The 47,455-nt window shown below is 73.0% G+C and carries 32 protein-coding genes, 6 tRNA genes and 1 riboswitch; of the genes, 16 read left to right on the forward strand and 22 right to left on the reverse strand.

Annotation, left to right across the window (positions count from 1 at the left end; translation table 11 throughout):
* Together ACFWIA_RS30255 and ACFWIA_RS30260 are read right to left on the reverse strand one after the other, a co-directional pair.
* A partial coding sequence (locus ACFWIA_RS30255; RefSeq protein WP_387010447.1) for a transposase occupies positions 1 to 296 on the reverse strand: 296 nt, incomplete at its 3' end.
* Positions 297 to 981: 685 nt separating this feature from the next.
* Positions 982 to 1,055 (reverse strand) — tRNA-Gly (locus tag ACFWIA_RS30260).
* 647 nt (positions 1,056 to 1,702) lie between these two features.
* On the opposite strand from ACFWIA_RS30260, the gene dcd reads away from it, so the two are divergent.
* Positions 1,703 to 2,278, forward strand: a complete 576-nt coding sequence (gene dcd / locus ACFWIA_RS30265; protein ID WP_387010448.1) for a dCTP deaminase — start codon at positions 1,703 to 1,705, stop codon at positions 2,276 to 2,278.
* Positions 2,275 to 2,784 carry a phosphoribosyltransferase gene (locus ACFWIA_RS30270; RefSeq protein WP_387010449.1) on the forward strand — a complete coding sequence of 170 codons (510 nt, stop codon included), beginning with the start codon at positions 2,275 to 2,277 and terminating at the stop codon, positions 2,782 to 2,784. Before dcd ends, ACFWIA_RS30270 begins: the two co-directional genes overlap by 4 nt.
* Before the next feature lie 46 nt (positions 2,785 to 2,830).
* On the opposite strand, the gene ACFWIA_RS30275 is transcribed toward ACFWIA_RS30270, so the two are convergent.
* From ACFWIA_RS30275 to ACFWIA_RS30310, 8 genes are all read right to left on the reverse strand, one after another.
* Positions 2,831 to 4,015 carry a Yip1 family protein gene (locus ACFWIA_RS30275; RefSeq protein WP_387010450.1) on the reverse strand — a complete coding sequence of 395 codons (1,185 nt, stop codon included), beginning with the start codon at positions 4,013 to 4,015 and terminating at the stop codon, positions 2,831 to 2,833.
* A gap of 142 nt (positions 4,016 to 4,157) precedes the next feature.
* Positions 4,158 to 5,744 carry an FG-GAP repeat protein gene (locus ACFWIA_RS30280; RefSeq protein WP_387010451.1) on the reverse strand — a complete coding sequence of 529 codons (1,587 nt, stop codon included), beginning with the start codon at positions 5,742 to 5,744 and terminating at the stop codon, positions 4,158 to 4,160.
* 340 nt (positions 5,745 to 6,084) lie between these two features.
* A complete protein-coding gene (locus ACFWIA_RS30285) occupies positions 6,085 to 8,361 on the reverse strand; it encodes a (Fe-S)-binding protein (protein WP_387010452.1) in 2,277 nt (758 codons plus the stop codon).
* Positions 8,362 to 8,668: 307 nt separating this feature from the next.
* Positions 8,669 to 8,742: transfer RNA gene (locus tag ACFWIA_RS30290), tRNA-Phe, on the reverse strand.
* Positions 8,743 to 8,769: 27 nt separating this feature from the next.
* Positions 8,770 to 8,844: transfer RNA gene (locus ACFWIA_RS30295), tRNA-Asp, on the reverse strand.
* A 31-nt stretch (positions 8,845 to 8,875) separates the two neighbouring features.
* Positions 8,876 to 8,948 (reverse strand) — tRNA-Glu (locus ACFWIA_RS30300).
* 144 nt (positions 8,949 to 9,092) lie between these two features.
* Complete coding sequence (locus tag ACFWIA_RS30305) at positions 9,093 to 9,443, reverse strand: metallopeptidase family protein (protein ID WP_387010453.1); 351 nt, start codon at positions 9,441 to 9,443, stop codon at positions 9,093 to 9,095.
* 78 nt (positions 9,444 to 9,521) lie between these two features.
* Entirely contained in the window at positions 9,522 to 10,097 is a 576-nt protein-coding gene (locus ACFWIA_RS30310) for a hypothetical protein (protein ID WP_387010454.1), read from the reverse strand.
* A 423-nt stretch (positions 10,098 to 10,520) separates the two neighbouring features.
* On the opposite strand from ACFWIA_RS30310, the gene ACFWIA_RS30315 reads away from it, so the two are divergent.
* A complete protein-coding gene (locus ACFWIA_RS30315) occupies positions 10,521 to 12,758 on the forward strand; it encodes a DEAD/DEAH box helicase (RefSeq protein WP_387010455.1) in 2,238 nt (745 codons plus the stop codon).
* A gap of 242 nt (positions 12,759 to 13,000) precedes the next feature.
* Positions 13,001 to 13,073 (forward strand) — tRNA-Lys (locus tag ACFWIA_RS30320).
* 274 nt (positions 13,074 to 13,347) lie between these two features.
* On the opposite strand, the gene ACFWIA_RS30325 is transcribed toward ACFWIA_RS30320, so the two are convergent.
* A complete protein-coding gene (locus tag ACFWIA_RS30325; protein ID WP_387010456.1) occupies positions 13,348 to 14,601 on the reverse strand; it encodes a helix-turn-helix transcriptional regulator in 1,254 nt (417 codons plus the stop codon).
* Positions 14,602 to 15,115: 514 nt separating this feature from the next.
* Between ACFWIA_RS30325 and ACFWIA_RS30330 the strand changes: the two genes are divergently transcribed.
* Genes ACFWIA_RS30330 through ACFWIA_RS30340 form a run of 3 tightly spaced genes read left to right on the forward strand, consistent with a single transcriptional unit; the run spans position 15,116 to position 17,498 of the window.
* Positions 15,116 to 15,406, forward strand: coding sequence for a hypothetical protein (locus tag ACFWIA_RS30330; protein WP_387010457.1), 291 nt, complete (start codon positions 15,116 to 15,118; stop codon positions 15,404 to 15,406).
* Complete coding sequence (locus ACFWIA_RS30335) at positions 15,406 to 16,410, forward strand: MvdC/MvdD family ATP grasp protein (protein ID WP_387010458.1); 1,005 nt, start codon at positions 15,406 to 15,408, stop codon at positions 16,408 to 16,410. The genes ACFWIA_RS30330 and ACFWIA_RS30335 overlap by 1 nt, the downstream gene beginning before the upstream one ends.
* Entirely contained in the window at positions 16,407 to 17,498 is a 1,092-nt protein-coding gene (locus ACFWIA_RS30340) for a methyltransferase domain-containing protein (protein ID WP_387010459.1), read from the forward strand. The genes ACFWIA_RS30335 and ACFWIA_RS30340 overlap by 4 nt, the downstream gene beginning before the upstream one ends.
* 898 nt (positions 17,499 to 18,396) lie before the next feature.
* Here ACFWIA_RS30340 and ACFWIA_RS30345 read toward each other — a convergent pair.
* From ACFWIA_RS30345 to ACFWIA_RS30355, 3 genes are all read right to left on the reverse strand, one after another.
* Positions 18,397 to 18,816 (reverse strand): hypothetical protein, encoded by a 420-nt coding sequence (locus tag ACFWIA_RS30345; RefSeq protein ID WP_387010460.1) that lies wholly within the window; start codon positions 18,814 to 18,816, stop codon positions 18,397 to 18,399.
* 115 nt (positions 18,817 to 18,931) lie between these two features.
* Positions 18,932 to 19,276: a hypothetical protein gene (locus ACFWIA_RS30350; RefSeq protein ID WP_387010461.1), complete on the reverse strand. Its 345-nt coding sequence runs from the start codon at positions 19,274 to 19,276 to the stop codon at positions 18,932 to 18,934.
* An 11-nt stretch (positions 19,277 to 19,287) separates the two neighbouring features.
* Complete coding sequence (locus ACFWIA_RS30355) at positions 19,288 to 19,443, reverse strand: hypothetical protein (protein ID WP_387010462.1); 156 nt, start codon at positions 19,441 to 19,443, stop codon at positions 19,288 to 19,290.
* 243 nt (positions 19,444 to 19,686) lie between these two features.
* Between ACFWIA_RS30355 and ACFWIA_RS30360 the strand changes: the two genes are divergently transcribed.
* The 4 genes from ACFWIA_RS30360 (at position 19,687) to ACFWIA_RS30375 (ending at position 23,961) form a co-directional block, all read left to right on the forward strand.
* Positions 19,687 to 19,760, forward strand: a tRNA-Met gene (locus tag ACFWIA_RS30360).
* Positions 19,761 to 20,004: 244 nt separating this feature from the next.
* The gene (locus ACFWIA_RS30365; RefSeq protein WP_387010475.1) at positions 20,005 to 21,195 is read left to right on the forward strand and encodes a PP2C family protein-serine/threonine phosphatase; all 1,191 of its coding nucleotides are present in this window, start codon (positions 20,005 to 20,007) and stop codon (positions 21,193 to 21,195) included.
* Between the two features lie 297 nt (positions 21,196 to 21,492).
* Positions 21,493 to 21,636, forward strand: a riboswitch (cyclic di-AMP (ydaO/yuaA leader).
* 11 nt (positions 21,637 to 21,647) lie between these two features.
* Positions 21,648 to 22,754: a M23 family metallopeptidase gene (locus tag ACFWIA_RS30370; RefSeq protein WP_387010463.1), complete on the forward strand. Its 1,107-nt coding sequence runs from the start codon at positions 21,648 to 21,650 to the stop codon at positions 22,752 to 22,754.
* A 262-nt stretch (positions 22,755 to 23,016) separates the two neighbouring features.
* The gene (locus ACFWIA_RS30375) at positions 23,017 to 23,961 is read left to right on the forward strand and encodes an aldo/keto reductase (RefSeq protein WP_387010464.1); all 945 of its coding nucleotides are present in this window, start codon (positions 23,017 to 23,019) and stop codon (positions 23,959 to 23,961) included.
* Between the two features lie 67 nt (positions 23,962 to 24,028).
* On the opposite strand, the gene ACFWIA_RS30380 is transcribed toward ACFWIA_RS30375, so the two are convergent.
* On the reverse strand, positions 24,029 to 27,691 hold the full coding sequence (locus tag ACFWIA_RS30380) for a hypothetical protein (protein ID WP_387010465.1): 3,663 nt from the start codon (positions 27,689 to 27,691) through the stop codon (positions 24,029 to 24,031).
* An 87-nt stretch (positions 27,692 to 27,778) separates the two neighbouring features.
* On the opposite strand from ACFWIA_RS30380, the gene ACFWIA_RS30385 reads away from it, so the two are divergent.
* A complete protein-coding gene (locus ACFWIA_RS30385) occupies positions 27,779 to 29,200 on the forward strand; it encodes a hypothetical protein (protein ID WP_387010466.1) in 1,422 nt (473 codons plus the stop codon).
* A gap of 27 nt (positions 29,201 to 29,227) precedes the next feature.
* On the opposite strand, the gene ACFWIA_RS30390 is transcribed toward ACFWIA_RS30385, so the two are convergent.
* The 4 genes from ACFWIA_RS30390 to ACFWIA_RS30405 all read right to left on the reverse strand — a co-directional run bounded on the left by ACFWIA_RS30390 (position 29,228) and on the right by ACFWIA_RS30405 (position 34,592).
* On the reverse strand, positions 29,228 to 30,781 hold the full coding sequence (locus ACFWIA_RS30390; RefSeq protein ID WP_387010467.1) for a PrsW family glutamic-type intramembrane protease: 1,554 nt from the start codon (positions 30,779 to 30,781) through the stop codon (positions 29,228 to 29,230).
* A gap of 82 nt (positions 30,782 to 30,863) precedes the next feature.
* Positions 30,864 to 31,586: a tRNA (guanosine(46)-N7)-methyltransferase TrmB gene (trmB, locus tag ACFWIA_RS30395; RefSeq protein ID WP_387010476.1), complete on the reverse strand. Its 723-nt coding sequence runs from the start codon at positions 31,584 to 31,586 to the stop codon at positions 30,864 to 30,866.
* A gap of 220 nt (positions 31,587 to 31,806) precedes the next feature.
* Positions 31,807 to 33,051, reverse strand: a complete 1,245-nt coding sequence (lhgO, locus tag ACFWIA_RS30400) for an L-2-hydroxyglutarate oxidase (protein ID WP_387010468.1) — start codon at positions 33,049 to 33,051, stop codon at positions 31,807 to 31,809.
* A gap of 116 nt (positions 33,052 to 33,167) precedes the next feature.
* Positions 33,168 to 34,592, reverse strand: coding sequence for an MFS transporter (locus tag ACFWIA_RS30405; RefSeq protein WP_385488739.1), 1,425 nt, complete (start codon positions 34,590 to 34,592; stop codon positions 33,168 to 33,170).
* Between the two features lie 1,046 nt (positions 34,593 to 35,638).
* Here ACFWIA_RS30405 and ACFWIA_RS30410 point away from each other — a divergent pair.
* Complete coding sequence (locus ACFWIA_RS30410; protein ID WP_387010469.1) at positions 35,639 to 37,759, forward strand: asparagine synthase-related protein; 2,121 nt, start codon at positions 35,639 to 35,641, stop codon at positions 37,757 to 37,759.
* Between the two features lie 31 nt (positions 37,760 to 37,790).
* Here the strand turns inward: ACFWIA_RS30410 and ACFWIA_RS30415 are convergent, their stop codons facing one another.
* Both ACFWIA_RS30415 and ACFWIA_RS30420 read right to left on the reverse strand, forming a co-directional pair.
* Positions 37,791 to 39,899, reverse strand: coding sequence for a sigma-70 family RNA polymerase sigma factor (locus tag ACFWIA_RS30415; RefSeq protein ID WP_387010470.1), 2,109 nt, complete (start codon positions 39,897 to 39,899; stop codon positions 37,791 to 37,793).
* 617 nt (positions 39,900 to 40,516) lie between these two features.
* The gene (locus ACFWIA_RS30420) at positions 40,517 to 41,410 is read right to left on the reverse strand and encodes a TetR/AcrR family transcriptional regulator (RefSeq protein WP_387010471.1); all 894 of its coding nucleotides are present in this window, start codon (positions 41,408 to 41,410) and stop codon (positions 40,517 to 40,519) included.
* Between the two features lie 398 nt (positions 41,411 to 41,808).
* Between ACFWIA_RS30420 and ACFWIA_RS30425 the strand changes: the two genes are divergently transcribed.
* Together ACFWIA_RS30425 and ACFWIA_RS30430 are read left to right on the forward strand one after the other, a co-directional pair.
* A complete protein-coding gene (locus ACFWIA_RS30425) occupies positions 41,809 to 43,203 on the forward strand; it encodes an NAD(P)/FAD-dependent oxidoreductase (protein WP_387010472.1) in 1,395 nt (464 codons plus the stop codon).
* Between the two features lie 122 nt (positions 43,204 to 43,325).
* Positions 43,326 to 44,981 (forward strand): SpoIIE family protein phosphatase, encoded by a 1,656-nt coding sequence (locus ACFWIA_RS30430; protein ID WP_387010473.1) that lies wholly within the window; start codon positions 43,326 to 43,328, stop codon positions 44,979 to 44,981.
* 87 nt (positions 44,982 to 45,068) lie between these two features.
* Here the strand turns inward: ACFWIA_RS30430 and ACFWIA_RS30435 are convergent, their stop codons facing one another.
* Positions 45,069 to 46,397 carry an MFS transporter gene (locus ACFWIA_RS30435; RefSeq protein WP_387010477.1) on the reverse strand — a complete coding sequence of 443 codons (1,329 nt, stop codon included), beginning with the start codon at positions 46,395 to 46,397 and terminating at the stop codon, positions 45,069 to 45,071.
* A gap of 121 nt (positions 46,398 to 46,518) precedes the next feature.
* On the opposite strand from ACFWIA_RS30435, the gene ACFWIA_RS30440 reads away from it, so the two are divergent.
* A complete protein-coding gene (locus tag ACFWIA_RS30440) occupies positions 46,519 to 47,067 on the forward strand; it encodes a MarR family winged helix-turn-helix transcriptional regulator (protein WP_387010474.1) in 549 nt (182 codons plus the stop codon).
* Positions 47,068 to 47,455 lie beyond the last annotated feature (388 nt).

Consider the following 47,455-nt stretch of genomic DNA (forward strand, 5'->3'; position numbering starts at 1 on the left):
GCGTTCGCACCGCGGAGCTGGGCCAGGAGAACCTCGTGCAGCCGGGGCCAGACCCCGGCCTCGGTCCACTCCGCCAGGCGGCGCCAGCAGGTCATGCCCGAGCCGAAGCCGAGTTCCTGCGGCAGGTGTTCCCAGGCGATCCCGGTATGGAGCACGAACAGAATGCCCTGGAACACCAGCCGGTCCGGATGCCGCTTGCGCCCCGGGTGACGGGCCCGGCGTTCCACCCTGGGCAGCAGCGGCTCGATCACTGCCCACAACTCGTCATCGACATCCCACGGCCTCGGCCGAGCCACCCCACACCCCCGGATCAACGTTCCCCGAGTGATCCAACCACCTCGAAGATCATTTCGTTAGGAGTTCTTAGAGAAGCTCGCCCCGAAATGGCTGCCTTAAGCTGTGGAGCCGACTGCCCCAGCCGCAGCGGGTGTCTCCCACTTCATGTCCGCAGCCGCCGGGCGCGACCAGCCGGGGTGAAGACAGGAGGCGGGCCGTGCCGTGGGCCTTGAACCAGTAGGGAAAGTTGTAACTTACTCGGTCAGGCGAGGCGCAAAGCCATCGGTACCAGATGACGGTTCGGCACCCTCGAAGCCTGCCAGCGCCAGGATGACCACCGGTCTGATCGTCCACACGAGACGGCCATCGGCGTGGGCCACTGACACCGTGCAGGGATGGGGAAGAAGGTGTGGAGCGTGTCGGCGATCCATCGGTCCGCTTGGCGTGCCGTGAGGCGTCGAAGACTCCCAACAATGCCGGCTGTCGCAGACGAGGCCACAGCCCAAGAGCTGAAGCCTCGTCATGGTAAGCGCCGTTGAAGTACTAGTCGAGGGGGTGAGTGATGTGGCAAGGCGTTCGCGTGGACCGGTGCTTGGGTTCACAAGGTGCACGATGTGTCGACGAGTGGAGAGGCGAACTCTGGCGCGCGCACCGACGCGCTGCGGACAGCAAAAAGGCCCGGGTCTGTGACCTGGGCCTTGGCTGTGGAGCGGGTGACGAGAATCGAACTCGCGCTCTCAGCTTGGGAAGCTGATGTTCTACCATTAAACTACACCCGCGAGTGCACTCGGTTGAACTGGTGGTGCATCGCGGCTCACTCTACCGCATGCCGGACCCCCGAAGTCCCCGCTGCGCGCGCCGGGTGTCGCGGGGTGATGGACGCGCGTGCGGGCAGGGGGAGTTGGGGCGTACGGTGGCCCCGCGCTCGGGCCGATCGGGAGGCTTCCCGGTATCGGAGTGCCGCCTGGAGGGCCGCCCCATTCGTCCCGTAATGTAGCGCTTCGTGCCGGCCTGGCGGCGCCCCCATGGGTGGCTCCCGGTGCCCGGCGCCCATTCGCGGATCGTGGGGAAGGGGCTCAGAGGACTTGATGGAGCGCACTGTAGTTCGTTGTGCCGAAGGGCACGTGTTCAGCACCGCTTCGTTCCCGATGCAGCAGGCCGGGCGGCTCGGCCCCGGGCGGCTCCTGCGCTGCCCGCGGTGCGCCAGGCTCCGCAACGCCGTCCCCGTCCCGTTGACCAAGCGCTAGCCAGGGGCACGGGCGGGCAGGCGCCGGCACCGTAGGCCGCGCGGCCCGCCCCCGCCCCCGTCCGCGTTCCGCCCCGGTCTCGACCGGTAGCCCTTGAGGGCCTGCCGCCGGGCACCCCCGCGACCCGCCCCGACCAGGGGCCGACGCGCCCGGCGGGCCGCACTGCGTATCCTCGGGACGTGCTTCTCTCAGACAAGGACATCCGGGCCGAGATCGACGCGGGACGGGTGCGCATCGACCCGTACGACGAATCCATGGTGCAGCCGTCGAGCATCGACGTACGCCTCGACCGCTACTTCCGGGTGTTCGAAAACCACCGGTACCCGCACATCGACCCCTCGGTCGAGCAGGCGGACCTGACGCGACTGGTGGAGCCCGAGGGCGACGAGCCGTTCATCCTGCACCCGGGTGAGTTCGTGCTCGCTTCGACGTACGAGGTCATTTCGCTGCCCGCCGACCTCGCGAGCCGGCTGGAGGGCAAGTCCAGCCTCGGGCGCCTCGGACTGGTGACGCACTCCACCGCCGGGTTCATCGACCCCGGGTTCTCCGGGCACGTCACGCTCGAACTCTCCAACCTGGCGACGCTGCCGATCAAGCTGTGGCCCGGGATGAAGATCGGCCAGCTCTGCATGTTCCGGCTCAGCTCGCCCTCCGAGTTCCCGTACGGCACCGAGCGCTACGGCTCCCGCTACCAGGGACAGCGCGGCCCGACCGCCTCGCGCTCCTTCCTGAACTTCCACCGGACCCAGGTATGAGCGGCGAGCGCGAGAACCTCACGTACGAGCGGTTCGGCACAGCCGTGCGCGAGCTGGCGCAGACCGTCGCGGACGACGGCTACCAGCCCGACGTGATCCTCTCCATCGCGCGCGGCGGGGTCTTCGTCGCCGGGGGGCTCGCGTACGCCCTGGACTGCAAGAACTTGCATCTGGTCAACGTCGAGTTCTACACCGGGGTCGGCACCACGCTCGCCATGCCGGTGATGCTCGCACCGGTGCCGAACGCGATCGACTTCACCGACAAGAAGGTGCTGATCGCGGACGACGTCGCCGACACAGGGAAGACGCTGAAGCTGGTGCACGACTTCTGCCTCGACCACGTCGCCGAGGTGCGGTCCGCCGTCGTCTACGAGAAGTCGCACTCGCTCGTGAAGTGCGAGTACGTGTGGAAGCGCACCGACGACTGGATCAACTTCCCGTGGAGCGTCGAGCCGCCCGTCCGCAAGGCGGGCACGCCGGTCACCCCCTCGCGCGACGCGCTGTAGACGACCGGAGGTGCGCGCCCCTCCAGCGGGGCGCGCACCGGCGCGGTCAGAACGTGCCGAGCTTGATGATCGACAGCAGCGCGACCAACTGGATCGCGGATGCGCCCAGGGCCTTGGGCCACGGCAGGTCGTGCGACTTGCTCACCATCACCGTGAACAGCGCACCCGCCGCCAGCCAGGTGATCCAGCCGACGACCTGGACGAAGGGCGCGTCGCCGCCCAGGAACATCGCGAAGACCAGCCGGGGCGAGTCGGTGATCGACATGATCAGCATCGAGAGGCCGACCGTGGGCTGCCAGGCGCCGTTGCCGCCGAGCTGCCGGGCCAGGGTGTTGGTGACCGCGCCGAGCACGAACGCGCCGAACACCATGACGACACCGGTGAGCAACACGTACGGCACCGCGGCCGACAGCGTCGAGCTGATCGCGTCCTCACGCGCCCCGTCGAAGCCGAAGATCGCCAACAGGCCGTAGAGGAACGTCACGACCAGGGCGGTGCCCCAGACCGTGTAGTCCCGCATCCGCAGGAAGGTCTGCGCGGGGCGCAGCACGATGCCCTTGAGCAGTTCCTTCCACGGCAGCGGCGGACCTGAGGGGGGCGCCGCCTGCTGGCCCGCGTGGTAGGTCTCGCCCTGCTGGTACGGGTCCTCGCCGATGGCGAACGCCTGGGTGTGGCCGGCGTTGTTGGCCGCGTACGGGTCGGGGCCGCCGTGCTGCTGGTGTCCGCCGTCGCCGAAGTACTCCGGCTCCCCGTACCCGCCGCCGTGGCCGCCGCCGTGACCGCCCCGGCCGGGTCCCTGACCGTGGCCCTGCCCGTACCCCTGCCCGGGGCCCGGGCCCTGCGGCCAACCGCCGCCGCCCTGGCCGCCCTGCCGGGGCTGGCCGCCGTGGCCGCCGCGGTCGCCGTACTGCTGCGGCTGACCGTAGGGCGGTCTCCGACCGGAACCGTCGCGTCCGCCGGGCCCACCGGGGCCGCCGCCGTACTGCTGCGGCTGCCCGTACGGCGGCTGTCCGGGGGCAGGCGCGGGCGGTCCGCCGTACGGGGGCGGAGGTGCCTGCTGCCCGTACGGCTGTTGCGGCGGGGGCTGTTGTTGCCCCCGCGTCTGGGGTGTGCGGTTGTCCCGGCCGCGTCCGATCCTGAATCCAGCCACGTCATCGAACGTACCCGGTCCGGAGCGGCGGCGTGCCGGGGCGGGGCCACCGGGAGGGGCTTTGCGGCCGAGCTGTGACATCCCCTAAGGGGGCGGGTACGGGGGCTCGTTCGGGTAGCCGAGGCCACCCCGGACGGCTCGTCCACGAGGAGTAGTACCCGAGGGGGAGGGGCGGCTTTGGCGGGGCCCCGGGATGTCCGAAGCCGAAGCCGCCCGCGTTCCGTTACTCGTCGATCACCGCGCCGAAGTGGCCGGCGCCCCCGTGCGGCAGGCCGGCGCCGAACGTCGAGGAGCCGGCCGCACCGACCCCGTCGCGGGTGGCGGGCAGCAGCCACACGCTCCCGGTGCCGCCGTCCTCCCGGTGCGCGGCGGCGAGCAGCGCGTACCGCCCCTGGCCGTCGGGGCCGGTGAACCGGACCTGCGCGCCCCAGGAGTCGCCCCGCTCCACGGCGCCGGGCACCTGCGGGGAACCCTGGTTCCAGTGGGTGGAGCCGCGGCCGGTGAGCCCGGTCGGCGAACCCTTGAGGACCCACACCGCGCCCGCGTCGGCGACCCGGCCCACGTCCTCGCCGGCCGCGCCGATCGCGACCTCCGCGTAGCCGTCGCCGTCGGCGTCCGCGACGGAGAGGTCACTGCCGAATCCGTCGCCGCGTTCGGGGGTGCCCGCGACGCCCGGGGAGTCCTGCGTCCACCACTGGGGCTCGGCCGCGGGGCCGGACGGGCCGCCGTACCGTACGCCGACCAGGCCGCCGGCCGGGGCCGCTCCGCCGCTGTCGGAAGCGGCGTCGGAGGCGGCGTCGGAGGCGGTGGGCTCGCCCGTGACCAGGTCGTCGTACCCGTCGCCGTCGATGTCGCCGGAGGCGGCGACGGGCCCGCCGACCAGGTCACGGGCGTACGCCGGGCCCCGTGCGCCGCCGGGGAAGTACGCGGACCAGCCCGCGCCCCGATCGGCTCCGGTGCCGGTGCCGGAGGCGATCAGGTCGGCGAGGCCGTCGCTGTTGTAGTCGCCGGTGGTGAGGGTGCGCACCACGGTCGCGCGGGCGCCCGCCGGGCGGGGGAGCGCGGTGCGGGCGAGCGGCCGGGCGGGGGTGTGGGACCGGGCCGCTTCGGTGTCGTGCGGGGTGTCGCGCGGGGTGGTGTCCAGCGGGGCGATGCCGCCGGGCGGACCGCCGGGGCCGCCGCCGTCGACGGGCGGCGGGACCGGCGCCCACTCGGCGAGTTCCAGTCCGTGGCGGTCGGCGACGGTCAGCAGGTCGCCGGGGTGGGCGGCGCTGAAGCGGGCCGCGGCGAGGGCCGCGCCGAAGTGCGCGCCCCCGGCGGGGCGGCGGGCCTGGAGCCAACTGCCGGACGTGCTGAGGCCCTTCTTGCCGCCCCACAGCACGGTCACCCCGCCCGCGGAACGGTGTCCGGCCAGGTCCTCACCGGGCACGCCGACGATCAGTTCGTCGTAGCCGTCGCTGTTGAGGTCGCCGGTGGCGAGGGCGGCGCCGAACCCGTCGTCGGCCTCGGGGGCGCCGGGCACCGCGGCGGTGGCCTGGCTGATCCGGGCGGTCCGTTCGGCGCCGGGGCCCCGGTCGGAGCCGTACCGGACGCTCACGTGGCCGGCGCCGCGCGCGCCGGACACCGTGGCGGTGGGCGCGGCGATGACGACGTCCTCGCGGCCGTCACCGTCGAAGTCGCTGTTGCGGTCGTTCGCGTACGTACCGCCGGGGGTGCCGGCGTGGGCCGGTGCGGCGAGCGTGAGGCACGCCCCGGAGGCGAGCAGGAACGCGGCCGCGGCGAGAGCGGCGGCCGATCGGTTGTGGCGCACTACGGCTCCTGTGGAGGAAGGGGTGGCCGGGCGGGCGCGGGGGTTCCGGAGGGGCCCGATTCCCGTCCGGCGTGCGGGCGCCAAGGGGCCCGGAGGAAGGGTTGCACGGCGCTCGCGCCCGCGTACGGCGTTGTCCGTACCCCTCATACGACCCTCACCTCGGTGGCGCCGAGCGACCGTCCTGCCCCGGTGGCAACCTCGTACGCCTGACCGTGGACGGGGTGCTCCTCACCCTTCGGAGTGAGTTCCGGGAACGGGCGAGGCCCGGACCACTCCTCAGGGTGATCCGGGCCTCTAGGGGTTGACGGGAGACGTCCGGTACTCGGCTACGAGTGCGCGGCTACGTGGCGGGTTCCGGCTCGGGCGCGTTCTCGACGGGGGACGCACCGGCCGGGGGCTCGCCGTCGGTGGGGGTCCTGACCGAGTCCAGCAGGAGCTGGGCGACGTCGACGACCTGGAGCGACTCCTTGGCCTTGCCGTCGTTCTTCTTCCCGTTGACCGAGTCGGTGAGCATCACCAGGCAGAACGGGCAGGCGGTGGAGACGATGTCCGGGTTCAGGGACAGGGCCTCGTCCACGCGCTCGTTGTTGATGCGCTTGCCGATCCGCTCCTCCATCCACATCCGGGCGCCGCCCGCGCCGCAGCAGAAGCCGCGTTCCTTGTGGCGGTGCATCTCCTGCTGCCGCAGTCCCGGCACCTTGTCCATGATCTCGCGCGGGGGCGTGTAGACCTTGTTGTGCCGGCCGAGGTAGCAGGGGTCGTGGTAGGTGATCAGCCCCTCGACCGGGGTGACCGGCACGAGCCGGCCCTCGTCGATGAGGTGCTGGAGCAACTGCGTGTGGTGGATGACCTCGTAGTCGCCGCCGAGCTGCGGGTACTCGTTGGCGATGGTGTTGAAGCAGTGCGGACAGGTGGAGACGATCCGCTTCGCCGCCTTGGGCTTGCGGGTGGACTCGTCCTCGTCGTCCTCGCCGAACGCCATGTTCAGCATGGCCACGTTCTCCTGGCCGAGCTGCTGGAACAGGGGCTCGTTGCCGAGGCGGCGGGCGGAGTCGCCGGTGCACCGCTCCTCGCCGCCCATGATCGCGAACTTCACGCCGGCGATGTGCAGCAGTTCGGCGAACGCCCTGGTGGTCTTCTTCGCCCGGTCCTCCAGCGCCCCGGCGCAGCCCACCCAGTACAGGTAGTCGACCTCGGTGAGGTCCTCGACGTCCTCGCCGACGACCGGGACCTCGAAGTCCACGTCCTTGACCCACTCCAGGCGCTGCTTCTTCGCCAGGCCCCAGGGGTTGCCCTTCTTCTCCAGGTTCTTGAGCATCGTGCCCGCCTCGGACGGGAACGCGCTCTCGATCATCACCTGGTAGCGGCGCATGTCGACGATGTGGTCGATGTGCTCGATGTCCACCGGGCACTGTTCGACGCAGGCGCCGCAGGTGGTGCAGGACCACAGCACGTCCGGGTCGATGACGCCGTTCTCCTCGGCGGTGCCGATGAGGGGCCGCTCGGCCTCGGCGAGCGCGGCGGCGGGCACCTGCGCCAGTGCCTCCGCGCTCGCCTTCTCCTCGCCCTCCATCGTCTTGCCGCCACCGGCGAGCAGGTACGGGGCCTTGGCGTGCCCGTGGTCGCGCAGCGACATGATCAGCAGCTTGGGGGAGAGCGGCTTGCCGGTGTTCCAGGCGGGGCACTGCGACTGGCAGCGTCCGCACTCGGTGCAGGTGGAGAAGTCGAGGAGGCCCTTCCAGGAGAAGTGCTCGACCTGGCTGACGCCGTAGACGTCGTCCTCGCCCGGGTCCTCGAAGTCGATCGGCGTGCCGCCGGAGGTCATCGGCAGCAGTTCGCCGAGCGCGGTGCCGCCGTCGGCGCGGCGCTTGAACCAGATGTTGGGGAACGCGAGGAACCGGTGCCAGGCCACGCCCATGTCGGTGCGGAGCGAGACCGTGATCATCCAGATGAAGGAGGTGGAGATCTTGATCAACGCGAACAGGTAGACGAGGTTCTGCTGCGTGGTGACGTCCAGCCCCCGGAAGGCGGCGACGAGCGGGTACGAGACCAGGTACGCGGCGGTGTAACCGTCCACGTGGTGCAGGGCGCCCTCCAGCCCGCGCAGCACCAGGATCGCAATGCCGATGATGAGGATCACCAGCTCGACGAAGTACGCCTGACCCATGTTGGAGCCCGCGAAACGCGACTTGCGCCCGGCGCGGCCCGGCAGCGACAGCTGACGGATCACCATCAGCGTGAGGATGCCGAGCACGGTGAGGGCGCCGATCAGCTCGGTGAACACCTCGTACGGGGCCCAGGTGCCGATGAGCGGGAGGCTCCAGTCCGCCTGGAAGAGCTGTCCGAAGGCGTGCACCAGGGTCAGCACGAGGGTGAAGAAGCCGACCGACACGAACCAGTGGGCCACGCCGACGACGCCCCACTGGTTCATCCGGGTATGGCCGAGGAACTCCCGGACCACCGTCAACGTCCGCTGCTTCGGATCATCCGTTCGGGTGCCGGCTGGCACGTTCTGACCCAGTCGGACGTACCGGTAGATCTGGGCGATGGCCCGGGCGAACAGGGCTGCGCCGATTGTGGCGAGCACCAACGACACGATGATCGCGGCGAGTTGCATGGAGGCTCCTCGGGCCTGCGAGTGCAGATTACTAAGCGGTAACTTATGGAGTTTGATTGAGGGTACCCAGATATCGCGCCGCGCTGTAGTCGGCCCGTCGGTGATCTGTGTCGCTGAGGTAGCCCTATGTGGCCGGGTGCGGTGCCGGGGTCCGCTGCGGCCGTGGCGTGGCGTGGCGGGAGAGGGCGCGGGGTAGGGGGGCGGTGTCGGTCGGCGGGCGGTTGCGGGGCCGGTGGGGAGGTGACACCAGAAACGCCCCCTCCGATGAGCCGGAGAGGGCGTGCGGACCCCTGTGAGGAGGTGAAGGTGGCTGGGGCCGGGATCGAACCGGCGACCTATCGCTTTTCAGGCGATCGCTCGTACCAACTGAGCTACCCAGCCACGCAGTTCGCCGGGGCGATCTGCAAGCGGTCCTGACGGGATTTGAACCCGCGGCCTCCACCTTGACAGGGTGGCGAGCACTCCAAGCTGCTCCACAGGACCAAGATCGTGTGACGAGAATACTCGCACACGGTGCCCCCAACGGGATTCGAACCCGTGCTACCGCCTTGAAAGGGCGGCGTCCTAGGCCGCTAGACGATGAGGGCTATCGGCCCGCCTGCGCACCTTCCGGCGCGTCGGGGACGTGAGAAGCATATGGGATGGCGGGAGGTATCGCCAAAACGGTTTACGGGCGGCGTCACGAGCCGCCTCGAACCGCGTCGAACCGCGCTCGACCGGGGGCCCGTGGATCAGCCCCAGCCGAGTTCGTGGAGGCGTTCGTCGTCGATGCCGAAGTGGTGGGCGATCTCGTGGACCACGGTCACGGCCACCTCGTGGACGACGTCCTCGGGGGTCTCGCAGTAGCGCAGGGTCGGCCCCATGTAGATCGAGATCCGGTCGGGCAGCACCCCCGCGTACCACTCGCCGCGCTCGGTCAGCGGGGTTCCCTCGTAGAGCCCGAGCAGTTCGGGGTCGTCGGCGGCCGGTTCGTCCTCCACGAACACGGCCACGTTGTCCATGACCCGGGTCAGTTGCGGCGGGATCGTGTCCAGCGCATCGGCCACCAGCTCTTCGAACGCTTCTCGCGTCATCTCCAGCACACGCCCATTGTCCGGGACCCGGGCGCCACGGGGGCGGGACCGGGGCGTTGCACGGCCGTTGCGGGGCGCGGGGCCGGGTCACACCACCGGTTGGCCGGCCTCCGGGGACGGCTCCACCCGGAAGGTGCGGGCCGCCGCCTGCCCCTGCGGCGGGGGCTCCTCGTGCGCCGACGAGGACGGCTCCGCCACCGTGGGCTCCGGGGGCGCGGGGGGTTCCGGCGTGGGCTTCGGGGGCTCCGGCTCCGGGGTGGTGCGGGTCGGCGTGGGCACCGGCTCGGGCGGCTTCGGGGTGGGCGCACCCGGTTCCACCGGGCGGGGCGCCCGGGTCGTCCCGGCGGGGGCCGTGGCCTTGGGGGCGCCGGGCGCGGCCGTGCCCGGCGCGGAGGCGGACGGGGTCTTGGCGTCCGGGTCCGCGGGTTTGCCGCTGTGCTGGGTCTTGGCGTTCCGGGAGCCGCCCGTGCGGTGTCCGTCAGCGTCGCTGACCGCTTCCGGGACGCCGTCCGTCTCCACGGCGCTGCCACCGCTGCGGGGGCCGGAGGACTGCGAGGGGCCGCCCCGCGGGGTGGCCTCGTCGCCCACGCTGACGCAGCCCGCGGTGGCGGCGAGCGCCGCCGCCAGGGTGGCCAGGCGGACGGGTACGGGCAGGGGACGCACGGGGCCACCTCCGGGGCGGTGATTGACTACGGTTGTCCAACTCCCCGTCAGGGCCGGAGGACACGGAGGTTCGGGGTCGGAGGGGAACGCCGGCCCGGCGAACCGGTGTTTCCGCCCCCCGCCGCTCGGTCAGGTGTCCGGTCCGCGTGCGGCCCGGTGCCCGGTACGGGGTGGGGCGGGCGGGCGCTCGGCGCGGGGGTGAGCCGGGTCACGCCGACCGCATTTGCCTCGGGGGGCTCAAGGTGCGTATGGTGGTAGATCGTTTGATCCCATTTGCCCGGCGCACTCCTCACAGAGCGAGGAATGAAGCGCGCCGCGTGTGGCGCGTACTCCCTGCCGTGGCCGGACCGCATAGAGGCGGTCGCTTAGCAGCTTCACGGAGTTTGGGCGCGTGCCGTGAACTCCGGAAGGTTCGCATTTCGCATGTCCGTTTCCCCTGCTGACCGCGCTGTCCTCAACGAGGACGCCGAAACCGTCAGCACCCCCCAGCAGTCCCCCACCACCCCCGAGGTCGACGTCGAGGCCCCCCAGGCCCCCGCCGTCGTCGAGAGCCCCGAGGCCCCCCAGGCGCAGACCGTCGTCGCCGAGGAGGCCGGGACCGAGGTGGTCGAGGCCGCCGAGGAGCCCACCGCCGCGGAGCCCGTCGCCGAAGCGGCCGTCGAAGAGGCCGTCGTCGAGGAGCAGGAGCCGACCGTCACGTTCGGTGACCTTGGCCTGCCCGACGGTGTCGTCCGCAAGCTCGCCCAGAACGGCGTCACCACGCCGTTCCCGATCCAGGCCGCGACCATTCCGGACGCGCTCGCCCGGCGGGACATCCTGGGCCGCGGCCGTACCGGCTCCGGCAAGACCCTCTCCTTCGGCCTGCCGCTGCTCACGACCCTCGCGGGCGGCCACACCGCGAAGAAGCGCCCCCGCGGCGTCATCCTCACCCCCACCCGTGAGCTCGCGATGCAGGTCGCGGACGCCCTCCAGCCGTACGGCGACGTGCTCGGCCTGAAGATGAAGGTCGTCTGCGGCGGTACCTCCATGAGCAACCAGATCTACGCCCTGGAGCGCGGCGTCGACGTCCTCGTCGCCACCCCTGGCCGGCTGCGCGACGTCATCAACCGCGGCGCCTGCTCGCTGGGCGACGTCCAGGTCGCCGTCCTCGACGAGGCCGACCAGATGGCCGACCTGGGCTTCCTGCCCGAGGTCACCGAGCTGCTCGACCAGGTTCCCCAGGGCGGTCAGCGGATGCTGTTCTCCGCCACCCTGGAGAACGAGATCGACACCCTGGTCAAGCGGTACCTGAATGCGCCCGTCACCCACGAGGTGGACCCGTCCGCCGGTGCGGTCACCACGATGACCCACCACATCCTGGTCGTGAAGCCGCGCGACAAGGCCCCGGTCACCGCGGCGATCGCCGCCCGCAAGGGCCGCACCATCATCTTCGTGCGCACCCAGCTCGGTGCCGACCGGGTCGCCGAGCAGCTGCGGGACGCGGGCGTCCGCGCCGACGCCCTGCACGGCGGCATGACGCAGGGCGCGCGCACCCGCACCCTCGCCGACTTCAAGGACGGGTACGTCAACGTCCTCGTCGCCACCGACGTCGCCGCGCGCGGCATCCACGTCGACGGCATCGACCTGGTCCTGAACGTGGACCCGGCCGGTGACCACAAGGACTACCTGCACCGCTCGGGCCGCACCGCCCGCGCCGGGCGCTCCGGCACGGTCGTGTCGCTGGCCCTGCCGCACCAGCGGCGCCAGATCTTCCGTCTGATGGAGGACGCGGGCGTCGACGCCGGGCGCCACATCGTGGGCGGCGGCGGGGTGTTCGAGCCCGAGGTCGCCGAGATCACGGGTGCCCGGTCGATGACCGAGGTCCAGGCCGAGTCGGTGTCCGGCGCCGCCAAGCAGGCCGAGCGCGAGGTCGCGGACCTGGCCAAGCAGCTGGAGCGGGCGCAGCGCCGCGCCACCGAACTGCGCGAGGAGGCCGACCGGCTGAGCGCGCGGGCCGCGCGGGAGCGGGGCGAAGACCCGGCCGCCGTCCTCACGGACGGTGCCGCCGCGGTGGACGCCGGGGCTGCCGTGGCCGCGGAGGCGGTGGACGGCGCCGAGCCGACCACGGTCGTGACGGACACCGCGTCCGCCGCGCCGAGCACCACCGAGCGCACCTCTTCGTCCTCCTACGAGCGTCGTGACGGTGACCGTGGCGGCTTCCGTCGCGATGACCGTCGGGACGGCGACCGCGGTGGCGACCGTGGCGGCTTCCGCCGTGATGACCGGCGTGATGGTGACCGTCCGGGCTTCCGCCGGGACGACCGTCGTGACGGTGAGCGTGGTCGTGGTGGTTTCGAGCGTCGTGACGACCGTCCGGGTTTCCGTCGTGACGACCGTCGTGACGGTGAGCGTGGCGGTTTCTCCCGCGACCGTCGTGACGGCGACCGCCCCGAGCGCGGCGGCTTCCGCCGTGACGACCGCCCCTCCGGCGGCCACCGGGGCAGCGACCGTCCGTTCAACCGTGACCGCCGCGACGACCGTCCCTCCGGTCACGACCGTCCCTCGGGCCACGACCGCCCGTACGGCCGTCGTGACGACCACCGCGGTGCCGGCTCCGGCTCCGGTTCTGGCTCCGGCTTCAACCGCCGCGACGACAAGCCGCGCTGGAAGCGCAACGGCTGATCCCGTCACCACCGGCTGAACCGGGTGCCCTCCCCGCGTGGGAGGGCACCCGGTTCGCTGCTGTCCGGGGCGGAGCCCGAAAAACGGTGCGCAGCGGGCCGTCGGAAGTGCCAGGATGACCCCGCGCCACCTCGCGGGCGGGTCCCGTTCCGTCCGTGGACCGACCCCGGGGCCGTCCACCCCGCCACCACCGGGGGACAGGCCCCCGTCCGCCCCCGGCGCCCCGCTATGCTGCGGGTAGCGGGCCGTTAGCTCAATTGGCAGAGCAGTGGACTTTTAATCCATTGGTTGTGGGTTCGAGTCCCACACGGCCTACCGCACGCGGGGCCGGGCTGGTGCCCGGTGCCCGCGAGGAAGCGCCCCACCCGGTCGTCGCCGGGTGGGGCGCTTCGGCGTGGGGGCATCGTGCGTGTACGGCCGGGCTCCGCTCACGGTCCTGTAGGTGCCGTGTGCAAGACGAGGACGTCAAAGCTCGCCTTGGGCTCTCCGCCCCGGACGGTCCGGCGGAAGGAGGGCCGATGAGGCCCTGGACGAGTTCGACGTGGGCCGGCGGGGTGGCGGCCGAGGTGGCTCCCTCGGCTTAACGGTCTTATGCGGCGAGTGGCTTGAGGGCCTTGACGAGGCGGTCTCCGACGGGATCGTTCTGCCAGCGGTCCATGCTCTCGCGGAGGGCTTCCAGTTCCTTGCGGTGGCGGGCGGAGCGGGTCTGGGCGGCAATCTCAGCGGATTCGGCGGCCAGCGTCACGGCGTGTTCGGGTTCGCCGGTGGCGGCGTACGCGGCGGCCTGGCGGGCGAGGTAGACGCCGGTGTCGCGGCGGGCGGCCGGGGGCATGTCGGCGTTGATCCGGTCCCAGATGCGCTGGGCCTCCTTGTACAGGCCCATGCGGCCGTAGCAGGTGGCGCGCTGGACCTCGAAGAAGTACGCGTTGTGGTGGACTCCGCCCCAGGGCACGGCCGGGTCCGCCTCTTCGACCACGGCGGACGCGTCGTCCAGGAGCCGGTCCACGGCGGTCCGCTCGCCGAGGAGTGAGTGGCCGTGTGCTTGCTGGTGCATGAGGTTGACGCGGATGCGGTGGGAGAGCCGGTGGTGCTCACCCAGCCCTTGGCGGCACAGGTCGACGGCGGCGCGGCCGTCACCCAGGTCGGATCGGAGGCGGGCCATGTTGGAGAGGACGTACGCGTTCAGATCGGTGTTCCCGAGCATCTGGGCGTCCATCTGGGCGATGCCGTGCCAGTACGCGGTGGAGTCCCACAAGCCGGCGTCCTGGTGGAGCCAACCGGCCAGCGCGGCGTAGGTGACACCGACTTGGATCAGCTCCTCCCGCACGGTGCTGTGGGCGGCCCGGGTGAGATCGCTGATCAGTCGGTACTGCTCGGTGACGGTCCCGATGAGATCGCGCGGGCCGAGCATCATGTCGGCGGTGTAGTGGCCGCCGAGCTGTTGGTAGAAGTAGCCGACCAGAGCCGGATCGATGTCCCGGGGCCTGAGATCGGCAGGGCTCACCATGCCGAGTGCGGCCACCGATCCGGTGGTCGGAAAGCTGCGGCTTTCCATGGAAGATGCCTCCTCCGCGAGACGCAGACGGGCCGGGTGTCCAGGTGGGGGAGCGAAGCCGAGGTGTTCGGGGCTGAGGCCGAAGGCCGCGCGCAGGGCGGCGGCGGTGTCGGGCCGAGGCCAGCCGGGCCGGTCGGACTCCCAGCGGCGGTAGGTGCGCACGCTGACGGTGAAGTACGGATCTCCGAGCACGAGCCGACCCGCAGTGCTGATCTCCTCGGCTGCCTTCTCCTGGGACAGCCACCCACGGTCCAGCCGTGCCGCCCGCAGCCTGCCGTTGGTCCTCACCGTGCCCCCTCGCGCTCGACCTCTTCAACGTAACGCTCAACTGATGTGCCCATACCCGGCGTTACGGGAGATCGGCCCATCTGTTCGAAGTGGCCGGTGAATGGCCGCCGTGTGGCCGTCGGGCTTCCTGGCCGTCCCTCAGGGCCCGGAGGTTCCCTGGAACGGTCAGCTCATACGCCACCCCAGGGAAGAGGCGAAGCAGGTGTTCCGTACCTCCGCGCACGGATGCCGTGCCCGACAGCCCCCGTGCGCCGGGGCTCCGTACCGACGTCCGGGCACCGCTCTCCGAGGCCGTCCGAACGTGCCACAGCCGCGACGGCGGCCCCACCCGGCAGACGGCCGGGGAGTGGACGGTGTTGCTCTCCTCGGGCGGCGCGTGATGAGCGGCAGGCACGCCGCTGCTGATCGCGGCTCGCCACCCTGCTGCTCGGCCACGCCCTGCCTGGGGCGCACCCGCCCGGTCCACCCGGCCCGGGAACACCCGAGCACCATCGCCACCAGGAAAGGGGAATCCATGTCCCTGTTGTTGGAACGCGTCCCGTCCCTCTCCCACGAGATCGGCGCCGAGCCCGCCGGGCCGGTCGCCACCCGCCCGTTCGGTCTGGACAGCCTGACCGACCCGGTGCCGGTACACGGTCGCCGCCCGGTGTTGACCGTCGACCCGGTCACCCAGCTCTCCCTGGTCGACGGCCTCCCGGCCGACACCCACCCCACCATGAGCAAGACCTCCTGCAACACCGAGTCGGACGGCAAGGACGCCATCGCCGTCGACACGGACCAGAACGACGACGAGTACGACGACTGATGACGTTCCCCGTCAGCCAGGGCACGCGCGGCGGACTCCCGCCGCGCGTGCTCGTCGTCACCCATGCCCTGGACCCCACTGCGGACTTCGTCCTGCGGGAACTGAACCAACGCGGGGTCCCGTTCTGGCGAACCGACCTCGCCGACTTCCCCACCCGTACGGCCCTTCGCACGGAGCTGGGAGCGGACGGCCGCTGGACCGGCTCCCTGCATGACAACGCCCGGGGCATCGACTTGTCGGACCTGCGGGCGGTGTGGTGGCGCAAGCCCACTGTCCACGAGCTGCCGGAGCAGATGAGCGGCCCGGAGCGCCGGTTCGCCGTCGGGCAGGCCAAGCGGGCGATCACGGTACTCGGGTCGCTGCCCGGAGTGCTGTGGGTGAACCGGCCGCAGGCGAACGTCGACTGCACCAAGCCAGGGCATTTGGCCGCCGCCGTCGCGAGCGGGCTCCAGGTGCCGGAGACGCTGATCACCAACGACCCGGCCGCCGTTCCGCCCTTCGCCCGGCGGTGCGGTGGGCGCATCGTGACGAAGGTGTTGGGTGGGATCGTGCACACCGAGGGCGGCACCCGCGGCCAGCTCTACACCCGCAGGGTCCCCGAGGAACAGTGGGCCGATCCCCGGATCGCACTGACCGCGCACCTCTTCCAGCGGGAGATCACCGACCGGGCGTACGAGGTCCGGGTCGCGGTCGTCGCCGGACAGCTGTTCGCCGCCGCGATCCAGGCCCCGGCCGGGCACATCGGGCCGGACTGGCGTCAGGACTCCGACGCCTTCACCCACACCGCCATCGACCTGCCCGTCTCGATCGTGGATGCGGTACGCGAGATGATGCGTCGCCTCGGCCTGGTCTTCGCCGCCTTGGACTTCATCGTGGACACCCGGGGCGCGCACCACCTGGTCGACGTCAACGCGGGCGGCCAGTGGGCCTGGATCGCACCCACCCGTGAACCGATCACCCACGCCATCGCCGACCTCCTTCAGAAAGGCACCGTCCACCCATGACCACGGACGACCTCACGACCCGGGCCACCGAAGCCCGCCGCGCCCTCGCCCGAACCCTGGTGGACGCGGGCGACCTCACCGACCCCGAATGGCGCCGAGCCTTCGAGGAGGTCCCCCGGCACGTTTTCGTCCCGTACTTCTACGCGCCTTCCGGAGAGCGGATCTCCGGCGACGACCGGTGGTTCGCCGCCGTCCACGAAGACCGCAGCCTGGTCACCCACCGCACCAACGGCGCGGCGACCTCGTCCAGTTCGCAACCGTCCCTCATGGCCACCATGCTCGAAGCACTCGCCGTGGCGGACGGGATGAGTGCCCTGGAGATCGGAGCCGGTACCGGCTACAACGCGGCTCTCCTCGCCCACCGCCTCGGCGACGACCGCGTCACCACCGTCGACATCGCCGAGGACATCACCGGCCCCGCCCGCGAACGCCTGGCCACCGCCGGATACCGACCAACCGTGATCACCGGCGACGGCTCTATCGGCGCCCCCGACCGTGCCCCCTACGACCGGATCATCGTCACCTGCGGGCTCAGCGCGGTTCCTCCGGCCCTGCTCCAGCAGCTCACGGACGACGGCTTCCTCCTCACCCCCTTGGGTAACGCTCTGGCCCGCATCCACCCCACGGGCCCCGGCACCGCCACCGGCCGCTTCCTCCCTCACGGTGCCTTCTTCATGCCTCTGCGCCACACCTCGACCGACGGCGTCCCGACTCGCCGCCCACCGCTGCCGATCGGCCCCGGGCGCCCCTCCACCCTCCCTGTGGCGACCATCGCCGACAACCACTTCCGCTTCCTCGCGGGCATCGCCGTACCCGGTCTCACCTGGCAATACGATCTGAGCGAGAGCGGTGAGATCACGGGAGCCCGGGTCTGGCACCCTGACGGCTCAATTGCCCACGCCCACCCCGACACCACCGTCACCGAGGCAGGCCCCCGCCCTCTCTGGGCCGCACTCGAAGAGGCTTACCGGACCTACCAGATCGCGGACCGTCCTACCCCGGACCGCTACGGCGTCACCATCACCCTGGAGAGCCAGCGAGCTTGGCTCGATGACCCGGACGGGCCTGGTTGGACCTTGGGCGGATGAACTGAGGCCACGGGACCCCGGCAGGCATGGCCTGCTGGGGTCGGGCTGTCAGGAGAGAACGGCGATAGCCAGGCTGATGATGATGTTCAGCCACCCCGGGTTGGTCCACCAGGGCTCTCGCACCTTGAGTGTGACAACGACCATGTTCCCCTCCTGCGGAGACGTGTCGGGCGACTCGCGTGGCAGCCCGTTGTCGAGGTCAACGCGCCTCTGCGTATGGAGTCACGAGGGAAGGCAACACTCTTCCTAAATGTGTGCAGCAGCAGAGGGTGGGTCGTGCTGGTAACCGAGAATCGCTTGTGTGTATCGACGCGGCGCACGAAAAACGTGGTCGCCAACCGGTGCTTCGGCATGACGACCACGTATCGACAAACACCCCCGCGTGCGCGGGGACCACTCTCTGTCCGGACCTGCCCAATTAGGCAGAGTTGGACCACCCCTGCGTGCGCAGGGACCACAGCGTTGAGCAAGGCGTCGGCATCGGCAGGGCCCATCCCTTTGAGCGTGAGAGGGCGGTTCGAGCCGGGGCTCACAAAGATAGATCCGACAGTGCACTGTCGGGCCGTTTATCGGTGGCTGATCACTGGTTCCGGTGAAGGACCTGAGCAGGGCGGATCTGCGATGCCCCTCGCAGGCATGGTTCGCATGGCGGTCGGAGGTCCGGAACGGCCGTGCAACACAACCGAACGCGGGGCCGGGTTGCTGCCCGGCGCCCGCGAGGAAGCGCCCCACCCGGTTCAGGCCGGGTGGGGCGCTTCGGTGTGGGAGGGCTCGTGCGCGAGCTGAGAACCGGTCCGTCAGCCCTCTGTCGGGCGGCCCCGTCTCCGCTCGTTTAACGGTCTTAATCGGCGAGGGGCTTGAGGGCCTTGACGAGGCGGCCCCCGAGCGGTCCGTGGAGTCAGTCCTGCGGGAACCGAACGAGCTGCGGGTCCCGCTCCGGCGAACCGACCCCGCCGTCCCCCGTTCCTCCCGCGCCCCGGCAGGGGCAGGGGCACGGGAGGCGGCGGCCGGGGAGGCGCAGCCGTAGGCCCTTGACCCGGAGCCGGGTGCTGCCCAGGCACCCGTGCTCGGGGTCGGGGCGGCCCACGATCCGCGCCAACAGGCATGCGGCGCATGGCGCGTGGACCCGCCCGCGACCGGCCGCGCGCCAGGCCCGACGCAGCTCGCGCCCCCGGGGGCAGGCCCTCGGATCGCCGTCGGCGCATGCGCGGCAGCCGGTGGCGTGGGTGACGTAGTGGCCCCAGGCGGTGGCCTGGGCCGGGGTGAGCGGGGCGTACCGGGGGTCCGGGCGGCGGTGCCCGGTGCGTGCGGCGTTCACCGGGCCAGCAGACCACGAACGCGGGCGCCCGGTGACCGTCCTGCACCGCCGGGCCCGGAACGACGGGGGTGTGCGCCCCGGGCTTCGCCCGTCCGTGGCGGGCGGGGGCGGGACCTCAGAGCAGTTTGCTGCGGGCGGCGCCGGGGCCGGCGACCGACCGTCGGCCCCGGGCGGGCCGGTGACCGCGGGGGGTGCGCCGGTCGCCGTCGAGCCCGGCCGCCTTGCGGGCCCATCGGGCGACGGTCTCGGCGGGCACGCCGATGCTGTCGACGATCCGGGCGGCCTTCTCCCGGCAACCGGGCTCCGGACAGGCGACGGGGTCGCTCGACCCACCGGTCCGCGCCCGCCGCGGTCGGGACGGCTGCGGCGGGCCCGGCTGCGCGGCGGAGGACGGGGCGGGAGCGGACTCGGGTGGTAGGTATCGGGCGGTGCAGCCCAGGCAGACGTACCACGTGCGCATGTGTGGGTCTCCTAGTGGGATTGGCCGGTCCCGGAGCAGGTTCCGCAGGCACCGGTCCATCGTCGGACGACCGGCTTCTGACGGCCGTTCTCGTCCGTCTCCACCGTGTGCTGTTCGTGCTCGGTGAGTCCGGTGCCGCCGCAGGCCGGGCAGGTCTCGTCACTCATCCGTCCAGGATGGCGGACGGGCCGGGGCGCCACCGGGAATCCGGCGCCCCACCACCCGAACCGGGCAGGGGCGGGGGCGGCACGGTTGACGTACCCCGTCCGGCGCACCCCCGTTCCGTACGCGTCCGGACCGGGCACCCGTCCGTACTGCCGGCGGCGGGGCGGGGAGCGACGTCCGGGCCGCTGCCTGCGGAAACGGATGGTGGTCCGGGCGCCCGAGTGGTGTAGAGTCGGGTTTACCGACGCGGGGTGGAGCAGCTCGGTAGCTCGCTGGGCTCATAACCCAGAGGTCGCAGGTTCAAATCCTGTCCCCGCTACTCAGGCCGAAGGCCCGGAAGCCCAGTGCTTCCGGGCCTTCGGTGCGTCCGGGTGAGGTCTGGGTGACCGCTGCCGGTCGTCCGCGTTCACCCGTACGGCCCGTACGGCTCGCTGCGCGTCCCCGGTGGGGCAAGCCTGGGGGCGGCGGGCGGTGACGGGCACGGAGGCGGCGGGAGACGGTACGTGGGCCACGGAGGCGAGCCGACCGACGGTGCCGGGTCCCCCGACCCGGTGCCCGACCCGGTGCCCGGTCCCGTAGCGGAGACGGCGCCCGGCCTCGTACCGGACCCGGCCCCCGACCCCGTACCGGAGAGGGGCCCCGACCCCGTGCCGGGGGCGGCGCCCGGTACGGGCCGGCACCGGCGCTCCACCCGCCGCGGCAGCTGGTTCGTTCGGGTGCTGCCCGTCCTGCTGATCGTCATCGGACTGTTCTACGACGAGCTCACCCCGCTGCACCTCACCGCTTCCCCCCTCTTCGCCGCCGCACCGCTGGCCGCCGCGCCCTTCTACGGCCGCCGCGGGACCGTGGCCGTCGGGCTGATGGCCTGCGCCGCCGCGCTGGGCGAGCGGTCCGCGGACGGCGGCCTGGCGCGGGCCGACGCCATCACCGACCTCGCGACCATCGTGACGGTGTCCGTGCTCGCCGTCGTCATCAACGGCCTCGCCCGGCGCAGCAACGCCCGGCTCGCCTCGGCACGGGAGATCGCGGAAGCCGCCCAGCGCGCCGTGCTGCCGGAGCCCGCCGACCGGATCGGCGGCCTCGACGTCGCCGCCCGCTACGAGGCCGCACAGGCCGACGCGTCCATCGGGGGCGACCTGTACGCCGTGCAGGACACCCCGCACGGGGTCCGGCTGGTGGTCGGTGACGTACGGGGCAAGGGGATCACCGCGGTCTCCGCGGTCGCGGTGCTCATCGGCGCGTTCCGGGAGGCCGCCGAGCAGGAGGCGACCCTGGAGGCCGTGGCCCGACGGCTGGAACGCGCCCTGGCCCGGGAGGGGACCCGCCGGCGCGGGGTCGACGACTTCGAGGGGTTCACCACCGCCGTACTCGCCGAACTCCCGCACGGGCAGGACGTCGTACGGGTCCTCAACCGGGGGCACCCGCCGCCGCTGCTGCTGGCCCCGGACGGCGCTCTGACCGTCCTGGACCCGCGCCGCCCGGCGCTGCCGCTGGGCATGGCCGACCTCGGGGTGTGGCCCGACCGGTGCGACGAGGCGCCCTTCCCTCCCGGCACGACCCTGCTCGGCTACACCGACGGGCTCTCCGAAGCGCGGGACGTGCACGGTGAGTTCTACGACCCGGTGGCGCGGTTGCGCGGCCGGACCTTCTCCGACCCGAACGCCCTGCTCGCCGTCGTCATCAACGAGGTCGCCTGGCACACGGAGGGCGGCTCGGAGGACGACCTGGCCCTGCTCGCGGTCCGCCGGCCCTGAACACCCGGCACGCCACTTCCGCCACTTCCGTCACGTCGTCACCCCGCCGGAGGCGCCCACTCACACCCCGTGACGGACCCCTCCCCGTCGATAACAACTGAGCCACCGTCAGAGAAAGTTCTCTGCTCCGGGGAATATTGTCCAACTGTCAACTCGCCCTGTTCCGCCCGCCCGTGCCCCGATAAGTCCCTGCCATCGGCGGGAACGATCAACTGGAAGCGCTTGGAATCCGGCCCCCGGGTCTATTAACGTTCGATAACGCAGCGCGGTCGTCCCAGCCGTCACCAGAGTCGGCTCCGTGCGCACGCGCCGAATCCCGCAAGGGAACCGGGGAACCACCACCATGGGGTGAATCGGGCAGCCTCTTCTCAAGGACGCCCGTAGGAGACCTTCCTGCTCCGAACCCGTCAGCTAACCCGGTAGGCGAGAAGGAAGGAAAGGAGTACGCCTCAGTGGCGTCCAATCGGCCTGCCCCCGAAGCTCCCTACGTGCCGAAATCGGCCGAGGACGGGGCCCCCTCCACCTCCCCCTACGGCCGGGTCTACGGACCCGATGTGACCGAGGGCGAGACCCGCGAGGTCTGGAACCCGACCGCCGACACCGTCCGACCCGTGCGCGGTCGGCACCGCGTCGCCAAGCAGCGCGGCGGACTCGCCCGCAGCTCCACCGTCCTCGGCGTCGGCGTCATCGCCGCGGTCGGCGCGGGCGGCATCGCCACCGCGCAGGGCGGCAAGCCGGCCGTGAAGATATCGATGCCCGACATCGGCTCGATCATGCCCGGCGACTCCTCCGCGGACACCGCCACCCAGGCCGCCGCACCCGCCGTCGCCCCGCTCACCGGCGCCGGCGTCACCAGCGCCGACACCGCCGAGGGCGCCACCGACGCCGGCGAGGCCCTGCGCGCCCGCATCATGCAGCAGGCCGAACAGCAGCAGGACCAGGCCGAGAGCGCCACCCGCGCCGCCGCCGAGAAGGCCGCCGCGGAGAAGGCCACCAAGGACGCCGCCGCCGCCGAGGCGAAGGCCAAGGCCAAGAAGGAAGCCGAGGCGAAGGCCAAGAAGGAAGAGGAGCGGAAGAAGAAGGAGGCCGAGCGCGCGAAGGCGGCTGCCGCGGCGAAGGCCAAGGCCGAGCGGGAACGCATCGCCAAGCTCGCCAAGAGCTTCTCCCTCCCGCTCTCCTCGTACACGCTGACCTCGACCTACGGGCAGTCCGGCGCGATGTGGTCCTCCGGCTCCCACACGGGCCTCGACTTCGCCGCCCCGACCGGCACCCCGCTGAAGGCCATCGGCAGCGGCACCATCACCGAGGCCGGCTGGTCCGGTTCGTACGGATACCGCACCGTCCTCACCCTCAACGACGGCACCGAACTCTGGTACGCCCACCAGTCGTCGATCGGTGTGAGCGTCGGTCAGAAGGTCTCCACCGGCGAGGTCATCGGCCGCGTCGGCGGCACCGGCAACGTCACCGGTGCCCACCTCCACCTGGAGGTCCACCCCGGCGGCGGCAGCGCGGGCATCGACCCGGCCGCCTACCTGCGCGGCAAGGGCCTCAGCCTCTAGTCGACCGGTCGACGGGCGGGCCGCGGTGACGCGGGCCGGGCGGCGCCGTACGAAGCTCCGGCGCTCCGGCGCACCCCGCCCGCACACCCCGTACCCCCGTCCCCCACGAGGGCCGGGCACCGCTCGTGTCCTGCGCGGCGCCCGGACCTGAGACGGGTCATCCCCCACGTCCGGGTGCCGACGGTCCTGGCGTTCACCCTCCGACGTCAGGGCCGCCGGTCCCCGGGAAGGGGCCGCGGGGGGCACGGTGTTGACTGGGGCCATGACCACTCTGCGCCCGTTGGGCCCGTCCGGTATCGATGTCTTCCCGCTCGCCCTCGGCGGCAACGTCTTCGGCTGGACCGCGGACACCTCCCAGACCTTCGCCGTCCTCGACGCCTACGCGGGCGCCGGCGGCAACTTCGTCGACACCGCCGACTCCTACTCCGTCTGGGCGGACGGCAACCAGGGCGGCGAGTCCGAGTCCCTCATCGGCCGCTGGATGGCCGCGCGCGGCAACCGCGCCGAGGTCGTCGTCGCCACCAAGGTCGGCGCCCACCCCGCCTACAAGGGCCTGTCGCCCACCACCATCAAGGCCGCCGCGGAAGCGTCCCTCACCCGGCTGGGCACCGACTACATCGACGTCTACTACACGCACTTCGACGACGTCTCCGTCCCGGTCGAGGACATCGTCACCGCCCTGGACGAGTTGGTCACCGCGGGCAAGGTGCGGACCGTCGCCGCGTCCAACCTGACTCCCGAACGGCTCCAGGAGTCCCTCGACTTCTCCGACCGCGAGGGCCTGGCCCGGTACGCCGTCCTCCAGCCCGAGTACAACCTCGTCTCCCGGGACACCTACGAGGGCGGTCTCCAGCAGGTGGCCTCCCGCAACGGGCTCGCGTCCGTGCCCTACTTCGCCCTCGCCTCCGGCTTCCTCACCGGCAAGTACCGGCCCGGAGCGAGCATCGACAGCGCGCGGTCCGGTTCGGCGGGCGCCCATCTGACGACCGTGCGCGGTCAGCGGGTGCTCGCCGCCCTCGACACGGTCGCCCGCGACCGCGGCGCCGAGCTCGCCACCATCGCTCTCGCCTGGCTGGCCTCCCGCCCGACCATCGCCGCCCCGCTGGCCAGCGCCCGCACCCCCGAACAGCTCACCGCCCTCCTCGCGATGGCCGACCTGGAGCTGACGGACGCGGAACTCTCGCTGCTGACGGAGGCGTCCGCCTGAGTCTGAGTCTGAGTCTGCGTCCGAGCCGTCCGAGCCGTCCGGGCGGCCGAGGAGGGACGGGCGACTCCTAGGCCGGGCAGGTCCGGCGATGCGGGACGTCGGGCAGATGGGTCTTCCACTCCGACGTCGACAGCGGGTCGGACACCCGCGCGCAGATGGTCTCGGCGGCCCGCTCCGGGGAGAGTTCATGGGTACGGGACGCCACATGCGGAGTGGACACCCTGAGCCGGGTGCCGTCCGAGGTGAAGGCCAGGGCGAGTACGGGGCCGTCGGCGCGGGGGAGCCGCAGGCCCTTTCCCCGGGGTGAGGAGAGGTCCCAGAGCCGTAGCGAGCCGTCGGCGCCCCCGGCGGCGAGGGTGCGGCCGTCGGGGGAGAACGCCAGGGTCTGCCGGGCGGGACCCGTGGACGGAACGGGGTCCTCGTCCCCCGGGGCGAGCACGGCGAGCCGGAACCAGCCCTGTACGTCCCAGAGCGTGATCCGGCCGGTCGTGTCGACCATCGCCATCGCCGTCCCCCGGTCGTGCGGGGTGAACGCCATGGCCTGCGGTTGCCCCTCCCCCTCCATCAGATGGGCCACGTCTTCGATGTCCGGGTCGAGTCGTCGGCGGTGCTCCGTGATGAGGGGGTGGCCCGCCGCGCTCATGAGGAGGATGCCGGTGTCGTCGCCCCGGTGCACCGCCGACCAGACGGGCGGCCCGAGCTGGGGCAGCAAGGGGGCGGACTCGATGACGTCGCCGGACGACGGGGAACGGGACACGGCCACCTGCGAGCCGGTCCATTGGAGCACCACGCCGTTGACGTCGGAGCGTGGCGGCAGCGTTGCCGTGGCCGTCCCGCTGCGAGTGTCCCGAACGACCACCCGTCCCCCGGTGTCCAGATGGGCGAAGCGCTGACCGTCACCCTGGAAACCGAGCACCCGGTCACAGCGGTCCTGACAGGAGGCCGGGGCCGGAAGGTCGTGGCGGAGCTTCCCCGCAGCGTCCCGCAGCTGGAACCGGCCCGGTCGCGTGGTCACCAGGGCGTTCCCGTCGGAACTGAACTCCGCCCCGCTGATGAGGGGGTACTCCGCGGCGCGCAGCCGCCTGGTGTCGAAGCGGAGGGTGCGCACCGTCAGACGCGGAGCGGCGCCCTCCCGGTAGCGGATGAGCCCCGCCGCCGTGTCGAGCCGCAGGTCGAAGGCCCTCGTGCCGGTCGCGGGTACCCGCAGGACGGGTGCGGCGGGGGCCGCGGTTCGCCGGAGTTCGACCACTCCGCGCACCAGCGTCGCGAGGTGTGCGCCGTCGGCGCTGAACGCCACGCTCGGCGTACCCACGGTGGCGATGCGCAGCCGCTCCCGGCCGGACCGTGCGTCCCGGACCCGCACCCCGGTCTCGCTGGGGAAGGCCAGCGCCCGTCCGTCCGGGGTGAACACCGGTTCGTCCTGCTGACAGTCGCCCGGGGTCGTCCAACGGGCGGGCAACCTCCGTCGTTCCCGGATGTCCCACAGCTGGAGCGGGCCCTCCTCGGGGCAGTACGCCAACAGCCGGTCGTCGGGCGAGATCTGGAGCCGTTGGATCTCGGCCGAGCGGTCGGTGGTGCGGAACACCTCACGACCGGTGGTGGTCGACCAGAGCCGGAGCGGGCCGTGCCGGGAGTGGGTGGCGAGGAACCGTCCACTGGCGGCGAGTTCGCCATCGGTCTTCCCGGTACCGGGGCCGAACGCCGGGGTGGTGAACCGGCCGGCGGCGAGGTCCCAGAGGCGCACCCCGTCCGCGGTGGCGACGGCGACGGTCCGTAGGTCGGAGCTGACGTCCACCACCCCTCGGAGGTGTTCACCCAGGCCGGGCTGCTCGTCGTAGTCCTCCGCCGCCACGTCCCAGCGCTCGGTGCGCTTCGGTCCGATGCTGACCAGTGCCTCGCCGTCCGCGCTGTACCGCTCCCAGACGCCCGGGTCCTCCGAGGTGAACCCGGAGATGATCGGACTGTAGGCGGCCTCCTCGGGCTGTGCCGCAGCGGCGAACAACGCCTCCCGGGTCTCCGGTAGGTCAGCCACCCGCCAGGCCGCCAGGCTGAGCCGCATCGCCAACCTCGGGTCGACGGACCGGATGGCCTCCGCGGTGTCAGCGATCCGCCGGGCCTCCGCCTCGAAGGCGCGGCGGTCGCTGACACGGCTCTGGTGCCAGGCGGTCAGTCCGGCGATCACCGCGAGACAGAGCAGTACGGACAGGGTCACGGTGAGGGCGCGCAGCCGGCGGGCGGTGCGGGCGGCGGAACGGAGCGCGTCACCCTGGGCGTGGAGGGAAGCGGTGAGGAAGTCCCGCTCCAGAAGGGTCAGTCCGGTGTCCACTGCACGGTGTTTCACGTGAAACGTCTCGCGGGCCGCCTCCAGTTGGGCGCCTCGGTACAACGCACCTTCGTCCCGGTCCAAGGAGGCCCACACCCGGGCGGCCTCCGTCAGCCCGCGGTGCAGCCGAAGCACCTCACGATCGGTCTCGATCCACCTGCGCAACCGGGGCCAGCCGGTGATCAGCGCCTCGTGCGCGAGGTTGACCGTGCCGTCGTCGGCGGTGAGCAGACGGGCCCGGACCAACCGTTCCAGTACCCGGGCATCGACGGGAGACCGGACCAACTCGGCATGGCTGGCCGGACGTCGGGTGTCCTCGGTGGCTTCACCGGGGGACACCAGTCGCAACAGGAGGGAACGGGCCGCTCCTGCCTCGTCGGTGCTGAACGCACGGAACAGTTCCTCCGCCGTATGCGCGATCGCGCCCTGGATGCCGCCGACCGCCTCGTACGCGGACTCCGTGAGCGTTCGCCCGCGTCGTCGGCGCCAGGTCTCCCACAGTGCGTGCGACATCAGCGGCAAACCACCCGGCTCACCCGCGACCTCGGCGACGATCCGGGCCGTCAAGGACCGTTCCACGATCAGTCGTTCCGCCGCAGCGGGGCCCACCACGGCCTCCCGCAGCTGTTCGGCCGTCATCGGGCCGACGAGGAGCGCACTGTCCTGGAGCGCGGCGGCGAGCGCGGGATGTTCCGCGCACCGGCCGTAGAAGTCGGCGCGCACGGCGATGACCACCCGCGCGTCGGTCCCGGTCAGCAGGGCGATGAAGGCGGACCGCTCCACAGGGTCCCGACAGAGGGTGAAGACCTCCTCGAACTGGTCGACCAGGACCAGGGCCCCGGCCGTGAACAACTCCCGATGGGTACGGGCCGGGAGCCGCCCGGGCGTGAGGATGCGGATCACGCAGGCCCCCGACCCGTCTCCCGGGGACTCCTGGAACGCGGGCACCAGACCGGCCCGCAACAACGAGGACTTCCCGCTCCCCGAGGCCCCGACGAGCGCGGTGAACCGGCTGCTCCTGACCCGTTGCAGCACCTCGGCAACGAGTGCGTCCCGCCCGAAGAAGTGCGCCCGGTCCGCGGTGTCGTAACGGGCGAGACCGGGGTACGGGGGGTGGCCGCCGAGGACGTCCGGGAGGGCCGGTTCCCGGGCGACCGCCTCCCGCCAACGCCCCTCCCACTCCTTCGGGTCACCGCCGCAGGCCAGGACGTAGGCGAGGGTGACGGGCAGGGAAGGGCGACGTTCACCGGCCGCCGCCGCCGAGAGGGTGGAGGCGGAGTACGGGGAACCGGCGGCCATCACCCGGTACGTGGGGCTGCCCGCTGCCCGCCGTAGCGCGCGGAGCTCATGCGCGAACGACTGGAGCGGCCCCGCCCCCGGGTCGAGTGGCTTCTCCTGACGTCCCATCCCCTGGTCCGCCCCCTCCTCCGTGGTGAATTGATTGGTACGGGCGGGGGACCTGTCAGTCAAATCACCGGCCGGTGAGCTGGGGGAATGATCGACAACGCGCTTCCCGTCATCCGCCCCGCCCCGCCCTGGGCACCCTCCCGCCGAGTGCCCTCCCGCCGGGTGGTCGCCCTCGCTCCCGCGGCGTTGGCGTGCGCCCTGGGCCTGTGGGGCATCCGCCGTGAGGGAACCCTGTGGGGCGACGAGGCGGTCACCCACGCCATGGCCCTGCGCAGCGTGCCGGAGATCTGGCAGACCCTCACCACCGTCGACGCGGTGCACGGGCTGTACTACCTCCTCATGCACGGGGTGTTCGAGGTCTTCGGCCCCGGACTCCTCGCCCTCCGACTGCCCTCCCTGCTCGGGATCTGTGCGACGGCCACCGCGGTCGCCCTGCTCGGACGCCGTCTGGCGGGCCCCCGCGCAGGGCTGCTGGCCGGGCTCGTGCTGCCCCTGCTGCCCGACGCCCAGCGCTACGCACAGGAGGGCCGCTCCTACGCCCTGGTGTGCGCTCTGGTCGCCATCGGAACCCTGCTCCTGGACGAACGCCGTTGGCGCGCCTACGCGGTGGTCATGCTGGCGGCCTGCCTGATGCACGAGTTCGCCGTCCTGGCACTGGTCGCGCACGGGGTGACGGTGCGCGGGACCCGATCACGCGGCTGGGCCCTCGCCGCACTGGCCGTGGGGGCGGTGCTGTCCCCGCTCGTCGTCCACAGCACCACCCAGTCCGCGCAGGTCGACTGGATCGCCGCCCCGGACACGGGCGACCTCGTCTTCTTCGCGACCCTGGTCCTGGTGGGCTGGCTCTGCGCCCGCACGCCCGGCGGGGCACGGGTCCGGGCGGTCGCCCTCCCCCTGCTGACGTTGCCCATGGGCCTGCTGCTCGCGGTCTCGTTCGTCCATCCGCTCTTCGTCGACCGTTACGTGCTGCCCTACCTGGTCGGGCTGGCCCTGCTGCTGGGCGCGGCCCTCGACCACCACTGGTCGGGAGTCACCGCCCTGGCGGCGACCGGCGCCGCGGTGGCCTCGCTGATCGTCCTCGGCCCTGCGCTGCGGTCGCCCGAGAGCCGCAAGAGCGATGTCACCGCGGTGTCCGAACTGGTGCGGAGCACGGCACGGCCCGGTGACGGAATCCTCTTCACCCCGATGCAGCGGCGGGCCTGGACACTGGCGCACCCCGAGGCGGTCGCGGGACTGACCGACCTCTCCCTGCGGAGTTCGCCCCGTGCCTCCCACACCCTCTACGGCGTCGAGGACTCACCCACCGAGATCCGCGACCGGCTGCTGCACCACGAGGGCCGGGTCGTGGTGGTCCAGGACCGGGAGGGCGGAGCGCCGGACGCGACGGCCGGGGAAGCGATGAAGCGGGCCGTCCTCGCCGACTTCTTCACCCTCTGCACGGAACGGACGGCGAACCAGGCCCGCGTGGGCGTGTACGTCCGCAACGGTGACTGTACGGAGGTCCGGTAGGAGCCGTCCCCCCGGCCGGAGTCCCGGTCAGGGCCCGTACGGACCGTACGGGCCCTGACCCGGGGCACGGTACGGCTGCTGCCCCGGCGGGACACCGTACGCCGTGGGGTACCCGTACCCCACCGGAACGCCGTACGCCGTAGGGGTCCCGTACGCGGCGGGCCCGTACGCGGTGGTGGCTCCGTACGGCGCGGGGTGCCCGTACGCCGTCGGGTACCCGGGACCCGCGGGGGCTCCGTACGGCGCGGGGTGCCCGTACGGCGGGTAGCCGAGGGCGCGGGGCGCCGTCATGAAGGCGGCATGGGCCAGCGAGGGGCGCGCCCACCGCCGCAGTTCCCACAGCGCGTCCAGCAACGCCCGCTCACGGACGACGAAGTCGGCGCCCGCCCCGCCCCGGTCGCCCCGGTGCCGCAGGAACCCCAGGGCCGTCGCGTACTCCTGGTACGCGCGCACCGCCTGCCGCGTCGCGGGGCCGCCGTGGCGCCGGGCGTGGTCCAGGGCGAGCCGTCGGGCCCGCAGCGAACCGAGGGCCACCGGCTCCGGCGGACCGAGCCAGCCCGCCGCCACGTACCCGGGCAACTCCTCGCGGAGGATGCGCAGCTCGTGCTGCCGGGCCCAGACGGCGAGCCAGGTCAGCAGCCCGAACACCGGCACCATGACCGCCCCGTACACCACGAAGAACCCGAAGTCCCCGAAGGTGGTGGACCCGTTCCACAGCGCGTGCAACCCCATCGCGAGAAGGAGTCCCGCGGCGGGGGCGAGCGCCCGGCGGACCCGGAGCCGGGGCGGGAGTTGCGCGGCCAGCCCGAAGCCGATGCCGGTCAGCACCGTGAACAGCGGGTGGGCGAACGGTGACATCACCACCCGGACGAAGAACGTCAGCGCGGTCATCGAGGCCAGCCCGGCGTCCCCGTTGCTGCGGTCCGTGTCGAAGGCGGTGCCGAGGTAGAGGATGTTCTCGGCGAACGCGAACCCGATCGCGGTGATCCCGGCGACCACCAGTCCGTCGACGAGCCGGGTGAGGCCCCGCCGCCGGAACAGGAAGATCAACAGGATCGCGGCGGCCTTCGCGGACTCCTCGACCACGGGCGCTATCACCGTGGCGCCGAGGGTGTCCGCGCCGTCCGGGTCCGCGGTCCGGTCGGCGATCCAGTGGGTGGCGAAGCTGTTGGCCACGATCGAGATCAGCGCCGCGGCGCAGGAACCCCACGCGAAGCAGAAGCCCACGTCCCGCCAGGACCTCGGGGCCACCCGGTCGAGCCAGCGGAAGGCGGCCACCAGCAGCGGCACCGGCAGGACCGCCAGGCCGAGCCCCACCAGGAAGCCCTCGTTCCCGGTCTGCTCGCGCACCAGCGCCAACAGCACGACCCCGCACAGGGCGAGGACCCCGGTGAGCGCGCCGATCCGTACGCCGCGCCGTCGCCACCAGGGCGCCCGCGGCGGGGCCGTCGGGCCGACGGGGGCCGGGGCGGCGACGGGGGCCGGGGCTCCGGCGGGGTGGTCCGGCACGACGGCGGGCGCACGCGCGGGACCGGACGGGTCGTCGTCCCCGGTCGGGCGGTGCACAGGGGTGAGGGCCATTGCCCCGACCCTAAGGCTCCACCCGCCGCGCGCGCGACGCCGCGTGGCGCACGAACGACCCCGCGTGCCCGGCCGGACCTGCCTAGGCGGACCTGCGGAACAGGACGTCGCGCACGAGGTGCCCCTTGTCCAGTCCCTGCCCCTCGAACCGGGTGCGGGGACGGAACTCGGGCCGCGGGGCGAAGCCGCCGTCGGCCCGGGTGTTCTCGAAGTCGGGGTGCGCGGTCAGCACGTCGAGCATCTGCTCGGCGTACGGTTCCCAGTCCGTGGCGCAGTGCAGCAGGGCGCCCGGCTTCAGCCGGCTCGCGGCGAGGGTGAGGAACTCCGGCTGGATGATGCGTCGCTTGTGGTGCCGCTTCTTGGGCCAGGGATCGGGGAAGTACACCCGGAGCCCGGCGAGCGCGGCGGGCGGGATCATGCTGGTCAGCAGGATGATCGCATCGCCGTTGGCGACCCGTACGTTGGTGAGTCCGGCCTGTTCGGCGAGGCCCAGCAGATGGCCCTGGCCGGGGGTGTGCACGTCGACGGCGAGGATTCCGGTACCGGGGTCGGCGGCGGCCATCCGTGCGGTCGCCTCGCCCATGCCGAAGCCGATCTCCAGCACGACGGGCAGTCCGTCGAACAGTTCGTCCAGGTCGAGGACGCGGCTGCCGTCGACGTCGAGGCCCCAGGCGGGCCACAGCCGCCGGATCGCGTCCTCCTGGCCCCGGGTGACCCGGCTGCGGCGCGGCTGGAAGCTGCGGATGCGGCGGTCGAAGTGCGCCCCGGCGGGGTCGGGCGCGGGGCCCTCGCCGGGCGGGAACATCCGCGAGCGGGCGGGCCGGCCGGGTGCGACGGCCTCGGCCCCGGCGTCGGTGGCCGCGGGCGCGTCGGACCCGGCGGGCGGGGCCGGCCGGGGCGTCTGGGGTGATTCGTCATGCTCGGACACAGTGACAGCGATTCTACGGAGCCCCCGACCGACCCCCGCGTCCCGTGCGTCCCACCCCCACCGTCCACCGGGGCGCACCGGGGTCGTGCCGTCCGGGTCAGCGGCGGGCGCCCGCCGCTTCGAGCATCCGCAGCGCGCGCCCCGCGACCTCCCGGCCGATCGGCAGCGAGGCCGTCGCGGCGGGCGAGGGCGCGTTCAGCACATGGACGGTACGGGGGCCCTCGCGCAGCAGGAAGTCGTCGACGAGGGTGCCGTCCCGCAGCACGGCCTGGGCCCGGACGCCGGCCGCGGTCGGCCGCAGGTCGTCGTCGGTGACGGCGGGCAGCAGCCGCCGCACCGCCCGGGTGAACGCCTTCTTGGACAGCGAGCGGCGCAGCTCGCCGCCGCCGTAGCGCCAGTGCCGGCCGGCTATCCGCCAGGAGCCGGGCCACAGGAGCGTCCCGGCGAGCTCCCCGGGGTGCAGCGTGCCCCAGTCGTAGCCCTCGCGGGCGAGCGCCGGCACCGCATTGGGTCCGACGTGCACCCCGCCGTCGACGCCGCGCGTCAGGTGCACCCCGAGGAACGGGAACGCCGGGTCGGGAACCGGGTAGACCAGGCCCCGCACCAGCTCGGGTCGGGCCAGCTCGTAGTACTCGCCGCGGAACGGGACGATCCGCATCTGCGGGTCGTCGCCGGCGAGCAGGGCGATCCGGTCGCAGTGCAGTCCCGCGCAGTTCACCAGGACCCGGGCGCGCACCACCTCGCCGGCCGCGGTGCGCACGGCGACCCCGCGGTCGGGGCGGCGGTCGATGCGGACGACCTCGGCGCCGTAGCGGATCTCGGCGCCGGACAGCTCGGCGAGCCGGCGGGCGACCGCCCCGTAGTCGCAGATCCCGGTGGTGCCGACGTGGATCGCGGCGATCCCCCGCACCTCCGGTTCGGCCTCGGTGATCTGCGCGGGGCCCAGCTCCCGCACGGGGATGCCGTTCTCCCGGCCGCGTTGGACGAGACCGTGCAGCCGGGGCAGCTCCTGCCGGGCGGTGGCGACGATCAGTTTGCCGGTGACCTCGTGGGGGACGTCGTGTTCGGCGCAGAACTTCACCATCTCGGCGGCGCCCGCCACCGCGTACCGCGCCTTGAGGGAACCGGGGCGGTAGTAGACCCCGCTGTGGATCACCCCGCTGTTGCGGCCGGTCTGGTGCAGGGCGGGGCCCGGCTCCTTCTCCAGCACGGTGACCCTGGTGCCGGGCGCGGCCCGGGTGAGCGCACGGGCCGTCGACAGCCCGACGATCCCGCCGCCGATCACCAGCACCTCGCAGTCGTACGCCACCACGCGCCTCACCTCCCGCTCCCGATAATGCACTGCGCCACTGACAGGGGCGTCAAACCCGACGGGGCCGGCTTTGACACAGGTCACGTCGGGACGGGACGGGAACGGGGGCGGCAGCGGGGGCGCGCCGGCCCGTGGGCGAGCGGGCGCTACGCCGGCGCCATCAGCAGCGGACGGGCCCGTTCCCGCAGCTCCACCACCCGGGGCTCGTCCCCGTAGGGCTCCAGCCGGTGCAGGAGGTCCCGTACGTACTCTGTGGTGCGGGCGGAGGAGATCCGCCCGGCGACCTCGACCGCGCGCACGCCCTGGGCGCACGCCGCGTCGAGGTTGCCCGACTCCAGTTCGGCGACGGCCGACACCACGAGCCGCAGCCCGTGCGAGCGGACGAACTCCTCGGTGGGCCTCGACAGGGCCTGCTCGGTGAAGCGCCGCACCTGACGGGGGGCCTTGAGGTCCCGGTAGCACTCGGCGGCGTCGGCGGCGAACCGGTCGTACGAGTAGAAGCCGAGCCAGGACGGGTCGTGGTCGCCGTCCCGGGAACGCTCCAACCAGCCCTCGGCGGCCTTGAGCGCCGCCCCCGCGGCCTGCGCGTCCGAGGCGCGGGCGTGCGCCCGCGCTTCGACGAGCCGGAAGAAGCTCATGGTGCGGGCGGTGGCCAGGCCCCGGTTCCGTTCCAGGGCTGCCTGCGCCAGGTCCACGCCCTCGTCGCCGAAGCCCCGGTACGTCGCCTGGAGCGACATGGACGCCAGCACGTACCCGCCGAGCGGCACGTCGGCCGCCGCGCGGGCGAGGCGCAGCGCCTGGATGTAGTAGCGCTGGGCGGCCTCCTGCTGCCCGGTGTCGAAGGCCATCCAGCCCGCGAGCCGGGTCAGTTCGGCGGCGGCGCCGAACAGGGCGCGGCCCACCTCGTCGGAGTAGGAGCCCAGCAGCAGGGGAGCCGCCTCCACCCTTAAGCACTCGGGGACCATGGAGGAACGCCAGTCGCCGCCGCCGTACTTGGAGTCCCAGCGGCGCGCGTCCTCCGCGGCCTCGCGGAGTTTGGTCACGTCGCTGTGGCCGACCTTCAGGGCCGAGGCGCTGTCCTCGGCCGGGCTCGCGTCCCGTGCCACGGAGCAGTCGGCCGGGGTTATCAACCAGCGGGACGCGGGCGTGGCGTAGGCGCTCACCGCGAAGGAGCCGGCGAGCGACTGCCAGATGCCGCCGCTGCCGGCCCGGCGGCCGGCGAGGTCGAGCCGGTACAGCTCGGTCGCCGACTTCACGGCCGCGGCGACGTCACGGGGGAACGCGAGGCCCACTTCGGGCGCCGGGTCGGCGTCGGCCAGGCCGATCTCGTGCAGGGGCACCGGTCGGCCCAGCTTCTGTCCGATGGCCGCCGCGATCAGGTGCGGGGCGGCGCCCTGCGGCACCATGCCCTTCGACACCCAACGGGCCACGGAGGTCTTGTCGTAGCGGAGCGTCAGCCCGCGCTGGGCGCCCAGGTCGTTGACCCGCCGGGCGAGCCCGGCGTTGCTGATTCCCGCGAGGGCGAGAACGGCGCCGAGTTTCTCGTTCGGCCCGCGTTGCTCCCTGGACATTGCGCCACCCCTCGACACAGACGGCTGCCGCGGCGGTGGTGACCGCGCGGCATTCGCGCCGTGCCTCCCGGGAGCACGCCCCGGGTGGCTCCCCGCATGAGCGGATGGCCGTACCCAGAGGTATATGCCCCTGTGAAACACAGACACACACAGCGTAGTTCGGCGCATCCCATGCGTTAAGAGGCATAGTTCCGGATGGCGAGATTGTGGCGCGTGCCGCGTCCGCCCCCCGGTCACCGCGTGCTCCATCCGTGTGGCCGTGCGCCCGTCCGTGCGCTCTTCTCCCACGAGACACGGATGGGTTCCATGGATGGTGCGTGGGTCGGCCCGCTGAACTGGTTCCAGTGGGCTGGGGGACACCGCCGCCTTCATCCCCGCGGGTGGCGGACCGGTCCGGGAGGTGAACACCACCTCCCGGACTGTGCGTTGTGCCCGTAACGGTCCGCATTGGGGTCCTTCGGCGGGCTGAGCGTGCCAAGTTGGCCGAAAATCGCCGCTATCGACCTCCTGTCCACCCGCTCACCGGAGCGGTGGCGGCCGTCCGCACCACGATCAACAGCCCCTCCCGCACCGCGGTTCCGGCGCGGTTCCGGCTCCGCCGGGCGCGTGACCACGCGCTCGGGGCCCGTGCGCGACCGGGGCCGGTAACCGTACCCCCCGGTAGCCCGCATACACCCGCTCGGCCCCCGCGAGCATCCCGAGTGGGTCCGGATGCGTCTCCCCCCACGGGCCGACCCGCACCGTCGAGCTACGGACCCACCCGCTGCCCGACCGCCCCACCAGGCCGCTGTGGCACGGGACGTGACGTACCGTCAGTGCAGCGGCCCGGAACACCGCGCGACCCGTGCGTGCCACCAGCAGCGGACGCCCACCACCGGGCGCTCGGGGATCGCACGAGGGGCGCGAAGGGCCCGCACGGCGCTCACCGGGGGCGCGTGCCGCAAGGGCGCAAGCCGCCGCGACGGCAATCCCGAGCACCCGCTTCGTGGCAGCATGGTCCCCGGTTCGTACGGTGCACTGGTTGTCCACAGCCTGTGGAGGCGACGATGCGGTGGTTGGTGGGGTGGAGCACGGCCACCGCGGGCACGTCCGGACCCGAAGGCGCCGGCACCACCGGACCCGACGGCGAGACCGTCCAACCCGTCGGCTCCCAACTCCTGTGGGGCGACCCCGACCCCCTCTGGGCCGTCGGCGACTGGCGCCCCGACGAGATCCGCACCGTCACCGTCGACCCCCGCACCCGACTCGCCGTCCTCGGCACCTGCGGCGCCACCGACGAGGAACTCCGCCTCGGACTCATCGCCGCCCGCGGCGGCGCCCTGCGCCACCTCACCGCCTGGTCCGGCAGCTACACCGCCGTCGTCCAGGCCGGCCGCCGGATCACCGTCGCCGGCGACCTCGCCGGCGCCCGCCCCGTCTTCCACACCCCCTGGTCCGACGGCACCGCCTACGCGACCGCCGCCCTCCCCCTCGCCGACCTCGTCGAAGCCCACCTCGACATCGGCCACCTCGCCGCCCTGCTCGCCGCCCCCGACGTCCCCGAAGCCCTCCACGACTCCACCCCCTACCTCGGAGTGCGCCGCATCCCGCCCGGCCACGCCCTGATCCTCCGCCAGGGCGCCCGCGAGATCGCCGGCTACGACCCCGTCACCTCCCTCGCCGTCGCCGCCCCGCCCACCGACGCCACCAGCGCCGTCGACGGAGTCCGCGACGCCCTCGTCGAAGCCGTACGCGCCCGCCTCTCGGCCCCCCGACACGTCCCCGCCGCGATGACCGACCCCGGACCCGTACCCGGCATGGGCCCCGCCGAGCGGCGCGCCGCCCGCGGCACCCCCGCCCCCGGCATCGGCGCCGACCTCTCCGGCGGCCCCGCCTCCGCCACCCTCGCCCTCCTCGCCGCCGGACTCCCCGGCGTCCCCGGCACCGTCCTCGGCCACGGCACCGGCGCCGGCGAACGCCTCCTCGCCGTCACCTTCAACGACCTCGCCGCCCGCGCCGGAGCCGCCCCCGGCGAACGCCCCGGCGACGAACTCGCCCGCGCCGGCGCCCTCGCCGCCGACCCCCGACTGCACCACGTCGTCGTCACCGGCGGCGAGGAAGCCCTCCCCTACGTCGACCTCGAAGGACCCCTCACCGACGAACCCGGCCCCTCCCTCACCACCGCCGCCCGCCACCGCGCCCGCCTCGCCTCCGGCAGCGCCGACCACTTCACCGGCCACGGCGCCCGCCAAGTCCTCGACGCCCACCCCGCCCGCCTCGCCGACCTCCTCCTCGACCGCAAACGCCGCCACCTGGTCCGGCCGGTCGCCGCCCTCAGCAAGGCAGACGGCTCCGTCTCCGTCCTCGTCCCCGCCCGCGTGTACGGCGCGGCCCGCCGCCTCGCCCGCACCTCCTACCGCACCGGCGTCGACGGCCTCGCCGAACAACTGCTCCGCCGCCGCCTCGACGAACCCCCCGGCCCCGTCGGCGCCTCCCTCGCCGCCCTCACCTGGGCCAGACCCGGACCCGCCGCCCGCTGGCTCACCGGGGAAGCGCTCGCCGAGGTCTCCGGCCGCATCCACAGCGCCGCGAGCCGCCCCGGCCCCGGGCCCGGCCAACGCCCCGGCGACTTCCGGGCCCGCGCCGCACTCGCCCGCCACGCCGCCGACCTGCGCATCCTGGAACAGGCCGCCGAGATCCGCTTCCAACGCCTGCACGCCCCCTTCCTCGACAACCAGGTGGTACGCGCCTGCCGCGCCCTGCCCGAAGCCCTCCGGGTACGACCCGGGGCCCGCGCCGAGATCCTGCGCAGCGTCCTGGAGGGCGCCGGCGTCACCGACCTCCCGCCCGGCTGGGGCACCCCCTCGCACGCCCCCCAGGCGACCGCCGCCCGCACCGGACTGAACGTCGCCCTCCCCGATCTGATGGCGCTCTTCGACACCCCGCTGCTCGCCGACGCCGGACTCGTGGAGGCCCGGGTCGTCCGCAAGGCGCTCCGGGCCGCCGCCGAGGGCGAACCCCTCCCGCTGGACGGCCTCGCCGACCTGGTCTCCGTCGAACTCTGGCTCCGCCGGCTGCTCGCCCGCCGCGGCACCTGCTGGACCGGGACGCCCGCCCGACAGCGCGCGGTGCCCACCGGCACGGTCGTCGCCGCCCGCGGCGCCCTCGGCACCGCCGCCCGCCCCTGACGCGCGCCCCCGCGCACCGGGCGGGCGCCCGTCAGCAGCTGAACCGGGACTGCGCCCAGTCGGACAGCACCAACACGTCGAACACCGAGTGCGGTTCGACGACCAGCCGGATCGTGGACCGCCCGGTCAGGTCGACGTGCACCGGAACGCCCGGCGCACCGCCCTCCAACAACGGGGACGTCCACAGCTGCGCCCCGTCCGCGTGGACGGAGAACCGGACCTTGCCGACCCCCAGCGCGAGGTCGTCCACCCCGACGACGGCGTCATAGGCCCGGCACGCGCGGTTGAGGTCGACGGTCACCGACGACTGCCCGTGCACGGTCACCCCGCGCGCGTAGGACTGTCCGCCGATCGCCAGCCCGTGCCGCTGCCACACCCAACTGCTCTCCCCGGGACGCAACTCGGGCCCCGTCCCGTCGCCGGTGCCCGCATAGGCGAGGTCGCTCAACTCGTAGACGACCGGGGCCGGCGGCTCGGCCGAAGGGGTCGGTGGTTCGACCGAGGGGGTGGGCGTCGGCTCCGGTGGCGGCGTCGGTTCGGTGGACGGGGTCGGCTCGGGCGCGGGTGCGCTCGGTTCGGGCGACGGGGACGGACTCGGCGAGGGCGTCGGCGACGGTGCCGAGGGAGTCGGTTCCTCAGGAGCGGGGGACTTCGGAGCGGGCTCCTCGGGGGTGGGCTCCGGCTCGGCCGCCGGCTCCGGTTCCTCGACGGGCACCACGGGCGCGGGCCGGGGCGGCCGGGGCGCCGGTGCGGGCGCGGCGACGGGCGGCGCCTCACCGGGCTGCGAGACCGGCGGCTTGGCCCGCGGCCGGTCCGGCTGCGACGCCTCACCGCCGACCAGGGCGAACGCCACGGCCACGGCCGCCGCGACGGCGACCGCGGCCCCGATGCCCGCCTTGACCGGCCCGCCGACCGCCTCGGAGAGCACACCGCCGCCCCCGGCCGACCCCCCGCCGCCGCCCGCACCGGAACCGGTGGCGGCAGCGGCCCCGCTCGCCGCGGAGGCCGCCGCGCCGCCCCCGACGAACGCCGCGGCCTTCGCGTACCCGGCAGCACCGAACCAGCCGATGACCGCGATGGGCACGACCGCCGGGATGCCGCCCGCGACTTCCTTGATCTGTCCGGCCGCCAGCCGGCACTTGACGCACTCCTCCAGGTGCTTGCGCAGCCCCCGCTCGGCCCGCGACCGCAGCCCGCCCCGGGCGTACGCACCGAGCCGGTCCGCGTACCGCGCGCACTCCTCGTTGGTGGTCAGCGCCTCACTGACATGGGCCTGGAGGTACGCCTGCTTGAGCCCTTCGCGGGCCCGGCTGGCCAGCACCCGGGTGCCGTTGGCGTCGAGCCCGAACAGCGTGGCGACCTCGCTCGGCGACTCGTCCTCGACCTCGGTGTGCCACAGCACGGCCTGCCACCGCTCGGGCAGACTGCGGAACGCCCGCATCGCCATGGACCGTTCGGCCTCGTGCATGGCCCGGACGTCGGCGCCCTCGTCCACGGCCGTGTCGTCGGCGGCCTCCGAGCCGCGCGCGGCCTGCGCCGCGAACACCGCGAAGTCGTCCACCAATTGTTCGCGTTTGGTCGATTTCATCCAGGCGGCCGCGACCCGTCGGACCGTGGTGAGGAGGTAGGCCCGCACCGCGTGCTCGGGGCCGGAGCCGCCGCGCACCGCCTGGAGCATCCGCGCGAACACCTCGGCCGTCAGGTCGTCCGCGGTGTGCCCGTCCCGGCAGCAGGTGCGTGCGTACCGGCGCACGGCCTGCGCGTGACGGCGGTACAGCTCCTCGTACGCCGAGTCGTCGCCGGCGCGCATCCGCCCGATCAGGTCGGCGTCCGCGGCCGGTAGGTCGGGGGAGGCGGCCGGCCCGTCCGGCTCGTCCGCCGCGTGCTCCCCGCGCCGGGCCCTGCGCGGCTCCCGCTGCTGCGGCACCCCCGCCTCGACGCCGGCGACGGCGGTCCCGCCCGGTGACGGGGTGCCCGGTGCCGCGGCGGCCCGGGGCGCGACGTCCGGTGGCGGTGCGGCTTGCGCCGGTACGGCCGGCAGCGGAACGGTCGACGGTCCGGTCGCCCGCGGCGCGGTGGTCGCGGGCCCCTCCCCGGGAGCGCTGTCGACGGGAGGCGTCTCGACGGGAGCCGGGACCACCGGGGACGGCGCGACATTGGTGGCTGGCGTGGCAACGGAGGTTGGTGTGGTGCTGGAAGGCGTCGTGCCGGTACGAGGGGGCGCGTCGGACGCCCGATTCGCTATGCCGTCGTCCGCGCCGTCCGCGTCCGTCGCGTCGGCGCCGGAGCCGTCACCCGTCGCGCTCCGGCCCGCTCTGCCGGGCCCGCCCGGTCCGTTCGGGCCGCCCTGGCTGGGCACTTGACGCGCCGCGGAACCGTTGGTCCCGCCGCCTCTCGGCTCTTCCGGCCCGTCCACGTCCATCACGGAAAGCACCCGCCCGCACACTCTACGCCCACCGGGCAAGGGTGCCACACCGCTGTCACGGCCTCAGGGGATCACCCCGTCAGCCACTCATCCGAGGCATCCAGTTCCGGCCAGCTGTTTTCGGCCGCGAGTGTCAAGTGCCCAAAGCACACAGGGATTTGGTGACGCGTGCCCGAAAATCGCCGCTCGTACCCGATCCGGCTTTTGGCCGGTTTACTCCCACGGGTCGCCGTCGAGCGCCCGCACCCCCCATCGGACGGGAGCGGGGCCGCCCCCTGGGTCGCCCCGCTCACCCGCCGAACACGAGGGCCCCGCCCGGACCCCGCCGACCGTCAGGAGGGCCGCGACCGCAGCCCCTCCAACAGGATGTCCAGCAACCGCGCCGAAGCCGCGGACTGCTGGGCCGGGTCGGGCAACGACGGGGCCGCCGTGGCGATGACCAGCAGCACGTCCGACACCGTCACGTCCCCCCGCAACTCACCGGCCGCACGGGCCCGCTCCACCAAGCGCCCCACCACGTCGAGCAGCGCACCGACCCCGGTGTCCCCGCCCAACGGCTCGGCGGCACCGACGGAAGCCTCGTCGGACCCGGCCGCCCCCGTGACACCGACCGTCTCCGTCACACCGGAAGACCCCGCCGTCCCGAGGACCGACTCCCCGCCGCCCGCACTGCGCTGCTGCGGCACCCGGGCCTCGTCCCACTCCTCACGAGCCGGCCCCGCACCCTCGGCGGGCGCGCCCGCCGTGTCCGCCGCGCCCGCCGTGCCTTCTTCGTCGACGCCCACCCGCAGCACGTGCGGCGGCAACAACCGCCCCGCGCCCGAGGCGACGGACGTCCGCAGGAAGCGCGACAGCGCCGACCAGGGCTCCTCCTCCTGCCCCAGGGCCGCCCGCGCCTGATCGGTCAGCCGGGACGTCTCCTCCGCGGCGATCCGCCGCACCAACACGTCCTTGCTGGGAAACCGCCGGTACACCGTGCCGACGCCGACCCGGGCCCGACGGGCCACGTCCTCCATCGGCGCCCCGTACCCCAACTCGCCGAACACCTCGCGCGCCGCGCGCAGCACGTGCTCCAGATTGCGCTGGGCGTCCACCCGCAACGGCGCCGTGCGCCCCCCGTCCGAAGCCCCCCGGACCAGGCCGCCCGCCGGCGCACCGGACGTCCCCCCGGGCGTACTCGCCGTCATGGTGGGCGCGTTCGTCCACTGTTGATCCTGCGTATGCATGTGTTCCCCCGGATTCAGACGTCTCCCCCCGGAGACTCTCCCCGCCGTCGGCAGCCGGGGCAGGAGGGACCGAGCGCGTGGGACGGGCCCCCGTGGGTGGGCCCGTCGAGTGTGTCCCCCGACACCCCGACATCACACGAACATAGTTGAGCAGGGGGCGATTCAGAAGGGGCACGTTCCGCCACACGTTCCGCCCGATCGGAGTACGCCCCGCTTACGCCCCTATTGGGGGGTGACCCCGACCGCGCCCCCCTGCCCTGACCTGCACATCCACAGAAAACACGGCCGACACGCCGAGCACCCCGCATGGCCCGTTCCTGACGTCTTCCCGCCGACTTCCGGTCACACAAATTGCTCAGCCTGTGGACAAACTCCCGAGCCCGTTGCGTCATGGGTGGGTGAAGGCCGCCAACCCCCCGGGCACACCCCCCGGACCGACGCCCGCCACCCGCGTCCTCGTGATCGGCGGCGGGTACGTCGGGATGTACACCGCCCTGCGCCTCCAGCGGAACCTCGCGGCGCGGATCAGGCGCGGCGAGATCGAGATCGTGGTGGTCACCCCCGATCCGTACATGACCTACCAGCCCTTCCTCCCCGAGGCGGCCGCCGGTTCGATCTCCCCCCGCCACGTCGTCGTCCCCCTCCGCCGGGTCCTCGACCGGTGCCGCGTCGTCATCGGCGAGGCGCACGCCGTCGACCACACCCGGCGCACCGCGACGATCAGCACCCTCGCCACCGCCGACGAAGGCACCGGAACCACCACCGTCACCTACGACGAACTGGTCCTCGCCCCCGGATCGGTCTCCCGCACCCTCCCCGTGCCCGGCCTCGCCGAGAACGGCATCGGCTTCCGCACCGTCGAAGAGGCCATCGGCCTGCGCAACCACGTCATCGAACAACTCGACATCGCCTCCTCCACCCGCGACCCCGCCGTCCGCCACGCCGCCCTCACGTTCGTGTTCGTGGGCGGCGGCTACGCCGGCGTCGAAGCCCTCGCGGAACTGGAGGACATGGCCCGCTACGCCGCGCGCCACTACCACAACCTCACCCCCGAGGACATGAAATGGGTCCTCGTCGAGGCGACCGACCGCATCCTCCCCGAAGTCGCCCCCGACCTCGGCCGCTACACCCTCAGCGAACTGCGACGACGCGGGGTCGACGTCCGCCTGGGCACCCGCCTCGACAACTGCACCGGCCGGGTCGCCGCCCTCAGCGACGGCTCCCGACTGCCCACCCGCACCCTCGTCTGGACCACCGGCGTCGCACCGCACCCCCTGCTGGCCGCGACCGACCTCCCGCTGACCGGTTCGGGACGGCTCGCATGCACCGCACAGCTGACCGTCGACGGCGCACCCCACGCCTGGGGCGCCGGTGACGCCGCAGCAGTGCCCGACGTCACCGCCCCCGGCACGTACACCGCCCCCAACGCCCAGCACGCCCTGCGCCAGGCCCGGGTACTCGGCGACAACCTCACCGCCGCCCTCGACGGACGCCCCCTGAAGACGTACGCACACCGCACCACCGGCTCCGTGGCCTCCCTCGGCCTCCACAAGGGCGTCGCCCACCTCTACGGCCGCCGGCTCAAGGGCTACCCCGCCTGGTTCCTGCACCGCGCCTACCACCTCAGCCGCGTGCCCACCTTCAACCGCAAGGCCCGCGTCCTCGCCGAATGGACCCTCGGCGGCCTCTTCACCCGCGAGATCGTCTCCCTCGGCTCCCTCGAACACCCCCGAGCCGAATTCGAACGCGCAGCGGGACGCACCCCGCCCGATGACCCGAAGGGGTCGTCCTGACCCCGGCGCGGAACTCACCCCGACCGCCCGACGTCTGACGAATGTCGGATCCCTCGGTCAGACTGGCTCCCGCGACCCACGGGCGGCCCGCCCGCCCCTCGACCCCACGAGGCTTCTACCCAGTGAACTTCACGCGCTGGAGCGCCCGGCTCCCCGGAACGCAGCGCCGCGCCGCCGCCCGGACCGAACACAGCGCCTCCCCGGCACCACGGGGCGACAGCCCCCTGCCCGCGGCCCGCGCCGAGCACCCGACCGGCCCCGCCGCCACCACCCTCGCGGCCCTCGCCGTCAACGACACCCTGGACCGCGTCCCCGCACTCGTCGCCCTCCTCCACGGCCCGGACCACCACCTGCTGTACGTCAACGAGGCCTGGACCACCGCCTTCGGCGACCGCACCACCGGCGGACCCGCCCGCGCGACCATGCCCGAACTCGACGAACTCAGCCTGCTCCCCCTCCTCGACCAGGTCCTGCGCAGCGCCAAACCCCGCACCGTCAAGTCCCGCAAGGCCCCCGACGGCCGCTCCTACACCTTCACCTGCACCCCCCTCGCCATCCCCGGCACCGACCACGACGGCGGCCACGACAACGGCGTGATGATCTTCGCGACGGACGTCACCGACCACGCCGAAGCCGCCGAACGCCTCCGGGCGGGCGAACGCAGCCAACGCGAAACCGCCGTCACCCTCCAGCGCTCCCTGCTCCCCCAGGAACTGGAAGAACCCGACGACCTACGGGTCGCCGCCACCTACCACCCCGGCGGCACCGAAGCCGCCGTCGGCGGCGACTGGTACGACGTCATCACCCTCGGCGGCGGTCGCACCGCCCTCGTCATCGGCGACGTCATGGGCCGGGGCGTGCGCGCCGCGGCCGTCATGGGACAACTGCGCACCGCCGTACGCGCCTACGCCCGCCTCGACCTCCCGCCCCACGAGATCCTGCAACTCCTCGACGGACTCGCCACCGAGATCGACGCCAACCAGATCGCCACCTGCGCCTACGCCGTCCACGACCCCAACGAGGGCACCCTCGTCCACGCCTCAGCCGGCCACCTGCCGATCCTCGTCCGCGACGAGGACGGCACCGTCCACCGGGCCGCCGAACCGACCGGACCGCCGCTGGGCACCGGAGGCTGGCTCCACACCTCCGGCACCGTCCCCCTCGGCCCCGGCTCCACCGCCGTCTTCTACACCGACGGCCTCGTCGAACGCCGCGGGGAGGACATCGACGAAGGCGTCTCCGCCCTGGAACGCGCCCTCGCCGGCGCCACCGGCACCCCCCAGGTGGTCTGCGACCGACTCGTCCGCACCGCGGGAGTCACCGCCGACCACGACGACGACGTCGCCGTCCTGGTCCTCCAGCACCCGGCCCGCACCGGCCCCGACGGCGAACTGTTCCGCAACGCCGCCCTGGAACTCCTCGGCGGCGTCGAGGCGGCCCCCCGGGCCCGGGCCTTCGCCTCCGGCGTCCTCGCCAGCTGGCGCTTCCCGCCCGACCTGCACGACCTGGGCGTCCTCGCCGCCAGCGAACTCGTCGCCAACTCCCTCCAACACGGCACCCCACCCATGCGACTGCGGCTGCGCCGCACCGACCGCCGCCTGATCATCGAAGTCACCGACGGCGACGACCACCTCCCCCGCCGCCGGCGCGCCGAACCCGCCGACGAAGCGGGCCGCGGCATCGCGATCGTCGCCACCATCGCCACCGCCTGGGGCGCCCGCCGCACCCCCGGCGGAGGCAAGGCCGTCTGGTGCGAGTTCACCCTCCCCACCACCTGACCCACCCCCACCCCACCGGCCACGCGAAACGGCGGTGTCCCCGGGCACACACCCGGGAACACCGCCGCTGCGAAACCGACCCGACCCCTACACCGCCGCAGGAGCCTGCCCCGGCTCACTGACCCGTTCCGGCGTGCCGACCTGCTCGGGCGTGCCGACCTGCTCGGGCTTGCCGAGCGCCACCACCCGGGGCGCCACCAACGACGGCTGGTTCTGCTCCGGGGTCAGCTCCCGACCCAGCCGCACCGCCAGATAGGTGATGCCCAACGAGAACAGGAAGAACGTCACCACGTACGGACCGTGCAGCGAGGCGCCCATCGGGCCGCCCACCGCCGGACCCACAGCCAGGGCCAACTGCTTCACCAGGGCGAAGGCCGAGTTGTACTGGCCCACCATGCCGCCCGGCGCGAGGTCCGCGACCAACGGCGCCACGGTCGGCGACAGCAGCGCCTCACCGAGCCCGAACAGCGCATAGGTGGAGATGAACGCGGCGGTCGCCATCGCCTGGCTCCCGTTCCCCAGCCCCGCGTACGCCGCGGCGGCCCACGCCACCGCCCAGATCAGTCCGACGGACCCGATCACCCGGGACCGCTTGCGGTACTCGACGAACCGCAGCACCGCGAACTGCGCGATGACGATCACTGCGGTGTTCGCGGCCAGGGCGATGCCCAGCGTCGACGGCGAGATGCCCGCCGCCTCCACGCCGTACGCCGACAGGCCCGACTCGAACTGTCCGTAGCAGGCGAAGAACAGGACGAACCCCAGCACCATCAGCTGCACCATCGCCCGGTGCTTGAGCAGCGTCCGCAGTCCGCCCCCGCGCTGACCACCCTGCACGGCGCCGCCCGACAGCCCCTCGCCCTTGGGCATCCGCACCCCGGCGGCGATCGCTCCGAGCACCAGGAACATCACGGCTTCGATCAGGAACAGCGTGGTGAAGCTGGACGGCCGGTGCTCGTCGACGATCTGCCCGCCGATGAGCCCACCGACGCCCAGGCCCAGGTTCTGGAGGAAGAACTGCGTGGCGAACGCTCGGGTCCGCTGCTGCGGCTCCGAGCACCACACGATCATCGTCGCCAGCGCCGGCTGCATCACCGCGGTTCCCGCACCGAGCACCGCAGCGGAGAGCACCGCGGTCGCCGCGGTGCTCGACATGCCGAGGGCGAGCGCACCCACCGAGGCCGTCACCGACGCGGCGACCAGTACGGGCAGCGGCCCCCGTCGGTCGATGACCCGGCCGACGAAGGGCAGGGCGATCAACGCGGCCACCGCGAACGCGGCGAGCACCAGTCCCGCCGTCGTCGGCCCCAGCTCCCGCACCCGCGCCACATAGACATAGAGGAACGGAACCGTGAACCCGATGCCGAACGCACTCAGCGCGCTCCCCGTCTGGATCCGGCGCATCGCCGCGCCCATCGCCCTGCTCACTTTCACCTGCCTTAGACTTAGAGATGAAGACTTAGAAGCTAAAGTTTGAGGCTTAACAATACACACAGAAGGACTTCAACGCCAAGTGGGTTCGTGTCATACTGCGGCCATGCCTCACACCCCGGCCGAGGGCGAGCCGAGCCTCGACGAACAGATCGCCGCCTACCAGCGCGAGTTCCAGGACCTCGACCCCCAGGTCGAGAAGATCGTCTCGGCCCTGGGCCGCCTGAACCGCCGTATGAACGTGGCCTACGGCCGCCAGACCGCGACCCTCGGCATGAGCAACGCCGAATGGGAGGTCCTCAAGGCCCTCGTCCTTTCCGGCGCCCCCTATCAACTGGGACCCGGCGACCTCGCCAAGCGCCTCGGACTCACTCCCGCCGCCATGACCCACCGCATCGACCGCATGGTCGGCGAAGGTCTGGTCACCCGCGAGCGCGACGAGACCAACCGGGTCCGCGTGATCATCGAGCTGACGAGCCACGGCCGCGAGAAGTGGCTGGAGGCCATGCAGCTGGCAGCGGTCTTCGAGGAAGACCTGCTCCAGGACCTGTCGACCGAGGAGCGCACCGTCCTCGGCGAGGTCCTCACCCGCCTCCTGCGCCGGGTGGAGCACGCCCAGCCGGACGCGGGCGGACGCCTCACCGACCTCGACTGAAGATCTTGACCTGCGCCGGTTGACAGCCGCTCCGCCGATCCGTAAGGTTCTCCGGGTTGTCACCGAGCCTTAACGGTTCTGCGACGGCACCTCCCGCCGCACCAGCGGCAACCAAACTCTTTGCACGGCCTCCCACGGGATAGTTTTTTCGGCATGCCCGAATTTCATTTCCATGGGCCCGAAGCACTCGATTATGAGTCTCCGGGAAAACCCGCTAGAGTTTGAAACGTCGGAACGGCCGCGAGGCCGGGAAGACAGAGCAGGAAATCCCGCCGGCCGGGAATCGGGTCAGAAAAGATCTGATAGAGTCGGAAACACCGAAGGGAAGCGCCCGGAGGAAAGCCTCAGCCGAATGGCTGGAGTGAGTACAAAGGAAGCGTCCGTTCCT

The organism is Streptomyces sp. NPDC127068, from assembly GCF_042724695.1.
Classification (GTDB): domain Bacteria; phylum Actinomycetota; class Actinomycetes; order Streptomycetales; family Streptomycetaceae; genus Streptomyces.

What these genes read in the sequence shown, in the direction of transcription:
- ACFWIA_RS30270 (WP_387010449.1), top strand. Translation starts at nt 2,275, where the DNA reads ATGAGCGGCGAGCGCGAGAACCTCACGTACGAGCGGTTCGGCACAGCC.
- ACFWIA_RS30275 (WP_387010450.1), bottom strand. Translation starts at nt 4,015, where the DNA reads ATGTCACAGCTCGGCCGCAAAGCCCCTCCCGGTGGCCCCGCCCCGGCA.
- ACFWIA_RS30285 (WP_387010452.1), bottom strand. Translation starts at nt 8,361, where the DNA reads ATGCAACTCGCCGCGATCATCGTGTCGTTGGTGCTCGCCACAATCGGC.
- ACFWIA_RS30315 (WP_387010455.1), top strand. Translation starts at nt 10,521, where the DNA reads ATGTCCGTTTCCCCTGCTGACCGCGCTGTCCTCAACGAGGACGCCGAA.
- ACFWIA_RS30330 (WP_387010457.1), top strand. Translation starts at nt 15,116, where the DNA reads ATGTCCCTGTTGTTGGAACGCGTCCCGTCCCTCTCCCACGAGATCGGC.
- ACFWIA_RS30335 (WP_387010458.1), top strand. Translation starts at nt 15,406, where the DNA reads ATGACGTTCCCCGTCAGCCAGGGCACGCGCGGCGGACTCCCGCCGCGC.
- ACFWIA_RS30340 (WP_387010459.1), top strand. Translation starts at nt 16,407, where the DNA reads ATGACCACGGACGACCTCACGACCCGGGCCACCGAAGCCCGCCGCGCC.
- ACFWIA_RS30350 (WP_387010461.1), bottom strand. Translation starts at nt 19,276, where the DNA reads ATGCGCACGTGGTACGTCTGCCTGGGCTGCACCGCCCGATACCTACCA.
- ACFWIA_RS30355 (WP_387010462.1), bottom strand. Translation starts at nt 19,443, where the DNA reads ATGAGTGACGAGACCTGCCCGGCCTGCGGCGGCACCGGACTCACCGAG.
- ACFWIA_RS30375 (WP_387010464.1), top strand. Translation starts at nt 23,017, where the DNA reads ATGACCACTCTGCGCCCGTTGGGCCCGTCCGGTATCGATGTCTTCCCG.
- ACFWIA_RS30380 (WP_387010465.1), bottom strand. Translation starts at nt 27,691, where the DNA reads ATGGGACGTCAGGAGAAGCCACTCGACCCGGGGGCGGGGCCGCTCCAG.
- ACFWIA_RS30385 (WP_387010466.1), top strand. Translation starts at nt 27,779, where the DNA reads ATGATCGACAACGCGCTTCCCGTCATCCGCCCCGCCCCGCCCTGGGCA.
- ACFWIA_RS30390 (WP_387010467.1), bottom strand. Translation starts at nt 30,781, where the DNA reads ATGGCCCTCACCCCTGTGCACCGCCCGACCGGGGACGACGACCCGTCC.
- trmB (WP_387010476.1), bottom strand. Translation starts at nt 31,586, where the DNA reads ATGTTCCCGCCCGGCGAGGGCCCCGCGCCCGACCCCGCCGGGGCGCAC.
- ACFWIA_RS30405 (WP_385488739.1), bottom strand. Translation starts at nt 34,592, where the DNA reads ATGTCCAGGGAGCAACGCGGGCCGAACGAGAAACTCGGCGCCGTTCTC.
- ACFWIA_RS30410 (WP_387010469.1), top strand. Translation starts at nt 35,639, where the DNA reads ATGCGGTGGTTGGTGGGGTGGAGCACGGCCACCGCGGGCACGTCCGGA.
- ACFWIA_RS30420 (WP_387010471.1), bottom strand. Translation starts at nt 41,410, where the DNA reads ATGCATACGCAGGATCAACAGTGGACGAACGCGCCCACCATGACGGCG.
- ACFWIA_RS30435 (WP_387010477.1), bottom strand. Translation starts at nt 46,397, where the DNA reads ATGGGCGCGGCGATGCGCCGGATCCAGACGGGGAGCGCGCTGAGTGCG.
- ACFWIA_RS30440 (WP_387010474.1), top strand. Translation starts at nt 46,519, where the DNA reads ATGCCTCACACCCCGGCCGAGGGCGAGCCGAGCCTCGACGAACAGATC.